Origin of the sequence: Stenotrophomonas sp. SMYL20 (assembly GCF_036320045.1) — a bacterium.
Lineage (GTDB): Bacteria > Pseudomonadota > Gammaproteobacteria > Xanthomonadales > Xanthomonadaceae > Stenotrophomonas > Stenotrophomonas maltophilia_A.
In genome coordinates, this window is sequence record NZ_JAWIRT010000020.1 from 1 (window position 1) to 44,553 (window position 44,553).

Annotated in this window: 37 protein-coding genes and 1 pseudogene; 21 read left to right on the forward strand and 17 right to left on the reverse strand. The window is 68.4% G+C overall.

Features of this window, described 5'->3' with window-relative positions:
- Positions 1 to 46: 46 nt before the first annotated feature.
- Entirely contained in the window at positions 47 to 1,234 is a 1,188-nt protein-coding gene (locus tag V3B48_RS15515; RefSeq protein ID WP_049421023.1) for a benzoate/H(+) symporter BenE family transporter, read from the forward strand.
- A gap of 6 nt (positions 1,235 to 1,240) precedes the next feature.
- Here the strand turns inward: V3B48_RS15515 and V3B48_RS15520 are convergent, their stop codons facing one another.
- The 5 genes from V3B48_RS15520 to egtB form a co-directional block, all read right to left on the reverse strand.
- The gene (locus V3B48_RS15520) at positions 1,241 to 2,017 is read right to left on the reverse strand and encodes a DUF2628 domain-containing protein (protein WP_329894035.1); all 777 of its coding nucleotides are present in this window, start codon (positions 2,015 to 2,017) and stop codon (positions 1,241 to 1,243) included.
- A gap of 49 nt (positions 2,018 to 2,066) precedes the next feature.
- Positions 2,067 to 2,933, reverse strand: coding sequence for a D-hexose-6-phosphate mutarotase (locus V3B48_RS15525; protein ID WP_329894036.1), 867 nt, complete (start codon positions 2,931 to 2,933; stop codon positions 2,067 to 2,069).
- 40 nt (positions 2,934 to 2,973) lie between these two features.
- Positions 2,974 to 4,242 carry a lytic murein transglycosylase gene (locus tag V3B48_RS15530; protein WP_329894037.1) on the reverse strand — a complete coding sequence of 423 codons (1,269 nt, stop codon included), beginning with the start codon at positions 4,240 to 4,242 and terminating at the stop codon, positions 2,974 to 2,976.
- An 84-nt stretch (positions 4,243 to 4,326) separates the two neighbouring features.
- Positions 4,327 to 5,301, reverse strand: a complete 975-nt coding sequence (gene egtD / locus V3B48_RS15535; RefSeq protein ID WP_032130221.1) for an L-histidine N(alpha)-methyltransferase — start codon at positions 5,299 to 5,301, stop codon at positions 4,327 to 4,329.
- Complete coding sequence (gene egtB / locus V3B48_RS15540; protein WP_329894038.1) at positions 5,298 to 6,569, reverse strand: ergothioneine biosynthesis protein EgtB; 1,272 nt, start codon at positions 6,567 to 6,569, stop codon at positions 5,298 to 5,300. The genes egtD and egtB overlap by 4 nt, the downstream gene beginning before the upstream one ends.
- A 150-nt stretch (positions 6,570 to 6,719) precedes the next feature.
- Here egtB and V3B48_RS15545 point away from each other — a divergent pair, with 150 nt between their 5' ends.
- A complete protein-coding gene (locus V3B48_RS15545) occupies positions 6,720 to 8,000 on the forward strand; it encodes a GGDEF domain-containing protein (RefSeq protein WP_329894039.1) in 1,281 nt (426 codons plus the stop codon).
- A 3-nt stretch (positions 8,001 to 8,003) separates the two neighbouring features.
- Here the strand turns inward: V3B48_RS15545 and V3B48_RS15550 are convergent, their stop codons facing one another.
- Complete coding sequence (locus V3B48_RS15550; protein WP_329894040.1) at positions 8,004 to 8,396, reverse strand: YchJ family protein; 393 nt, start codon at positions 8,394 to 8,396, stop codon at positions 8,004 to 8,006.
- A 102-nt stretch (positions 8,397 to 8,498) separates the two neighbouring features.
- On the opposite strand from V3B48_RS15550, the gene V3B48_RS15555 reads away from it, so the two are divergent.
- Positions 8,499 to 9,278: a TSUP family transporter gene (locus V3B48_RS15555; protein WP_032130226.1), complete on the forward strand. Its 780-nt coding sequence runs from the start codon at positions 8,499 to 8,501 to the stop codon at positions 9,276 to 9,278.
- 291 nt (positions 9,279 to 9,569) lie between these two features.
- Here V3B48_RS15555 and V3B48_RS15560 read toward each other — a convergent pair whose 3' ends face one another.
- The 4 genes from V3B48_RS15560 to folE form a co-directional block, all read right to left on the reverse strand.
- Entirely contained in the window at positions 9,570 to 12,950 is a 3,381-nt protein-coding gene (locus tag V3B48_RS15560; RefSeq protein WP_329894041.1) for an SbcC/MukB-like Walker B domain-containing protein, read from the reverse strand.
- A 16-nt stretch (positions 12,951 to 12,966) separates the two neighbouring features.
- A complete protein-coding gene (locus V3B48_RS15565; RefSeq protein WP_005411692.1) occupies positions 12,967 to 13,668 on the reverse strand; it encodes a DUF4194 domain-containing protein in 702 nt (233 codons plus the stop codon).
- Complete coding sequence (locus V3B48_RS15570; RefSeq protein WP_121504949.1) at positions 13,655 to 15,124, reverse strand: DUF3375 domain-containing protein; 1,470 nt, start codon at positions 15,122 to 15,124, stop codon at positions 13,655 to 13,657. The genes V3B48_RS15565 and V3B48_RS15570 overlap by 14 nt, the downstream gene beginning before the upstream one ends.
- A gap of 112 nt (positions 15,125 to 15,236) precedes the next feature.
- Entirely contained in the window at positions 15,237 to 15,848 is a 612-nt protein-coding gene (gene folE / locus V3B48_RS15575; protein ID WP_004141296.1) for a GTP cyclohydrolase I FolE, read from the reverse strand.
- A gap of 677 nt (positions 15,849 to 16,525) precedes the next feature.
- On the opposite strand from folE, the gene V3B48_RS15580 reads away from it, so the two are divergent.
- From V3B48_RS15580 to V3B48_RS15605, 6 genes are all read left to right on the forward strand, one after another.
- Positions 16,526 to 16,981: a MarR family transcriptional regulator gene (locus V3B48_RS15580; RefSeq protein ID WP_012481667.1), complete on the forward strand. Its 456-nt coding sequence runs from the start codon at positions 16,526 to 16,528 to the stop codon at positions 16,979 to 16,981.
- 108 nt (positions 16,982 to 17,089) lie between these two features.
- Positions 17,090 to 17,299 carry a DUF1656 domain-containing protein gene (locus tag V3B48_RS15585; RefSeq protein ID WP_010487502.1) on the forward strand — a complete coding sequence of 70 codons (210 nt, stop codon included), beginning with the start codon at positions 17,090 to 17,092 and terminating at the stop codon, positions 17,297 to 17,299.
- Positions 17,296 to 18,213: an HlyD family secretion protein gene (locus V3B48_RS15590; RefSeq protein WP_329894042.1), complete on the forward strand. Its 918-nt coding sequence runs from the start codon at positions 17,296 to 17,298 to the stop codon at positions 18,211 to 18,213. The genes V3B48_RS15585 and V3B48_RS15590 overlap by 4 nt, the downstream gene beginning before the upstream one ends.
- Positions 18,210 to 19,670, forward strand: coding sequence for an efflux transporter outer membrane subunit (locus tag V3B48_RS15595; protein ID WP_032130524.1), 1,461 nt, complete (start codon positions 18,210 to 18,212; stop codon positions 19,668 to 19,670). Before V3B48_RS15590 ends, V3B48_RS15595 begins: the two co-directional genes overlap by 4 nt.
- A gap of 3 nt (positions 19,671 to 19,673) precedes the next feature.
- Positions 19,674 to 21,713: an FUSC family protein gene (locus tag V3B48_RS15600; RefSeq protein ID WP_329894043.1), complete on the forward strand. Its 2,040-nt coding sequence runs from the start codon at positions 19,674 to 19,676 to the stop codon at positions 21,711 to 21,713.
- Positions 21,714 to 21,774: 61 nt separating this feature from the next.
- A complete protein-coding gene (locus tag V3B48_RS15605) occupies positions 21,775 to 22,173 on the forward strand; it encodes a hypothetical protein (RefSeq protein ID WP_049400355.1) in 399 nt (132 codons plus the stop codon).
- Positions 22,174 to 22,279: 106 nt separating this feature from the next.
- Here the strand turns inward: V3B48_RS15605 and recD are convergent, their stop codons facing one another.
- The 3 genes from recD to recC are packed head-to-tail and all read right to left on the reverse strand — an operon-like array spanning position 22,280 to position 31,181.
- Entirely contained in the window at positions 22,280 to 24,160 is a 1,881-nt protein-coding gene (recD, locus tag V3B48_RS15610) for an exodeoxyribonuclease V subunit alpha (protein ID WP_329894044.1), read from the reverse strand.
- On the reverse strand, positions 24,157 to 27,837 hold the full coding sequence (gene recB / locus V3B48_RS15615) for an exodeoxyribonuclease V subunit beta (protein ID WP_329894045.1): 3,681 nt from the start codon (positions 27,835 to 27,837) through the stop codon (positions 24,157 to 24,159). Before recB ends, recD begins: the two co-directional genes overlap by 4 nt.
- Complete coding sequence (gene recC / locus V3B48_RS15620) at positions 27,834 to 31,181, reverse strand: exodeoxyribonuclease V subunit gamma (protein ID WP_329894046.1); 3,348 nt, start codon at positions 31,179 to 31,181, stop codon at positions 27,834 to 27,836. Before recC ends, recB begins: the two co-directional genes overlap by 4 nt.
- 189 nt (positions 31,182 to 31,370) lie before the next feature.
- Between recC and V3B48_RS15625 the strand changes: the two genes are divergently transcribed.
- From V3B48_RS15625 to V3B48_RS15650, 6 genes and pseudogenes are all read left to right on the forward strand, one after another.
- Positions 31,371 to 32,159, forward strand: coding sequence for an ATP-binding cassette domain-containing protein (locus V3B48_RS15625; RefSeq protein WP_049462908.1), 789 nt, complete (start codon positions 31,371 to 31,373; stop codon positions 32,157 to 32,159).
- Positions 32,159 to 32,908, forward strand: a complete 750-nt coding sequence (locus V3B48_RS15630) for an MlaE family lipid ABC transporter permease subunit (protein ID WP_005414955.1) — start codon at positions 32,159 to 32,161, stop codon at positions 32,906 to 32,908. Before V3B48_RS15625 ends, V3B48_RS15630 begins: the two co-directional genes overlap by 1 nt.
- 59 nt (positions 32,909 to 32,967) lie before the next feature.
- Positions 32,968 to 33,432: pseudogene (gene mlaD / locus V3B48_RS15635) on the forward strand (outer membrane lipid asymmetry maintenance protein MlaD); the annotation flags it as partial.
- Positions 33,433 to 33,488: 56 nt separating this feature from the next.
- Positions 33,489 to 34,151 (forward strand): ABC transporter substrate-binding protein, encoded by a 663-nt coding sequence (locus V3B48_RS15640; protein WP_010487479.1) that lies wholly within the window; start codon positions 33,489 to 33,491, stop codon positions 34,149 to 34,151.
- Complete coding sequence (locus V3B48_RS15645; protein WP_032128488.1) at positions 34,141 to 34,452, forward strand: STAS domain-containing protein; 312 nt, start codon at positions 34,141 to 34,143, stop codon at positions 34,450 to 34,452. The genes V3B48_RS15640 and V3B48_RS15645 overlap by 11 nt, the downstream gene beginning before the upstream one ends.
- Position 34,453: 1 nt before the next feature.
- The gene (locus V3B48_RS15650; protein WP_032128489.1) at positions 34,454 to 35,467 is read left to right on the forward strand and encodes a VacJ family lipoprotein; all 1,014 of its coding nucleotides are present in this window, start codon (positions 34,454 to 34,456) and stop codon (positions 35,465 to 35,467) included.
- An 84-nt stretch (positions 35,468 to 35,551) separates the two neighbouring features.
- On the opposite strand, the gene V3B48_RS15655 is transcribed toward V3B48_RS15650, so the two are convergent.
- The 3 genes from V3B48_RS15655 to rmuC form a co-directional block, all read right to left on the reverse strand.
- Complete coding sequence (locus tag V3B48_RS15655) at positions 35,552 to 36,097, reverse strand: glutathione peroxidase (RefSeq protein ID WP_329894047.1); 546 nt, start codon at positions 36,095 to 36,097, stop codon at positions 35,552 to 35,554.
- 137 nt (positions 36,098 to 36,234) lie between these two features.
- Entirely contained in the window at positions 36,235 to 36,633 is a 399-nt protein-coding gene (locus V3B48_RS15660; RefSeq protein ID WP_329894049.1) for a hypothetical protein, read from the reverse strand.
- A gap of 71 nt (positions 36,634 to 36,704) precedes the next feature.
- A complete protein-coding gene (rmuC, locus tag V3B48_RS15665) occupies positions 36,705 to 38,240 on the reverse strand; it encodes a DNA recombination protein RmuC (RefSeq protein WP_049400349.1) in 1,536 nt (511 codons plus the stop codon).
- A 45-nt stretch (positions 38,241 to 38,285) separates the two neighbouring features.
- Between rmuC and V3B48_RS15670 the strand changes: the two genes are divergently transcribed.
- Positions 38,286 to 38,891: a glutathione S-transferase N-terminal domain-containing protein gene (locus tag V3B48_RS15670; protein ID WP_329894050.1), complete on the forward strand. Its 606-nt coding sequence runs from the start codon at positions 38,286 to 38,288 to the stop codon at positions 38,889 to 38,891.
- Positions 38,892 to 39,012: 121 nt separating this feature from the next.
- Here the strand turns inward: V3B48_RS15670 and V3B48_RS15675 are convergent, their stop codons facing one another.
- Positions 39,013 to 40,020, reverse strand: coding sequence for a zinc-binding alcohol dehydrogenase family protein (locus V3B48_RS15675; protein ID WP_049420932.1), 1,008 nt, complete (start codon positions 40,018 to 40,020; stop codon positions 39,013 to 39,015).
- Between the two features lie 91 nt (positions 40,021 to 40,111).
- Here V3B48_RS15675 and V3B48_RS15680 point away from each other — a divergent pair, with 91 nt between their 5' ends.
- From V3B48_RS15680 to V3B48_RS15700, 5 genes are all read left to right on the forward strand, one after another.
- Entirely contained in the window at positions 40,112 to 41,083 is a 972-nt protein-coding gene (locus V3B48_RS15680) for a LysR family transcriptional regulator (protein ID WP_121504956.1), read from the forward strand.
- A gap of 15 nt (positions 41,084 to 41,098) precedes the next feature.
- A complete protein-coding gene (leuE, locus tag V3B48_RS15685) occupies positions 41,099 to 41,728 on the forward strand; it encodes a leucine efflux protein LeuE (protein ID WP_005411716.1) in 630 nt (209 codons plus the stop codon).
- Between the two features lie 17 nt (positions 41,729 to 41,745).
- Positions 41,746 to 42,153, forward strand: coding sequence for a hypothetical protein (locus V3B48_RS15690; RefSeq protein ID WP_329894051.1), 408 nt, complete (start codon positions 41,746 to 41,748; stop codon positions 42,151 to 42,153).
- A 5-nt stretch (positions 42,154 to 42,158) separates the two neighbouring features.
- On the forward strand, positions 42,159 to 42,848 hold the full coding sequence (locus tag V3B48_RS15695) for a suppressor of fused domain protein (protein WP_219629534.1): 690 nt from the start codon (positions 42,159 to 42,161) through the stop codon (positions 42,846 to 42,848).
- Positions 42,849 to 43,025: 177 nt separating this feature from the next.
- Complete coding sequence (locus V3B48_RS15700) at positions 43,026 to 44,453, forward strand: amino acid permease (protein ID WP_032128498.1); 1,428 nt, start codon at positions 43,026 to 43,028, stop codon at positions 44,451 to 44,453.
- Positions 44,454 to 44,553: the final 100 nt, after the last annotated feature.

The following is a 44,553-nucleotide window of genomic DNA, read 5'->3' on the forward strand; positions in this document are numbered from 1 at the left end:
CGCCACAAGGGCTATCAATGCACGGATGCACAGTGGAGAGACGGCAATGAACATGCAGGTGCGGCAAGCGTGGTGGCGCGACCTTTCAGTACCGGCCCTCGTTGCCGGCTTCATTACTGTGCTGGTCGGCTTCGCCAGTTCGGCCGTCATCGTGTTCCAGGCTGCACAAGCCGTCGGTGCCAACCAGGCACAGATCGCCTCATGGATGTGGGCACTGGGACTGGGCATGGGTGTCACCTGCATCGGGCTGTCGCTGCGCTATCGCGTGCCGGTGGTGACCGCGTGGTCAACCCCGGGCGCGGCGATGCTGGTGGTCGGTGCAGGCGGTGCCTCGCTCGCTGAAGCCACCGGTGCATTCCTGCTCGCTGCGGTGCTTGGCATGCTGGCAGGCTTCTCCGGCATCTTCGCCCGGTTGATGCAGCGGGTGCCGATGGCGCTGGCCGCCGGCATGCTGGCCGGGGTGCTGCTGCGCTTCGGCCTGGACGTGTTCGTGGCCATGAACACCCAACTGGTACTGGCGCTGGCCATGTTCGCCACCTGGCTGGGCGGACGCCGCCTGTTCCCGCGCTATGCGGTCATCGCCACCCTGCTGGTCGGCATCGCGGTGGCGGCCAGCCGTGGCCTGCTGCACGCACAGCAGGTGCAGCTGCAACTGGCGGTACCGCAATGGGTGACCCCATCCCTGTCCTGGACTGCAGTGGCTGGCATCGCCCTGCCCCTGTTCGTGGTCACCATGGCCTCGCAGAACATTCCGGGCGTGGCGGTGATGCGCGCATCCGGCTACGACGCCCCGGTGTCGCCACTGATCGGCTGGATCGGTGTGGTCAATACGCTGCTGGCACCGTTCGGTGCATACGCACTGAACCTGGCGGCAATCACCGCAGCGATCTGCATGGGCCGGGATGCGCATGAGGACCCGGCACGACGCTATACCGCCGCGATGGCGGCCGGCGCCTTCTACATTGTCGTCGGGCTGTTCGGCGCCACCGTGGCCGCACTGTTCGCGGCGTTCCCGAAAGAGCTGGTGGCCTGCGTGGCCGGTATCGCGCTGTTCGGCACCATCGCCAACAGCCTGGCCAGTGCGCTGGCAGTAGAGCGGGACCGCGAGGCGGCACTGGTCACCTTCCTGGTGACCGCCTCGGGCGTCTCGCTGGCCGGCATCGGCTCGGCGTTCTGGGGCCTGGTGGCCGGTGCGCTGTGCCTGGTAGTACTGCGGCCCCGCCAGGGACGCTGACCTGCCCTATCCCGCCAATGCGGCGCCGACGGTGCTCAGCACCACCGCGATGACGATGGCGATCAGTGTGGCGACCGCGCTGGTGCCGCCGCGCGCGGTCAGCTCGCTGCGCAGCCGTGCGTCATCGCCGCCGGTGACGGCACGGGCCTGGGCGATCAGGCGCTGGCAGTGTGCCAGGTACCAGCTGTTGCCAAAGATGCCGGTGGTGATGCTGAGCGCGAAGGTGATGACCAGTGACAGGCCATCCGGCACATCCAGCAAGGTCTCCACCACACTGATCAGCAGCAGCAGGCCAGCCCACATCGCCGCCAGGCGGTACATCTTGCGGTACATCATCCAGATCAGGCCGAGCAGGAATGCCGGCCAGTGCCAGGTGCCACTGCCCGTGGCGATGCCGCCCTGATCCAGCCGCCAGCGCTGGCGATAGATCGGGAAGTTGCCACCGACCACGCTGGCGTACAAGGCCATCTCGCCCTCCAGCCCGGCAGCCGCAGCCACATCCGGTGCAGCGACCGGCGCACGATAGGGGTCGGACGGATCGCCGACGCTCGGCGCAATGCCCTCAGCCGCAGGCGCTGCGTCGATATCCAGGACCGGAGCCACCTCGACCTGCGTTGAGGCCTGATCCAGCTCCGCCAACGGCCGCCACGAGGGCATGCCCTCGCACCAGAGCAGCGTTCGCGCCGTGACCGTCCCTTCCCGCTGCAGCTGGCGAAGATCGGCCAGATCCACCGGCCCACTGCTCTGCCTGCCATTGGCGTACCACCATTGTGCTTCCTGCATGTTTTCCGTCCTTGCTACTGCATCGACAAACTGAAACCGCTGCCAGCGCCTACAGCGCGGTACTGGCCAGGGTCTGCACCAGTTGATGGCGCTCACCCGGCGCAAGCGTAATCTGCTCCGGGCCTGCGTTGGCCACTTCCAGGCAAACGTAATCGTGCCAGCCATCGCCGACATCGGCCATTTTCGCTGCCGCCTCCGCACCGGGATTCCAGGCCACCAGCGTCTGGCTGCCTTCGCTGCGGATCTCGATCCGCCGCTGCAGTACGGGATCACGCAGCACGTAATGGCCGCCGGCACCGGTATAGATGCGATCGCTGCGACCGGGGTCACGCGGATCGCGCAATGACCACGGTCCCCGTTGCAGGCGCAGCTGCGCATAGTCCTCGTACTTGTCCAGGTACTGCAGGCCGTCAAGGCCCTCGACCTCGACCTGGTTGGCATCGCCCACCCGGAAATAGCTGTGCAGGGCCTGGGTGAAGGTCACCGGCGAGGTTCCGGTGTTTTCGGTGACGAGCTGCTGACGCAGCTGGCGGCCGATGCGCAACTGCATCTGCAGGCGCAGGCCGGGATCGGCGCAGGGTGCAGGTGCCAACTGCAGCTCGACCTCACCGTCATCGCTCTGGCTGGCCTGCAGAAGCTCCCAACGCGCGGTGCGCACCAGGCCATGCGCGGGCACATCATTGTTCTGGCCCTGGCGGCCGAACCACGGCCAGCACACCGGGACGCCACCGCGGATGGGCGTGGGCAGCTCGGCGCGCGTGGGCGAAAGCCACAGTACATCGGGCTGCCCATCGGGAATGAACGACAGCAGCTGTCCGCCGAACACGCTGATGACCGCCGTCGCGCTGGGGGTGCGCACGTGCCAGGCCTCCAGCCCGTGATACAGGCCGCTGCTGATGTCCGGATCCGACTGCATGCGATGACGCTCCTTGAAGACCGCGGCGATGATGTCGCGGTCAGCGTGCCTGGGGCAAGGCCTTCTGCGCAGCGGGTGCGATGGCGGCCGCCTCTTCCTGCAGCGCGCGCAGGATCCGTTGGCCGGCACGCCCATCGGCGTTGGCCCAGCCCAGGCGCTGCTGCTCGGACTGGATCGCGCGACGGGTGGCGGTACCGATCATGCCGTCGGCGGTACCGATGTCGTGGCCACGCGCCAGCAGCAGGGTCTGCAGCTGACGGCGTTCATCGCGGCCGATGCCGGGATCATCGGTCGGCCAAGCGGTGGCCAGCCCGTTGCCGCCACGCAGCTGGTCAGCCAGCGTGGCGATCGCCAGCGCATAGCTTTCGGCGGCGTTGTAGCTGTAGATCGCGTCGTAGTTGCGGAACACCAGCAACGCCGGGCCCTTGTTGCCGGCCGGCAGCAGCAGGGCGGCGCGCGCATCCGCCGGCAGGTTGGCCGGAGCCAGCGCACTGCCATCCAGCGCGGTCAGGCCCTGCGCACGCCAGTCGGCCAGGGCGCGACGCTGGGTACGTCCCGCTTGGCTGGCATTGAAGCCCGGCGGGATGCGGACTTCCATGCCCCACGGCTCGCCACTGCGCCAGCCGGCGCGCTTGAGGTAGTTGGCAGTGGAGGCCAGCGCATCGGGAATGCTGCCGACCAGATCGCGGCGGCCATCGCCATCACCGTCCACGGCGATGCGTGCGTAGGTGCTGGGCATGAACTGCGTATGCCCGAAGGCACCGGCCCAGGAACCGGTGAGGCCCTGTGCCTGCAGGTCGCCGCGATCGATCAGCTTGAGCAGTGCCAGCAATTCACCGCGGAAGAAGGGTTGGCGACGGCCGGCGCAGGACAGCGTGGCCAGTGACTGCAGCAGGGGGCGCTTGCCGAACACGCGGCCGTAGTCGCTCTCCACGCCCCAGACCGCGACGATGGTGGCCGGATCGACGCCGTACTGCACCGACACTCGATCGAGCAGGTCGCGATGCTGCTCCAGCATGGCGCGACCATCAGCCACGCGCTGGCGATCGACCAGCGCGGCCAGGTAGTCCCAGATCGGCGTGGTGAATTCCGGCTGCGCGTCGAGCAGGCCGAGCACACTGGGGTCCGGGGTGAGGCCGGCGGTGATTTCGTTGAAGCGCTCGGCGCTGATGCCCTGGCTGGCGGCCGTGGCCTGCAGGCCCGAAAGGCAGCGGCTGAAGGCCGGATCGACACTGGCATCCGGTGCTGCAGGCAGCGCGGGGGGCGAGGCGAGAGCGGCCGCCAGGCCGAGGGTGGTCAGAATGGGCATGGCGTCCTCCGTGTTGCCGTTGCACGGCCATCTTAGGGGTAGCGGTGCTGCAGAACCTGAAGGGGTACCGGCTGGCCGGCCGCCCTAGATGGCACGCAGCAGGCGCAGGCCGTAGGCGGGACTGTCGGCATTCCAGCGCTGCGTGGCCTGCAGGCCCGCCTGCTGCAGCAGCGCCTCGAAGCTGTCGTCGGTGTACTTGTGGCTGTACTCCACACGGATCGGTTCGTCGGCGGCGAAGTGGAAGGTGCGGCCGTCCAGATGCACATCCTGCGCCCAGCGGCTGACCAGATCGGTTTCGATGCGCAGCCGCGCGGTGCTGTAGCAGGCACGGTGGTGGAAGCCGTCGAGGTCGAAGTCGCTGCCGATCTCGCGATTGAGCCGGGCCAGCAGGTTGAGAGTGAACGCGGCGGTGACGCCCTGCGCGTCGTTGTAGGCCGCTTCGATCAGCGCCGGGTCCTTGTGCAGATCGATGCCGACCAGGGCCAGGCCGTCGCGGCCCATCGTCTGGCGCATCGCCCGCAGCAGTGCGACCGCGTCTTCGCCTTCAAAGTTGCCCAGCGTGGAACCGGGGAAGAACAGCAGCCGTCGCGCGGGTTCGCGCTCGGGCATGGGAACGGCGACGGGGCGGGTGAAGTCGGCACAGACCGGCAGCATCTCCACCTCCGGCAACGCCGGCGCCAGATGATCGATGCTGGACAGCAGCGCGGCCCGCGAGATTTCAATCGGCGTATAGGCCACCGGGTCGTGAAGTGCGGCCAGCAGCAGCGCGGTCTTGCGTCCGCTGCCGCTGCCCAGCTCCACCACGTGCAGACGCGGGCCAACGCTGCGGGCGATGTCCGGCAGCACACGCTTCAGCAGGGCCAGCTCGGTGCGCGTGGGGTAGTACTCGGGGGTCTGCGTGATCTGCTCGAACAGTCGCGAGCCACGCGCATCGTAGAAGTACTTGGACGGCAGCTGGCGCGGCGTACGTGAGAGTCCGGCCACTACGTCGGAGAGGATCTGCTGCCGCCCGGGGGTGAGATCGGTCAATGCCTGCAGCGCGTCATGCACGGTGCTCATGTGAGGTCCCTGGCCAGGCGCAGCCCGGAGAACTGCCAGCGCGCCGGCGGCATGAAGAAGTTGCGGTAGCTGGCACGCACATGGCCGCGGGGTGTCGCGCAGCTGCCGCCACGCAGCACCCACTGCCCGCACATGAACTTGCCGTTGTACTCACCGAGGTTGCCGGCGAAGGGACGGAAGCCCGGATAGGCGCCATACGCGCTGTGGGTCCACTCCCAGACATCGCCGAACAGCTGCCGTATTCCACTGCCCTGCGCTGCCTGCGGGTGCAGCCGGTCGTCGTCAGCGAAATGGCCGCGCAGCGGCTGCAACGCAGCGGCGGCTTCCCATTCGTACTCGCTGGGCAGGCGCGCGCCGGACCAGCGGGCGCAGGCATCGGCCTCGTAGTAGCTGAGGTGGCAGACCGGCGCGTGCGGATCCAGTTCGCGCCAACCGCCCAGGGTGTACTCGCGCTGCAGGGCGTCATCCCAGTACAGCGGGTGCTGCCAGCCCTCGGCTTCGCGCAGCGCCCAGCCTTCGCTGAGCCACCAGCGCGGTTCGCGGTAGCCGCCGGCGTCGATGAAGGCCCGGTACTCGGCATTGCTGACGGGACGCTCGGCCAATGCGTGCGCGGGGAGCAGCACGCGGTGCGCTGGCGATTCGTTGTCGTAGGCGAACGCAGCCTGCTGCGGCCATGCCGCGGCGCCGACGGTGACGATGCGCTCGGGTGATTCGATCCAGCCCTGCGCACTGGCAGCGCTGGTGGCAGGCTGCAGGTCCTCGCGGTAGGCGGGCTGCAATGGGTTGCACCAGAACGCATGCTTGATGTCGGTGAGCAGCAGTTCCTGGTGCTGCTGCTCGTGCTGCAGGCCCAGCTGCAGATGTTGCAGTGCCTGTTCATCGAGATCGCCCGCCGCCAACCGCGATTGCACCTGCGCATCGACCTGCTGGCGGTAGTCGCGCACCTGCTGCAGCGACGGGCGCGACAGCAACCCGCGCTGTGGCCGCGCATGCGCCGGGCCGATGCTCTTGTAGTAGCTGTTGAACAGGTAGTCCCAGGCCGGGTCATGCGCTGGCGCGGTGCCGAAGCCCGCCAGCACGAAGCGTTCGAAGAACCAGGTGGTGTGGGCCAGGTGCCATTTGCTCGGGCTGGCGTCAGCCATGCTCTGCAGCATGGCGTCCTCGGCGCTGAGCGGCGCGGCCAGCTGCAGGCTGCGCGTCCGTACATGGGCGAACTGGCGGGCGAGATCGTGCTGCGGGGCAGCGACGGCGGCGGGTACGCTGTCCATGTGGGCAGCATCGGCGCTGGACGGTGAGTGCGATGTCATGGTTCGGCGTCACTTCGTTCACATGGATGAGCCTGCCGCATTCAAGAAGCCACCACGAACGCCGCTAACGGCAATGCTGCGGCCGCGTCGTCACCGCGCTGGAATTCCTGCTTGCCCCTGCATCCGCTCCGCCAGCCTGCGCATTACCTGTTCGTGCTGCCTGCCGTGCTGGTTGCCGTGGTGGTGTGGACCGCATTGGATACCGCAGACGTGGCCAGCCCGGCGCAGCGCATCCTGCCCTGGCTGCTGGCCTGCCTCGGTGCCGGCCTGGCCCTGCTCTACCACCAGGTGCGCACGTTGTGCCTGCTGATGGTTGTGGCGGTGATGTTCGCGCTGCTGCACCAGGACGTCGCTGGCTACCTGCGCAATGGCCATGTCACCACGCTGACACCGCTGCGCTTCCACGCCATCTCGGCCTGGTTGCCGCTGTTGTCTGCCGGCCTTGCGTTGTGGCCGGAGCGCGGACGGCGGCGCCAGGACCTGCTGCTGCGCGGTATTGCCATCGGCACCGCGGTGATGATCTTCCTGCTGCTAGCCACACAGCAGCCGCGCGGCATGCACGATCTGCTGTCGAACCGTCACTGGGCCTGGATTCCCGCCGACTGGAACGCGCTGGCGCAGCTGCCGGCGCTGCTGTTCCTGCTGGCGACCGCAGCGTTGGGCTGGCAGGCGTGGCGGCATCCTCGGCCACTGCACACGGCGATGCTGCTGGCCCTGCTGTGCCTGTGGTGGATGCTGCCGCGGATCTTCCTGCACCCGGTACTGCTGCCGGCGCTGAGCAGCGCCGCCCTGCTGCTGATGCTGGGCGCGATGCTGCAGGAGTCCTTCCACATGGCCTTCCGCGATGAGTTGACCGGCCTGCCGGGGCGACGGGCATTCAACGAGACCCTGCAGCGGGCACGCGGCACCTACAGCATCGCGATGGTGGACGTGGACCACTTCAAGTCATTCAACGACACCCATGGCCACGACACCGGAGACGATGTACTGCGCCTGGTGGCCTCGCGGCTGGCGCGGGTGGGCGACGGTGGCCGTGCGTTCCGCTATGGCGGTGAGGAATTCGCGGTGGTGTTCCTGGACCGCTCGGCGGCGGCCTGCATGGATGCCGTGGAGGCGCTGCGGCAGAGCATCGAGGAGACCCGCATGCAGCTGCGCGACCGCAGCACCCGCAGCCGTGATGACGAAGCCGGCCGCCAGCAGCGCGGACGCGGTGGCAGCGGCCAGGTGGCACAGGTGACGGTGAGCATCGGCCTGGCCGACAGCCATGTGGATCCGCGCCCGATGGCAGTGGTCAAGGCCGCCGACCAGGCCCTGTATGTGGCCAAGGACGGCGGCCGCAACCAGGTGCGCGCGCACGGCGGCCAGCGCGTGCTGGCCGTGCGTGGCGGCTGAGGCTCAGACCGCGTCGAGGTAGTACCAGCGGCCGTCGATGCGCTGGAAGCGGCTGTGTTCGGTCATCTTGACCGCACTGCCGCCGCCGACGCGATAGCGCGCGGTGAAGCGGACATCGGCGCTGTCAGCCCCGGTGACGGTGTGCTCGTGTACGGTCAGGCCCAGCCAATGGGTACGCTGGCCGGGTGCTTCATCCAGTGACAGTTCGGCCGGACGCGTGTCCGGATGCCAGCTCTGGCGCAGGTAGTCGGCCAGACCGCGCACGTAGGCGCTGTAGCGCGAACGCATCAGGCGTTCGGCATCGGGCGCGGCTTCACCGGCGTGGAAACGGCCGCAGCAGGCGGCATAGTCGGCAGAAAGGCCACAGGGACAGGGATCGGCGGGTTTTCGGCTCATGCCGGCATTGTCGCCGGGTTGCAGGGATTGATCCACGCGCGGCACGGGCCAGCTGAAGCAGGACAGGCGTATGCTGTCGCGCCCCCACCTTGATTGATCGCCGTGCTGGAACTGGTTCCCCCTGAGTTGTGGTGGCTGGTGGTGATCGCCTTCATCGCCGGTCTTGTGGATGCCGCCGTGGGTGGCGGTGGCCTGGTGCAGCTGCCCGGCCTGTTCACGGTGCTGCCGCAGCAGACGCCGGCGATGCTGTTCGGTACCAACAAGTTCAGTTCGATGTTCGGCACCGGTGCGGCTGCCTGGCGCTATGCGCGCAACGTGCGCTTCCCGTGGAAGCCGGTGCTGTTCGCGGCCGGCACCGCCTTCATCTTCTCCTTCGCCGGGGCCACTGCGGTGAGCCTGCTGCCCAAGGACGCGGTGCGCCCACTGGTGCTGGTGCTGCTGATCGCGATGCTGGCCTACACGTTGTGGAAAAAGGACTTCGGCGCGCTGCACCGGCCGCAGGAGATCGGCCGCCGCGAGCTGGTGATCGCGCTGGCGATCGGTGCAGCGATCGGCTTCTACGATGGCTTCTTCGGGCCGGGCACCGGCAGCTTCCTGATCTTCCTGTTCGTGCGCTTCTTCGGCCTGGATTTCCTGCGCGCCTCGGCGGCGTCGAAGGTGGTGAACCTGGCGACGAATGTTGCAGCGATCTCGTTCTTCGTGCCGACCGGCAACATCCTGTGGCTGTTCGCGCTGCCGATGGCGGCGGCCAACATCATCGGTTCGGTGGTGGGCACGCGGCTGGCGCTGAAGGGCGGTACGCCGTTCATCCGCAAGCTGTTCGTGGGGCTGGTGGTGGTGCTGATCGCGCGGATGGCGTGGGATACGTTGCGCGGAGCGTGATCCACCGCGTCGCTGGCGCCTGACTCCCATGTGGGCGATCGGATGAGGGGGCATGGCAGGACACGCCGTGAACCCGTCCATGGGGGCTCGTGAGCGCCATCCATGGCGCTCGCGGTCCTGCCATGCCCCCTCACCCAACCGCTACCCGGCCTCTGCGCGAGCGCGGAAGCTGGGAGCAAGGGCAAGAGCAGAGCGACTTCCGGTAGGTGCCAACCTTGGTTGGCACACGGTTTCCGAGCGCGAAGAGCAGCCGAGCATGGCTCGGCTCTACAGGTCGCTGGACCGAGGCGGTCAGGCCTCGGCTTCTTCCGGTTCGTTGGCCTGCTGGCGGCTGCGCTCGGGCAGCTTCAGGCGCTTGCCTTCTTCGTCGTACTCGATCAGCAGCACGCCGGAGTCGTGGCGGCCGCTGATTTCGACGAAGCAGGCGCCACCGATGAACGGCTCCAGCGTCATCACCGACTTCAGCGGGGTGGCGACCACCATCTGGAAGCCGAAGTTGTCGAAGATGTTCATCGCCAGCGCGGTGAACTCGTTGTCGGCCTTGTCGAAGGCTTCGTCAAGCACGACCGCGGCGTAGCTGGGCAGCTGGCTGTCAGCGCCGCCGAGCTGGTAGCGCAGCGCTGCCGCCAGGCAGGTGGTAGCCAGCTTCTGGCGCTGGCCGCCGGACTTGCCGGCACCGCTGCGGTAGATCTCGACCTGCTGGCGCGTTTCCGCATCCAGCTCGACGCCGATGAACTCCACGTGCATGCGCACGTCCAGCACCAGTTCGCGCCAGCGCTTGTCTTCGCCTTCCTGTGAACCCAGGCGGTTGACCAGCTGGCGCAGCACGGTGAACTGCGATTCGGCCAGCTCGCGCTGCTCGGTCTGCTGCTGCGACAGCACCTCGCGCAGCTGCAGGTGGAACTCGCCGACTTCGGGCAGGCGGCGGTCGCTCAGTTCAATGGTCAGCAGCGTGCCACGGTTGAACGGCACCTGTTCCAGACTGGCGTTCACCTCGTCCAGGCGCTGGCCGATCGACTTGCGGGCCTCGGCGCTGTGGCGCTGCAGGGCCAGCAGGTTGTTCTTGCTCTGGTTCTGCAGCAGGTCGAAGAAGCGCTCTTCGTGCTGCGGCAGGCCATCGCGCTCCAGGCGTTCGAGGCGGGCGAGGAAGTCCTCGGCCGAGGCCACCGAGACGGTGAAGTCGCCCGATTCCTCCGGCCACTGCTGGATGAAGCGACGGAAGCAGCCGATCAGCTGGTTCTCGATGCGGTTGAGGTCCTGCTGCGAGGACGACAGCTGCTCGTTCAGCGCGTTGCTGACCTGGCGCATGTGCGCTTCCAGCGTTTCGAGGCTGAGCGGGCCCTGCTCCTGCAGGCGCTCGGCGAGGCCGGCTTCCTGCTCCTGGGCCAGGCTCGGCAGCACCAGCGCACGGCTCTGCTGGCGGGCGCGGTCGAGGCGATCGCGCTCCTTGACCAGCTGGCCGCGCTCGACGCGGACGTCCTCATAGGTGCGGCGGGATTGTTCGATGTCGGCGCGCACGGCGTCGATCTGCTTGGCCAGCTTGGCGAGGTCGGCATTGCCTTCGCGCAGGTCCCGCAGGGTGGCTTCGATATCGCTCAGGCGCTGCTGCGGGGCAGCGATGTCGATCTCGTTCCAGCTGATGCTGACCAGCTCGTGGCAGGCCAGGCGGCGTTCGTTGTCGCGGTCGCGCTGGCCGCGCAGGCGTGCGATGTCGGTCTCGCAGCTGGCGATGCGCTTGGCCAGTTCCTGCGCCTCGCGCTCGAAGGCGCCCACCTTGTCGTGGTTGTTGAAGCCGAGGATCCAGCGGCGGCGGTCGCCCACCGCACTGCGGTCGTCCTTCTCGAAACGGTCGCCCGGATGCTTGACCTGGCCTTCGCGGGTGATGCCGCGGTCGACGTTGCGCAGCTGTTTGGCATCCACGCACTCGTAGTCGAAGCGCTTGCCGAGCTCGCGCCGCAGCCAGCTTTCGAACACATGCTCGCGCAGCTCCAGCTTGTGCAGCAGCGACTTCGCCGACGGCTCACGGGCGAACGCATCATCGTTGCGGCGCACGCGGTAGTAGGTGAAGCGCATGCCCAGGTGGGTACGGTTCACCCACTCGGCGACGTCGTTGTAATGCTTGTCGTCGACCAGCAGCGACAGCGCGAAGCCACCCAGCACGCGCTCGATGGCACCCTGCCAGCCCTGCTCTTCCGAGCGGACCTGGATCAGTTCGCCGACGAACGGCAGCGCCGCTTCGGCAATGCCGGTTTCCTCGGCCAGGCGTGCGCGCAGCTTCTGCATCGGCGCCGGAATGTTGGACGGCGTGCGCTGCATCGCTTCGAGTTCGACGCGCACTTCACCGAAGCGGCGCTCGTCATCGCGCTTGCCGCCGAGGCGATCGCTGATCGCATCGTCCAGTGCCGCCGAGGCACGCTGGCGGTCCTGCAGTTCGTTCTGTGCGCGCTCGACCAGCTCGGCGAAACCATGTGCATCGTCGGGCAGTTCGGCCTGCAGCTGCTGTGCCGCCTCCTGGGCCTGGTCACGCTTGGCCTTGCGGCGGTCGCGCTCGGCTTCGGCGCGGCCCTGCTCGCGCTCCAGTTCCTCGATACGCTCACCGCCCTGCTGGCGGCGCTGCAGTTCCAGTTCAGCCAGGCGCTCGGTGTGGTTGTCGAGCGCGGCGCGGCGCTGGGCCTCTTCGCCGAGCAGGCCACGGTCACGCACGTCCATCTCGCGCAGGCGCGCTTCGATCAGCGCCTGGCGGCGGCTTTCGCGGAAGCTGTCGACGCCGAGCTTCAGCGCTTCGTCGTCGCCGCGCTGGCGGTGCATTTCCTTCAGGTCGTTGTAGTAGGCGCGTGCCGGCAGCAGGGTTTCCACCTGGCGGCGCGCGGTGACCACGGCCTGGTGCGCGCCATCGAGCTCGGCGAAGTCGCTGACCAGGCGCTCGGCGGCGTCGAAGGTCTTCGGCGTGTCGAGCATGAAGTCGCGCAGGAAGACGTTGAGGTCGCCCAGGTTCTTCGCCGACTGCGTCTTGTGCAGCAGGCGCAGCGCCATTTCGTTGTCGATACCGAGCAGGTCGCGGAAGCGCTCGGCGTAGCCGGAGAAGGTGTCGAAGTGGTGCAGGTCGGACAGCTTCTGCTTGAGCTTGCGCAGGTCCAGGTCGAAGCCGCCAAGATCCTTGGCGATGTCGAACGGGCGCTCGGCAATCATGTAGTGCTTGCGCACGTCGCCGGCCGAGGTGCCGTTGCTGGAGATCCACAGCAGGCGCACCAGGCTGACCACGCGGCCATCGCCGGCGCGGTATTCCAGCACCAGCGCGGTCCAGGTGGCGCCCTTGCGCAGGTACTGGGTGGCGATTTCGCCGGTGCCGCTGTCCTGCTGGTCAGCCCAGGCGCCACGCACGTAGGACACCAGGTTGCGGTCGCGGCCACTGCGCTCGGCTTCACGCGCGGCGGCGTTGAAGTCGACGATGGCCGGCGGCGTCAGCAGCGCGGACATGGCATCGAGCAGGGTCGACTTGCCCGAGCCGGAACGGCCGACGAACAGGAAGCCGCGCTCGGCGATCGGCACTTCGGTCAGGCCGTTGAAGGTGCCCCAGTTGTGCACCTGCAGGCGGCGCATGCGGAACTGCTGCAGGCGCGGGTCCGGCAGGCCTTCGTTGAACAGGGCGGGAGTGTGCTTGGAGATAGCCATGCGATGGTCGGGTCTCTCAGGCCTCGGCGGCCGGGGTTTCACGCAGCTGGCGGTAGACCGCCGAGAGCTGGGACACGTCTTCGGCGGAGAACAGCAGCTTCAGCGCCGGCGAGACTTCGTGGCGGTCTTCCTGGCCGCTGAGGCGGGTCAGGATGTGGTTGTCCTTCATCTTCTGCACCGCCGAGGCGACGCGGCGGTTGAAGCCGGCGCGGTCGGTGGACAGGTTCTTCTCGTAGATGGCCAGTGCTTCGGCCATCTCGGCATCGGCGACGACCGCGCGGTTGCCGCGCGCATCGGCCTCGGCCAGCTGCTGGCGCAGGTACAGCAGCAGCACCGAGTCGATGAAGGTCAGCGGCGAGGTGCGCAGCAGCACCGGCGCGTCGACGTCTTCGGTATCGGCCTGGCGGGTGAACGCCACGCCGCTGTCGCGGTCGAGCACCAGTTCCAGGAACAGGTCCGCCAGCGACGAGCGGATGGCCGCCTCGCTGCGGATCAGTGCCGGCCACAGCTTGGCGTGGCGCAGCTGGTCGATGCTGGGGCCGATCAGCAGCTGGCACAGCGCGCGGCGCGCATCCAGCGGCAGGCGCCCGGTATCGCCGAGGTAGTACACGTCGTTGCCACGGCGGGGCTGCGCCACGGCCGCCACCGGCTCGGCTTCGTAGGCGTCTTCCGCCACGTCGGCCTGCGCTGCGTCGATGGGATCTTCATGCCAGCTCATGGCGTCTCTCCTGGGTAAACCAAACCAGCGGGATGCGGGCGCGACGGATCTGGCCGTCGCCACCACGCCATTCGGCAAGCTCCTGCTCGCCGGCGACCACGTTGCCGAAGCGCGTGCCCAGCGACAGATAGCCGATGACGCTGCCAAGACCCTGCGGCGCCTCGCGCTGCGACAGGGCCTGGGCGATGCTGAGCCGCGGCTGTGCATCGAGCAGGTCGTGCAGGTCGCGGCGCAGGGTGCGGAAGTCGATTTCGGATGAAGCGACCAGATCGCCGACGCTCTCCAGGCTGATCGCGGCCGCGTCGTTGTATTCGACGTTGCCATCGACCTGGGCACTGCGTGGATCGTGCAGCCTCCACTGCGACCAGGAGCGCAGGCGGCTGGTGGTCAGCTGCAGGTCACGGCCGATGCCGCGTTGCGCGGGGAACTCGTCGCGCAGGGCCAGTGCTTCGGACTGCGCCTGCTTCAGCAGCTGGTTGAGGCGGCGCTGTTCCAGGTAGCCACGGCTCTGCACGAAGCCACGCAGGCTGCGCGCGAAGTTCTGCAGCACATCGTGTACCTGGCCACCGCGCTCGAGCATGGTGCTGGTGAAGCCACGCAGGAAGTTGCGCTCGTTGCGATCCAGGCGGCGCGCAAAGCCACGCGCCAGCACCGCTTCCAGCGCAGCATCAAGCTGTGCGCTCTGTTCGGCGTCGTTGAGCAGGCGCCAGAACGCCTGGAAGCTGCGGCCGGCATCGCTCTCGCCGATCACATCCACGCCTTCGAACAGCTGCGACAGCACATCGCCGCGCTCGCCCTCGTCGTCGATGATGCGTTCGCGGAAATCGCGGTTGAGCTGCTCGAAGTCGTCGCGCACGCGGCGGAAGTCCTCGGTCAGCTCGTCGGCCAGGCCGATGATCTGGCGCGCACGCTCCAGCGCGCGCTTGCCATCCAGCGCGATCACGCGGCCAGCGCCGACGCGGGCGATCTCGGCGTCGATGCGGTCGCGCTCGTCGCGCAGCGCCGACAGGCGCGCATCCGGATCGGACTCGGTCTGCGCGGCCAGCTGCGAGAGCTGTTCGATGACCAGCGCCAGCCGGCTTTCGGTGGCGGCCACGCGGGCCTGCTCGAGGCCATCGGCGAAGCGGATCGCCTGCAGTGCCGCGGTCGACAGCTCGTACTGCTCCTGGTCGGCACCTTCGGGCAGGCGGCGCTCCAACCAGCCCTGGGCCAGCCAGTGCGCGATGTAAGCCTGCGCGGTACGCGGCAGGTCGCGCGACAGTTCGTCGCCGTTGAGCTGGTCCAGCGCACGTTGCAGGCGCTCGTTGAGCACCGACGACGACAGCGTGCGCTCGCCGTCCATCAGCAGCCCCTGCAGCAGGCCGATGATTTCCGGAGCGTGGTCGGCGGCGAGCAGCTTCCACTGGGGCTGTTCGCGCAGATGGCGGTAACGGGAGATGCGTTCGCGATGCTTCATGCAGCGAAAGAGGTCTGTTGGGCTGACAGGGACGAGCCGCCACGCACGGCTGCCGCGCGGGCAGCCGTGGGCATGCCGGCCCGCAGCGGCCGGCGGGGTGCGGGCAAGCGGCTCAGCGCTTGCCGCCCACTTCGATGAAGCGCAGGAACTCGGCGCGGGTACGCGCGTCGTCGCGGAAGCTGCCCAGCATCTTCGAGGTGACCATGCTGACGCCGCGCTTGTGGATGCCGCGGGTGGTCATGCATTCGTGGGCGCCTTCGACGACCACGCCGACACCGATCGGCTGCAGCACATCCTGGATGCACTGGGCGATCTGCGCGGTCATCTTCTCCTGCACCTGGAAACGGCGGGCGTAGGCTTCGACGACGCGGGCCAGCTTGCTGATGCCCACCACCTTGCCGGCCGGCAGGTAGCCGACGTGCACGCGGCCGATGATCGGCGCCATGTGGTGTTCGCAGTGGCTTTCGTACTCGATGTCACGCAGGACGATCAGTTCGTCATAGCCGGCCACTTCCTCGAAGGTCCGCTCCATGTAGGCGCGCGGGTCGTCGCGGTAGCCGCTGAACCAGTCGCCATAGGCTTCGGCGACACGGCGGGGGGTATCCAGCAGGCCTTCACGGGACGGGTCCTCACCGGCCCAGCGCAGCAGGGTGCGCACGGCATCCTCGGCCTGGTCCTGGGTCACGTCGCCCTGCGGGGCGGCCTTTTCGTTGTTCTTGCTCATTGCGTACAGCGTCCCGAACGGGGGGCGAGCATCGTACCCGACCGGGGGGTGGGTCGTCCTGTTGGGACGGTTCATCGGGGGGTTCTTCCAGCGCGTGCTTGCTATCGGTCTGGAGGGGGAGAGGGGGCTGCGCAGGACACGCCGTAAACCCGTCCCTGGGGGCTCGATGGCGCCATCCATGGCGCCAACGGTCCTGCGCAGCCCCCTCTCCCCCTCCCTGACGGTTTCCTGCGGGCGCGGCCGGACCGCCCGAAAGCGGGGTCAAAAGCTGGGGTTCATGGCTTCGGAAACGGCTCGCGCCGCTGCCCTTGTGGGTGCGGACCGTTGGTCCGCACTGCTTCTGCCCTTGTCTTTAAAGAGCCAACCCACCGCGCCCGCGGGGTGATGGGCGGGCAGCGGGGGTCGGGCGGGGCAGGACCGTCCGCGGCATGGGTCCGAGGCATGCCTCGGGCGGGTTGGGCAGGACGCCCAACGCCGGTCTTGCCGTGTGCGCAGGACGCGCACACGAGCAAGCCGCGGCCGAGCCCCCAAGGATGGGTTCACGGCGTGTCCTGCACCGTCCGGCGCCCGCTGCCCCACCCGACACCATGCAGGCGCAACGCTTTCCTCACTACACCCCGCCCATTCAGAAAAACCTATTGATAGGAATGAAATTAGTAGTATCCTATCTATCTCTTATGGACCGACCCCTCGACGAGCGCACCGTGCTGCAGATGCAGCTCAGCTCCGGCCTGCTGTACGCAGGGCGGCAGTGGCAGCGCCTGGCCGACAGCCGGCTCGGCAGCTACGGCATCTCCACCGCCTGCACCATGCCGCTGCTGATGATCGGCCGCTCCGGCGGTGGCATCCGCCAGGTGGCGCTGGCCCAGCAGTTGGGCATGGAGGGGCCTTCCCTGGTGCGCCTGCTGGACAAGCTGTGCGCCAGCGACCTGGTCCGCCGCGAGAGCGATGCCAGCGACCGCCGCGCCAACCTGCTGTGGTTGACCGACGCGGGTCACGCGCTGGTCAGCGAGCTGGAAGACCAGTTGATCGGCCTGCGCCAGGACGTGTTCGGCGAGCTTTCCATGGATGAACTGCACGCCGTGCTGAAGGCATGGCGCCTGCTGGCCGAGGCCGCCGACCGCATCACGTAAGACCGCTGCCCCCGAATACCGCCGCTGCCGTGCACACGCCAGCGGCTTTTGCCCGTTGCTGTTGTTTCGTTGTTCCTCCCCTCCCCCACCTCGTCCCCGCCCCTACCGATGCCCGGTGAATTCAGTCTCCACGGAGTGTTCGTCCCGACCCTGCTCGGGTTGATGTTGTTGGCCTATCTGGTCAACAGCGGCCTGCACGCGCTGCTGCAGCGTGCCGGCGCCTATCGCCATGTATGGCACCCGGCGCTGTTCAACCTGGCGCTGTACGGAATCGTGCTGGGCCTGCTGTTCCACCTCCTGCGTTGGATGCAATCGTGAACAAGATCGTGAAGAAGACCCTGCCGGTGCTGCTCACCAGCGCAGCCGTGATCGTCGCCCTGCTGGTGCTGCGCCAGCTGTGGGTCTATTACATGGATGAGCCGTGGACCCGCGATGCCCATGTCGGCGCCGACGTGGTGCAGGTGGCGCCGGACGTATCCGGACTGGTGGAAACGGTGCAGGTGGCCGACAACCAGGCGGTGAAGAAGGGCGACCTGCTGTTCGTGGTCGACCGTGCCCGTTACCGCATCGCGCTGGAGCAGGCCAAGGCCAGCCTGGGCGAGCGCCAGGCCTCGGTGGCACAGCTGCGCCGCGAGATCGGCCGTGACCGCAGCCTGCAGGACCTGGTCGCCGCCGAGGACGCCGAAGTGCGCCGCGCCAAGCTGCAGGCCGCACAGGCCGCGCTGGCCACCGCACAGGCGGCGGTCGACCTGGCCGAGCTCAACCTGGGGCGCACCGAGGTGCGCGCACCGGCCGATGGCCGGGTCAACGACCGCACCATGCGCGTGGGCGACTACGTGGTGGCCGGCAAGCCGGTGCTGGCGCTGCTGGATACCGGCTCGTTCCGCATCGATGGCTATTTCGAGGAAACCCGCCTGCGTGGCGTGGCCCCGGGACAAGCCGTGGACATCCGCCTGATGGGCGAATCGACCCCGCTGCGTGGCCATGTCGAAAGCATCGCCGCCGGCATCGAGGACCGTTACCGCAGCAATGGCAGCACCCTGCTGCCGAACGTGACCCCGGCCTTCGACTGGGTGCGCCTGGCCCAGCGCATCCCGGTGCGCATCGCCATCGACGAGGTGCCCAAGGGCGTTGAGCTGATTGCCGGTCGTACTGCCACGGTAACCGTGCAGACCAGCAGCACGAAGCACGCAGACAAGGCCGGCACCGCGCCGACACAGGCGGGCCTGTGAACGCCGCCCTGCCCCGTCTCGGCCTGATCGTCGCGCTGGCCAGCCTGGCCGCGTGCAGGACCGTCGGCCCGGACTATGCATTGCCGGAAGGCTCGGCGTTCAAGCGCCCGCAGGCCAATGCGGCCTTCATCGATACGCAGAACCCGCAGATCGCCGCCAACCAGGCGCTGCCCGACCGCTGGTGGTCGCTGTACAACGACCCGGTGCTGGATGGGCTGATCACCCAGGCGCTGCGTGACAACGTGGAACTGAAGGCCGCCGACGCGCACCTGCGCCGTGCGGCGGCGGTGTACGAACAGGCGCTGGACGCCGGTGGCTTCGAGTACGAGGCCGAGGCCGGGGTCAGCCGCGCGCAGCTGTCGGCCGAGTCGTTCCTGCAGGAGCACGAGCTGCCGGTGATCAACCTGGCCGATGGCAAGTTCGCGGTCAGCTACCAGTTCGACCTGTTCGGCAAGCTCAAGCGCGGCGCCGAAGCGGCGCGTGCCGACGAGCAGTCGGTCGCTGCGGCGCGCGACCTGGCCCAGGTCAGCGTGGTCGCGCAGGTGGCCGACAGCTACCTGGAAATCTGCCACGCCAACCACGAACTGCACGTGGCCGAGCATTCGCTGCAGCTGCAGCAGCGCAGCCGCACGGTCACCGAGCGCCTGATCGCGGCCGGCCGTGGCACGCCGCCGGAACTGGCCCGCGCCAATGCGCAGGTGGCGCTGCTGGAAGCTGCACTCCCGCCGCTGCAGGCGCAGCGCTCGGCCGCCGCCTATTCGCTGGCCGCGCTGCTGGGGCAGACCCCGGGCCAGCTGCCGGCCGGTGTGATCGACTGTGCACATGCCCCCAGCCTGGCGCAGCCGCTGCCGGTCGGTGATGGCCGTGCGCTGCTGCAGCGCCGCCCGGACGTGCGCCAGGCCGAGCGCAAGCTGGCCTCGGCCACGGCGCGGATTGGTGTCGCCACCGCCGAGCTGTACCCGGACATCCGCCTGGGTGCCTCGCTCGGTGCCGCCGGCCTGCTGGAGGACTTCGGTACGCCGATGACCCAGCAGTGGTCGATCGGCCCGCTGATCTCGTGGACGTTGCCGTCGTCCGGCACCCACGCACGCATCCACGCCGCCGAAGCCGGTGCCGATGCGGCCCTGGCCGAGTTCGACCACACCGTGCTGCAGGCGCTGCGCGAGACCCAGACCGCGTTGGACCGCTATGCGCAGGACCTGCGGCGGCTGCAGTCGCTGCGCATCGCGCAGGAGCAGGCCGCACTGGCCGCCGAGCAGAACCGCCGGCTGTACCAGGGCGGCCGCACGCCGTACCTGTCCAGCCTGGATGCCGACCGCAGCCTGGCCACCAGCGATGCCACCCTGGCCGCCGCCGAAGCGCAGGTCTCGCGCGACCAGATCCACCTGTTCCTGGTGCTGGGTGGTGGCTGGCAGGCCAGCGCCGCCGCGCCCAACGCCTCGACCGCAGCGAAGTAAGCCATGAACGCGCTGACCGACCGCCAGGCCTGGCTGTTCTCGATCAAGACCTACCTGGCCGCGGTGGCCGCGCTGTACATCGCCATGGCCGGCAACCTGTCGCGCCCGTACTGGGCGATGGGCACGGTGTACATCGTCAGCCAGCCGCTGCTGGGCCCAACCCGGGCCAAGGGCGTGTACCGCATCGTCGGCACCCTGGTGGCCGGCCTGGCCACCCTGCTGGTGCTGCCGGCGCTGGTGGAAACGCCGCTGCTGCTGAGCGCGGCGATGTCGATCTGGCTGGCCGGCTGCCTGTTCATGGCCCTGCTCAACCGCGGCCCGCGCGGCTACGCGTTCCTGCTGGCCGGTTACACGACGGCCTTCATCGGCTTCCCGGCGGTGACCTCGCCGGAAACCATCTTCGACACGGTGGTGGCACGCAGCGAGGAGATCATCCTTGGCACGGTGGTGGCGGTGCTGTTCGCGTCGCTGCTGTTCCCGGCCTCGGTACGTCCGATGCTGCGCGCGCGCATCGGCAACTGGATGGAGGACGCCGCGCAGTGGTGCCGGCAGATCCTTGAACGTGGCCGCGCGCATGCGCCGCGCAACCGGCTGGCCGCCGACCTGGTGCAGTTCGAGGCGCTGATCGAGTTCCTGCGCCGCGATGATCCACGCCACGCCGGTTCGGCGGTGTCGATGGAGCGCCTGCGCGAGCGCATGCTGCTGCTGTTGCCGGTGCTGTCCTCGATTGCCGACCGCCTGAGTGCGCTGCGCAGCGACGGACAGGCCCTGCCGGAAGGGCTGCCGGCACTGGTCGACGATATCCACGACTGGCTGGACGGGCCGACCAACGCCAGCGAGTACGCCCGCCTGCGCGCGCGCATCAGCGCACTGAAGCCGCAGGTGGACCGCGACCTGCAGCACCTGCAGCTGGCCAGCCTGCTGCTGCGCCTGGAGGAACTGGTGGACCTGTGGCAGGACTGCCGCACGCTGCAGCACGCGATCGACCACGGCACCGCGCCGCTGGACCGCGCGCACTATCGCATCCGCACCGAACGCGTGGCCGCCGACAAGCACGTCGACTACGGCATGGCGCTGTTCTCCGCGCTCAGTGCCGGCGTGGCGCTGATGAGCTATTGCGTGCTGTGGATCGCGCTGGGTTGGGAAGGTGGTGGCAACGGCGCGATGATGGCCGCGGTGACCGCTGCATTCTTCGCTGCACAGGACGACCCGGCACCGAGCATGGTGTCGTTCCTGGTGTGGGCGATGGTCGCCTCGGTGGTGGCTGGTGTGTACCTGTTCGGCGTGTTCCCGGCGGTGCACGACTTCGGCCTGCTGGCGCTGGTGCTGGCAGTGGTGTTCCTGCCGCTGGGCTTGATGCTGCACCACCCCAAGAGCGCGCTGTTCGCGTTGCCGTTGACGGTGAACCTGGCCGCGCTGCTGAGCCTGCAGAACACCTACAGCGCCAACATCCAGACCTTCCTCAACTCGTCGATTGCGATGTTCATCGGCATTGGCTTTGCGGTGGTGATGACCCGCCTGTTCCGCTCGGTGGGTGCCGAGTGGACCGCACGCCGGCTGGTGCGGCAGGGCTGGACGACGCTGGCCGAAGCCGCCGAAGGGCGCGGCCAGCAGGACCGCCAGCGCTTCGCCGCACGCATGCTCGACCTGCTGGGCCTGCTCGCACCGCGCCTGGCAGCGACGCCCGAGGGCAGCGACATCGCCTCGGTGGACATGCTCAACGAAGCGCGCATCGGCCTGAACATCCTGCAGCTGCGTCGCGCACGGCTGGAACTGCCCGAGCGCAGCCGCGAAGCGGTCGAGCACATCCTGGAAGAAATCGCCGTGCATTACCGCCGTCAGATCGCCGCGCGCAAACCGATTGTGGCGGCCGAAGCGCTGCGCGAGCGGCTGGATACCTCGCTGGGCCGGGTCGGCAGCGTGGCCGCCTGCAAGGCGCGCGACGAGGCGCTGATGGGCTTGATCGGCCTGCGCTTCGCGCTGTTCCCGGAGGCGAAGGCGTTGGCGCCGGGGCTGGCGGATGCCAACACTGCATCGGCCTGATAATGAGCACTAGCGCCGGGCGACGCCCGGCAGCCTTTCACCACGCCCGCAGGACGGTTCAATGAGTTACGACATGATGGTGTTCGAGGCCAGCACCGCTCCACGTGAGGCGGCGGCCTTCATCGCCTGGTTCGAGAAGCAGACGCAGTGGAACGAACGCCACGAGTACGACGACCCGGCGGTCAGCAGTCCCGCGTTGCAGGCGTGGTTCGCGGAGATGGCACAGGAATTTCCGCCAATGAACGGGCCGTTGAGCAATGACGACGATGATCGTGCTGAGGTGACCGAGTACAGCATCGGTAGTCAGGTGATCTACGGCGCGTTCGCCTATTCGGTGGCCGAACGTGCGCACGGCCGCGTGCAGGACCTGGCCGAGAAGCACGGTGTGGGCTTCTTCGACGTGAGCGCTGATGAAGCGGCCATCGTGTTCCCGGATGGGTTGGTACTGATCGCTGAATGACGCTGGGTCGGATCCCTCCCGGAGGGAGGGCTCTGACCCGCAGCATGCGTGCCTCGGCGACGAGGGTCAGAGCCCGCTCCCGTTGGGAACGGGATCCGACCCCGTTTCAGAACAACGTGCCCTGCACCGTGGGCTGTTCAATGCGCGCCGGTGCTTCAGCCACCGCTTCCGCGCCCAGCCGCCAAGCCAACCCACCCAATCGGCTGGCATGGCGCTTCAACGCCGCCTGCAGCACATCCGCGCTGCCGGCCACATGCAGCACCTGGCGGGCGCGGGTCAGGCCGGTGTAGACCAGTTCGCGCGACAGCACGCGGCTGTCCTGGCGCGGCAGCTGCAACCACACTTCGTCGAACTCCGAACCCTGCGCCTTGTGCACGGTCATCGCAAAGGCGCTTTCGTGCGCGGGCAGCGCCGCTGGATGGAAGGCGCGCGGCTGGTCGACGCTGTCTCCGGGGAACCAGGCCACCATCGCGCCGCTGCCATCGCGCAGGCAGATACCGATATCGCCGTTGAACAGGCGATGACGGTAGCTGTTCTCGGTGACCAGCAGCAGGCGACCCTGGAAGTAGCCGGGGGTGTTGCCGGCCAGCAGCTGTTCGATGCGGCTGTTGAGGCCGCGCGCGCCCTGCGGGCCTTCGCGCAGTGCGGTCAGCACGCGCAGGCGCCCGGCCTGCTGCAGGGCAAGCACTGGATCGGCCGCGTCGGCCAGTGCACGCCAGTGGCCCAGCAGGTGCTCGCGCTGGCCACGCAGCGGATCGGCTTCGCCTTCGTGGAAATGCACGCCGGCCAGTTCACCACTGCGCAGCAGCTGCAGCGCGGTGCTGCTGTTGCCCTCGCGCACGGCATGGGCCAGCGGTGCCAGGTCCAGCGCATTGCTCTGCCGGTAGCCGCGCTGCAGCTGCACGCGGCGCCCGGCGAAGGCGCGTGGTGCCGCCTGCGGCTGCAGCGTGGCCGGAAGCAGCAGATCATGCAGTGCCTGCGCGTCATCGGCGCGGGTGCCGATGCCATCACCGCTGGCGCGCAGGATCGCACTGAGCACGTCGCCGGCCTCGACCGAGGGCAACTGATCGGGATCGCCGAGCAGGATCAGCCGGGTGCCGCTGGCGATCGCGTCGACCAGCTTGGCCATCATCGGCAGATCGATCATCGAGGCTTCGTCGACCACCACCACGTCCACCGGCAACGGGTTGTCGGCGTGGTGGCGGAAGCGCGGTGAATCGGGAATCACGCCGAGCAGGCGATGCAGAGTGGTGCCGGTACTGGGCAGCGCCGTGCACAACGCCGGGTCCAGTCCTTGTTCCTGCAGCCGTTGCACGGCGACGCGAAGGCTCTCGGCCATGCGCTCGGCGGCACGCCCGGTGGGAGCGGCCAGCGCCACCTCGGGCAGCGGCTGGCCGACGTGCCGGGCCTGCGCGGCCAGCAGCAGCAACAGGCGCGCGATGGTGGTGGTCTTGCCGGTGCCGGGGCCGCCGGTGACCAACGCCAGCGGATGGCGCAGGGTCACGCCGGCGGCGCGTGCCTGATGATCTTCGCCGCCCAGTGCCTGCGGGAACAGCTGCGCGAACAACGGTGCCAGCGCGGCCATGTCCGGTGCCGGCAGCGGATGCCGGCCGATCCGCTGCAGCCCGGCCGCCAGCTGGCGCTCGTACTCACGATAGCGGCGCAGGTAGAGCAGCCCGTTTTCCAGCACCAGCGGTGCATCCTCGGCGATGGCATCGGCCTGCTCCGGCGTCGCCACCCACGGCGATGCGCGCAGCTGCGCCAGCCAGTCCTGCGCGGCAGGCCACTCCGGCACGCCTTCCAGCAGTCGCTGCGGTCGCGCCGGATCGAAACCGGCGTGGCCCTGCGACACCGCCAGCGAGGCGAGTGCGGCCGCCACTGCCACGCTGTCAGGGGTGTCCTCCCGCAAGCGTTGCAGGCTGGTCGCCAGTGCGTGATCGAGAGTGCGCAGCTGGCCGTTGCGATACAGCTCCTGCAGCAGGCTCATGCACTGGCTCCACGGGCACGCGCAGCCAGTTCGGCCTGGGCCTGTTCGCCACCGGCGAACAACGCATCCAGGGCATCCACCAGCGCCAACGGGAAGCGGTCCACATGCACACCGTTGCCGGCGGCATCCAGGCCACGGCAGAACAGATAGCGGATGCCGCCCATGTCGCGCTCGTAGTCGTAGGCCGCACCCAGGCGGAAACGCAGCCAGCGATGCAGGGCCACGGTGTAGATCAGCGCCTGCAGGTCGTACTCGCTGTGGCGCATGGCAATGGCCAGCAGGTCCGGGCTGTAACCAGGCAGGCGGTTGGACTTGTAGTCGAGCACGTACCAGCGCCCGTCGCGCACGTAGGTCAGGTCGATCATGCCGGTCATCAGCCCTTCCAACCGGCGGCGCTGGCCGAAGCCGCGTCGCGTGCTGGAAACACCGTGCGCATGCAGCACCTGCAGCAGCGCCGGCACCGTGGTCGGCTCGATGGCGAAATGGAAGTCGATTTCCGCGCGGCGCTCGCCTTCACCCAGGCTGTGCAGCGCACCGCCTTCGGGCAGCGGCACGGTGAGCGTGTGGCCGACCAGCGGCACCAGTACGGACACGCCATCATCCAGATCGACGTCAGCATATCCTTCGTCGTGCAGTGCCTTGCGCAGCACCTCGGCCTGTCCCTCAGGGGCTTGCAGACCTGGCTGCCAATCACCCCATGCGGCGAAGTCGACGTTCTCCATCGCTTCGTGCAGCACGTTGCCGAAGCGACTGCCCATGAAGCGCGGGTCGATCGGTGTGCTGTCTTCGGCCGCCGCGGCGGGTTCCGGCAACGCCGGTTCCAGTGGCAGTTCCGGGCCAGCGGGTTCGTCGGCAGCGGGCGCCGGCAGCTCGGTGGCGGCGGCTTCGATATCACTGCCCGCGCCGGCATCGGCGTGGGCCAGCTGGGTGAAGCTGTACACCCACCAGTCGTGCGGGACGCGCCGGGTCAGGGCACGCACCGCCGGAAGGTCGCCTTCCACTTCGGCCGCCAGCTGCGGCAGCGCGGCCGCTGCCTCACTGTCATCGATGTGCACATCGGCGTGCGCGCGCAGCGCCTGCAGGTCACCCAGCAGCGGCGCCAGCCGCGTCTTGCCGAGCCCGGCCAGATCACCCACGGCGATCCACAGCGCATGCTCGGCACGGGTCAGTCCCACATACAGCAGGCGCGCATCCTCGGCGCGCTGCTCGCGCTCACGTTGGTTGCTGGCCGCTTCCCAGGCTTCGTCCTTGTCCAGCTTCCAGTGCAGCTGGCGCTGGCCATCCACATGCACCGTGCAGTGCGACGACGTGTTCGGCGCGCCGCCGTCGATGCCGACGAACGGCAGGAACACCAGCGGGTACTCCAGGCCCTTGCTCTTGTGCAGGGTGATGATCTGTACCCGGCGCGCATCCGATTCCAGGCGCAGCAGCTGTTGCTCGTCATCCTGATCGGCGCTGGCCATCTGCCCCTGCAGCCAATCCAGCAGGCCGTGCATGCCCAGCGCCTGCGCCGAGGCTTCCTGCAGCAGTTCGCCCAGCTGCAGGTAATTGGTCAGGCGGCGCTCGCCGTCGATCAGCGCCAGCAGGCGTTCGCCCTGTGCGGCACAGACATCGGCGATCACCGCGAACGGTCCGCCGCGCTGCCAGCGCTCGCGCCAGTGCAGCAGCTGTGCCTGGAACTCGCGTTGCAGGTCGCCCTCGCGCTCCATCGCCGCGATCGCGCTGGCGCGTTGACCGAGCAGGACAGTGGCCAACGCTGCACGCAGGCGGCCTTCGTCAGCCGGTTGCAGCAGCGCCAGCAGCAGCGCACGAAGATCGCGCGCTTCAGCGGTGGCGAACAGGCTCTGCTTGCCGGCTGCCACCGCGGGAATGCCGACCGCCGCCAGCGCGCGCTGCACCAGCGTGGCCTCGCGATGCGAGCGCACCAGCACCGCGATATCACCGGGTTGAACCGGGCGCCCACGCAACACGGCGTTGTCCGCACGCGCCTCGACCAAGATCTGGTGAATCGCAGTCACGCAAGCCTGGGTCGCGGCATCACGCGAGGCGTCCGCACTCATCGCCTTGTCACCGCCACTGCGCAGCACGCGCAGGGTGAGTGCCGCGGCGGCATGGCCATCACGCTGGTAGTCCTCGTCGATGCGCACGCCACCGGGCCGCACCGGCTCGAACTGGATGTCGCGTTCGAGGAAGGCGTCTTCGCCACCGTTGTCGTACAGCGCCTGCAACGCGCGCAATACAGCCGGTCGCGAGCGGAAGTTCTGGTCCAGCACCGGCGCCTGCTGCGCCACCTGCTTGGCCTTCAGGTAGGTGTGGATGTCACCGCCGCGGAAACCGTAGATCGCCTGCTTGGGGTCGCCGATCAGGAACAGTGCCGGCGCCAGGCCGAGTTCGCGCACCTCCGGCGAATCGCCGAACACGGTGTGGAAGATGCCCCACTGGCGATCGTCGGTGTCCTGGAACTCATCGACCAGCGCGATGCGGTACTGCGCACGCAGTTGTTTCACCAGTGTCAGCCGTTGCGGGCCTTCCAGCGCCAACGCCACGCCATCGATCAGGTCGTCGTAGGTCTGTACCCGGCGCGTGCGCTTCAGCGCCTGCAGGCGCTGCGTGGCTTCGGCGCGAAGCGCGTGCAGGAAGTTCAACGCGGTACCACGCAACCAGGCATCGCGTTCGGCCAGCAGCGCGACATAGCGCGCCAACGGCGCCTGCAATGGCGACGATGGCGTGCGATCGGGGAATTTCTTGTTGGTCTTGTCGGCCAGCACCTCCGGCAGCAGTGCCGGCAGGCGCTCGCTGGCCAGCATCTCGCGCGGGTCGCCGCGCTCAGCCCAGGCCAGCAGCTGTCGGCCCAGCGGGTGCAGCCAGCCCAGCTTGTAGGACACGCCGTTGATCCACTTGTTGTCGACGGCATCGCAGAGGTCGATGAAGAACTGATCGCCATGTTCGCGCACGCTTGCGGACAGTGCCTCGGCCGCGCTCTGCAGCGCCGGGTGTGGATCAGCCAGCGTCACCGACTGTGGCAACGGGTGCAGGGGCGGCGTGCCCAGCAGCGCGCGCAGATCGGCGGCCAGCGCATCCGGGTTGGACCACAGCCAGGTCAGCGGCTCCAATGTGGCCGGGTCATTGGCATGCACGCGCCACAGATCAGCGGCCAGCTCCTCCAGCAGTTCACGATCGCTGGCCAGCAGTTCCGGCGGATCAAAGGTATGGCCGCTTTCCAGTGCATGCTCGCGCAGCACGCGGGTGCAGAAGCCATGGATGGTGAAGATGGACGCCAGATCGATCTCGTCGGCAGCCACCTGCAGGCGGCGTTTCAGTGCGACCGCGCTCTCGGTTCCGCCCTGTAGATGGCGCTGCAGTACCTCGCGGGTCAACCGCAGGTCTGGCGCTTCGCCCTCGGCCGGTTCCAGATCGACCAGGCGCGCGGCCAGCGCCAGGCGCTCGCGGATGCGTTTGCGCAGTTCCTGGGTGGCCGCATCGGTGAAGGTCACCGCCAGGATCTGGCCGATACGCAGGCCCTGCTCCACCACCAGGCGGGTGAACAGCGTCGCCAGGGTGAAGGTCTTGCCGGTACCTGCGCTGGCTTCGATCAGGCGGATGCCATCCAGCGGCAAGGCCAGGTAGGGATCGCCCGCCATGCGCTGGGTTTCCTCATCTGCGATGGCGGTGTTCATGCGTTGCCCTCCTGGCGTGCTTCGGTACCGAGAGTGCGGCCTTCGCGCACCGCGCTGAAGACCACCTGGCTGTTGCGCAGCAGCTCGGCATAGCTGGCATCGGTGGCAAACGGGTCGGCACCGCGCAGCAGCAGCTGCCAGGCGTCGCTGCTGGATTCACCCCAACTGCGGTCGCTGCCATGCCACTGCTTCCAGCCTTCGCTACGCTGTTTTTCTGCTGGCGCGTTGTACAGCACCCAGCCGGTATACGGGGCAAAGCGCAGCGGCTCACGCAGGCCGCGCTCGCGCAATTGCAGCAGCGCACGCAGCGCCGCGCGTGCAGCGGGGGCGCTCAGTGCTGGCAGCACATGCGGGCCGGGCCCGGCGTCACCGCCATCGTGGAACTGCACCAGCGGCAACGCATCGCCGGCGGCGTTGGCCAGCAGCCAGTCCAGGCCCTGGCGGATCACTGCATTGCCATTGAGGGTACCGGCGCGCAGGCGCACCAAGCCCTCGGGATGCCGATCGGCCACGCGGCCATGCAGGCGCACGCCGTCGATGTCCACTTCGTAGCGACGGCTTTCCAGCGGTTCGCCCTGCATCCAGCCCAGCAACGCACTGGCATACGGGCGCGTCTTCAACTGCTCCCCCTCGAACTGGCGCTCGCCCAATGGGCCGGACGGCAGCAGGCCGCGCGCGCGCAGCCGCGGGTACAACGGCTCGGTATCGCCGCTGAGCGTGGCACGCACCACCGCCGCCTGCACGCTGCGCTTTTCCGGGCCGCGCGATGACAGCACCAGCGGTTCCAGGTCATCGACCTCCTCGACATCGTCGGCCAGGCGCAGGCCCAGCGACTGTGCGAGGAACTGCCCGGCCGGGTCGCACAGGAAACGGCGCAGGGTATCGAGCGCGACCTCGTCTTCCACTGCATCGTCGAGCGGCGGCGGCAACGGTGCGTCGAACCACGGCTGCAGGCCGCCGCGCTGGCCGGTGAGGCGACCGGCCGCCGGATGCCACTGGCGGCGATAGCTGAAGCGACGCGGGTCGCCATCACCGAATGCGGCGGGCGAGAACGGCTGCAAGGCATGGCGCACGGTGAAGTCGCGAACCGCCGCAGGCGGATCGAGGTGATACGCAGCGGCGGCATCGATCAGTTCACTGACCAGCACCGACGGCTCGCGCACGCTGCCATCGCGCGGATCGGCACCGAGGTAGCTGAGGTAGAACACCTCCTGCGCGGCGGCGAACAGCTGCAGGAACAGGAAACGGTCGTCTTCGCGGGTGGAGCGGTCGCCCGGTCGGCGGCGCGGCGTGTCCAGTTCGGCGGTGAGCTGGTTGAGACCGGCCGCCGGGTCACGGCGCGGGAAATCGCCATCATTGAGGCCCAGCACGCAGATCACCCGGAACGGCAGCAGGCGCATCGGCACCATGCGGCCGAAACTGATGCCACCGGTCAGCAGCGGTGCGCGCGTATCGGCCTCGGACAGTGCACCGGCGAAGTGCGCACGTACCACCTCCGGCGGCACGCCTTCCGCGAAGCCGGCCTTGGCAGCATCCTCGGCGAACTGGTTGAGCAGCTTGCGCAGGCGCTCCAGGGCACGCTGGCTGTTGGGTGAACTCGGCGCGGTGGGCAGCAGTGCATCCAGCAACGACAGCAGGCGCTGTCGCCATTGCGCCGGGGTCAGCAGCTCGCCGAGGCGACGCTGGTAGATCGCCAGCACGCGCAGCAGGCGCAGCAGCCGGTCCAGCGCGTCCATCGCGCCGCCTTCCAGTTCGATCCACGGTGCGACACCGGCCAGGTCGGCCTCGCTGCCGGTGGCATGGCCGAGCACCAGGCGATCCAGCGCGAACTGCCAGGTGTAGGCGTCGTCGGCCGGCGCCTGGTGCTGGTGGCGGTGCTTCGCATCCAGGCCCCAGCGTGCACCGGCCTGCTGCAGCCAGCCATGCAGACGGTCGAAGTCCACCGCTTCCAGCCCGGCCGCTCCGGCCAGCGGCGCGCTGGCCAGCAGGTCCAGCACTTCATTCAGGCCAAAGCGCGAGACCGGCAGGCCCAGCAGGTGCACGAACACATCAGCCAGCGGTTCACCGGCCAGCGGGCTGCTGTCGGCCAGCGCATAGGGGATGTGCTCCTCCTCGCCACCACGGCCGCCGAACACCGCTTCCAGGTACGGCACGTAGGGATCGATGTCCGGCGCCAGCACCGCGATCTCGCGCGCCTGCAGCGGCGGGTCGAAGCGCGGGTCCTGCAGCAGGCTGCGCAGCTGGTCGTGCAGCACCTGCAACTCGCGCAGGCGGGTATGGCAGGCGTGTACCTGCAGGCTGGGGTCGTCGCTGCGAAGCCCGTCACGCAGCTCGCCCGAGGGCAGTGCGCGGCGGTGGAACAGGTCACGCTGCAGGCGATGCAGCAGGCTGTCGGACAGGCCGCCTTCGTCCAGGGTCGGCCGGGTGTCGTCCTCCGGATCGGAATAGGCGGCGATTTCGCCGGCCGGATGCACCACCTCGTAACTGCCCAGCACCGCCATGAAGTCGCGCCCGGCCGCGCCCCAGGCTTCCAGCAGGCGGTTTTCGCCGGCTGCTTCGCCGAAGGGATCGGGCGCGCCGCTGCGCAGGCGCTCGGCCAGGGTCTGCAGATCGCCCCAGTACGACTGCACCGGGGTGGGCATATAGAAGTGCAGCTCGCCAACACGTGCCTGGGTGGCCATCACCCGCAGCACATCGGGCGAGATGTTGAGCGTCGCGAACGCAGACATGCGCGGTGGCAAGCCCTTCGGCAAGGGTTGGCCGGCCCCTTCGAAACGGTCCAGGTATTCCTGGATGCGGCGCGCGCGGTAGTCGTGGCCGTGGGTGATGGTGCGCCACAGGATCGCCTGCGGATCGGACGGATCGGCACCGGCCGCCCAGCGCAGCAGCCAGTCGCGGCGCCACGCCTGGTACTTCTCGAACACCGAGGCCAGCTCGCCAGCAAGCGCCCACGGCTTCAATGCGTCATCGCCGGCAAGATAGGACTGCAGCGCGCGCATCGGTGGCTGCGCCAGCAACGCCGGGTCGCGCAGGGCCTGGTACAGCTTCCAATGCAGGCCGGCCGCGTCCAGGTCGTCCTGCTCGCCGCTGACGTTGGCCTTCAGCGCGCGCGCCACGAACTCACCCGGGGTGAGGAATTCGAGGTTCGCAGCCACACCGAACTCGGCGGCCAGTGTCGCTTGCAGCCAACGCCGCATCGCTACCTGCGGGATCAGCACCACTTCCGGTGCCAGCAGCGGCTGGCCAGGAACGGGCGCACGCACATTGCGCGCCAGCAGCGCGGCCAGCACGTCCAGGGAGTTGGAATGGTAGAGGCGGAAATCGCTGCCTGGGTCACTCATCATGCACAGTGTGCAGGACAGCAGGCAGTATTCAATGGCTGGGCCGCGAGCGGTACGGATTGTTCCGGGACGCCAGCCGATTGTCCCGGCCTCCGCCGAGGCTTGTCGTGCAACAATACTGCACCGTCCAGTCTGCTTATGTTCAGCCGACGGGCCCGATCCTTCGATGTCTAAAAAACGTTAATGGTGCCCATGTCGGCTTCCACCTCCAGTCTGGTGCAGTTATCCAACGTCCGCATCGACCGGAGCGGACGCACGATCCTGCGCGACGTGTCGCTGCAGGTGCCCAAGGGCAGCATCACCGCCGTTCTGGGTCCGTCCGGCAGCGGCAAGTCGACCCTGCTGGCGGCGCTGACCGGCGAACTGCGCCCGGTCGCCGGCGAGGTCACCCTGTTCGGCAAGCCGATTCCGCATGACAGCGGCGCGCTGCTGGAAATGCGCAAGAGCGTGGGCGTGCTGCTGCAGGGCAACGGCCTGCTGACCGACCTGACCGTGGCGGAAAACGTGGCGCTGCCGCTGCGTACGCACACCCGCCTGCCGACCGCCGTGCTGCGCCGGCTGGTGCAGATGAAGCTGCATTCGGTGGGCCTGCTGGCCGCCGCCGATGCCTGGCCGCGCGAGCTGTCAGGTGGCATGGCGCGCCGCGTGGCGCTGGCCCGTGCACTGGCGCTGGACCCGCCGCTGATGATCTACGACGAGCCGCTGACCGGGCTGGACCCGATCGCCTCGGGGGTGATCATGAGCCTGATCCAGCGCCTCAACCACAGCCTGGGCCTGACCAGCATCATCGTCAGCCACCACGTGCACGAGACCCTGCCGATCTGCGACCAGGTGATCGCGATCGCCAATGGCGGCATCGTGTTCCAGGGCACGCCCGAGGCACTGCAGTCCAGCCAGGACCCGCTGCTGCGGCAGTTCCTGCACGGCCAGCCCGATGGTCCCATCCCGTTCGATGCCGCGCCGCGCGCGAGGGTCGCCTGATGCCGTTCGTTCAAGCCACCCGCTCGCTGGGTCGTGCCGGCCTGTTCTCGCTGACCGTGCTGCGCGGTTCGCTGCCGACCCGTGATTTCCTGGCCGAGTTGACCCGCGAGATCTACAAGATCGGTGCGCGCTCGCTGCCGATCATCGCCGTCGGCGGTGCCTTCGTCGGCCTGGTGCTGACCCTGCAGGGCTACCGCACGCTGACCACCTTCGGTGCGGCCGACGCACTGTCGACCCTGCTCGGGCTGTCGCTGTACCGCGAGCTGGCACCGGTGCTGACCGCGCTGCTGTTCATTGGCCGCGCTGGCAGCTCGATCGCCGCCGAACTGGGCCTGATGCGTGCCACCGACCAGATCAAGGCGCTGGAGCTGATGGCGATCGACCCGGTGGCCAAGGCGGTGGCGCCGCGCTTCTGGGCGGCGGTGCTGACGGTGCCGCTGCTGACCGGCATCTTCTGTTCGCTTGCAATCAGTGCCAGCTACTTCGAAGCGGTGCACGTGCTGGGCCTGGACAATGGCGTGTTCTGGTCGGCGCTGCGCAACAGCGTGGACTTCTGGGACGACTTCGGCGTGGCAATGCTGAAGTCGGCGATCTTCGGCGGCACTGCCGCGCTGGTTGCCGCCTATGTGGGTTTCCACGCCGAGCCGACCATTGAAGGCACTTCGGTGGCGACCACCCGTGCGGTGGTCAACGCTTCACTGCTGGTGCTGATGTTCAACTTCGTGCTGTCGGCAATGTTGTTCACCTAACCCCTCCACCGGCGGTGCGCAGGCGCGCGCGGCCACAACGACTCGATCAGGTAATCCACATGGCCATCCGCGGTCCCAGACTCGAATTTTCCGTCGGCGCCTTCCTGCTGCTGGCCCTGGCCTCGCTGATGGTGCTGGCCGTGGCCTCGACCAACCAGCGCTGGAGCTGGGGCAGCGAAGGCTACGACCTGAAGGCACGCTTCTCCCAGGTCGGCCAGCTGCGCAAGCAGGCGCCGGTGAAGATCGGCGGCGTCACTGTCGGCCAGGTCGCTTCGATCGACCTGGACCCGGTGAAGTTCGAATCGATCGTCACTCTGCGCATGGACAGCAAGGTCAAGGACCTGCCGGCGGACACCTCGGCCGGCATCTTCACCAGCGGTTTGCTCGGCGAGAGCTATATCGGTCTGCAGCCGGGCGGTGATCCGGACGTGCTGAAGGCCGGTGACGAGATCGTCTTCACCCAGCCGGCTGTGGACCTGATCCAGCTGGTCGGCAAGTACATGTTCAGTGGCGGTGCCGGTGGCGGCGCTGCTCAGAAGCCCAACGATGGCGCTCAGGCGCCTGCAACGGAACCGCAACCATGAAGATGAAACTGATCCCGGCCCTGCTCGCCTCGGCGCTGCTGGCGGCCACCCCGTTCCTGGCCCAGGCCCAGGCCGCTGCGCCGGCCGCTGCCGCAACGCAGAGCCAGGCCGGCAAGGTGGTGATCGATGCCAGCAGCCGCATCCTGTCCACGCTGCAGCAGCGCAAGAGCGAGTTCACCAGCAACCCGGCCAGCCTGCGCAGCTACATCGACAGCGAGCTGACCCGCACCTTCGACCGCGACTACGCCGCGCGCCTGGTGCTGGGCCCGCACGCCCGCGGCGCCTCCGACGCCGACATCAAGCTGTTCGCCGATGCCATGGCCGACAGCCTGATGCAGCGCTACGGCTCCACCCTGCTCAACATCCAGGGCAAGCCGAGCTTCCGCCTGAAGGGTGAAAGCCCGCTGCCGGGCAATCGTGGCGTGCGCGTGAGCACCGAACTGGTGCGCGCCGGCAACGAACCGACCCCGGTCGAGTACTGGATGCGCAACGTGAACGGCCAGTGGAAGATCTTCGACGTCAACATCGAAGGCATTTCCTACGTGCAGACCTTCCGCAACCAGTTCGACACCCCGCTGCGCCAGAAGGGCATCAAGCAGGTGGCCAACGAACTGCACAGCGGCAGCATGCAGGCCGGGCCCGCGGGCAATGGCAAGTAACGCACTGGCGCTGCTGGAAGGCGACACCCTGCGCCTGCGCGGGGTGCTCGACCGTGCCGCGGTGATCGCACTGTGGCCGCAGCTGCAGGCCCTGCCGGCAAAGCTGTCACGGCTGGAGCTGGGTGAGGTCGAACGCGTGGACAGCGCCGGCCTGGCGCTGCTGGCCGAGCTGGCCGCACGTGCGCGCAAGAGCGGTCACCCGCTGGCAGTCTCCGGCGCGCCGGCCGGCTACAACGAGCTGAGCGCAGCCTACCGGCTGTCGCCCGACCTGGATTTCAACGCTACTTCTGCTGCGAGCTGACATGAACGTCGTACGCACTTTCCCCCTGATCGTCCTGGCCACCGCCCTGACCGCCTGCGCCGGCAAGCCCGCACGCAGCGATGCGCCCGCAGCCAGCACCGTGGTCCCGGCCAGCACCATCGCCGAGGCCTCTGCCCCCACCGCCGATACCGCTACGGTCGATGCCGCACCGGCAACAGCCGTGGTTGCCGCACCTGCGCCGGCCACGCCGCCATCCGCACCGGCCCGCAGCGCCGACACCGATGCGGCCAGGGCCGCGGCGGCGACCGCCCCCGGTGGTGACGACGACTTCGATGCCCTCTACGGCGGTGCCGGCAACACTGGCAGCGCGGCAGCCTACGATCCGTGGGAACCGTTCAACCGCAAGGTGCACACGTTCAACAACGCGGTTGACCGTGGCATCGCCCGCCCGCTGGCCACGGCCTACACCCACGTGGTGCCGCGCTTCGCCCGCACCGGCGTCAGCAACTTCTTCAGCAACCTGCGCGCACCGGTGACCATCACCAACCAGCTGCTGCAGGGCCGCGGTGCCGATGCGTGGGACAGCCTCGGCCGCTTCCTGATGAACAGCACGCTGGGTATCGGCGGCCTGTTCGATCCGGCCAGCAAGGCGATGGTGCCGCGTCGCAATGAGGACTTCGGGCAGACCCTGGGTGCCTGGGGCTGGCGTCGTTCGCGTTACGTGGAACTGCCGTTCTTCGGCCCTCGCACCGTGCGCGATGTGTTCGGCCTGGCCGGTGACATTCCGCTGTCGCCGATCCGCCGCATCGAAGAGGACAAGATCCGCATCGGCCTGCAGGGCATGCAGCTGGTCGATACCCGCGCGCAGCTGCTGGCGATCGACGACCTGCGTGACACCGCCGTGGACGAGTACTCGCTGGTACGCGATGCGTGGATGCAGCGCCGCAACTACCAGATCGAGAACGATCTGCGCAGCAAGCGCGACCGTGGCCACGACGATGCCAATTCGCCGATCCCGGTCGATGCGATGCCGATGCCGCAGTGGACGCACTGAGTCCGGTCTGCAGCGCATGAAAAACCCCGCCTCGGCGGGGTTTTTCTTTTCCGGTAGGTGCCAACCTTGGTTGGCACGCTTTCCTCAGGCTGCCAGCGCTGCCTCGATGGCCTCGCGCAGGCGCGCGTCATCGGCAGCCACGTCCGGGGCGAAACGCGCGATGACCTTGCCGTCGCGGCCAACCAGGAACTTCTCGAAGTTCCACAGCACCGCCGGTGCTGCGTGGATCGGGATCTCCTTGCTGGCCAGGCGCTCACGCAGCGGACCTTCGCCGATCGACCGCGGCTGGGCGGCGGTCAGCTGCTGGTACAGCGGATGGGTATCGTCACCGGCCACGCTGATCTTGGAGAACATCGGGAAGCTGACGTCGTAGGTGAGCTGGCAGAACTGCTGGATCTCCGCCTCGCTGCCCGGCTCCTGGCCGAGGAAGTTGTTGGCGGGGAAGCCCAGTACTTCCAGACCCTGCGCGTGCTTTTCCGCATACAGCGCCTGCAGGCCTTCGTACTGCGGGGTCAGGCCGCACTTGGAGGCGACGTTGACCAGCAGCAGTACCTTGCCCTGGTAGTCGGCAAGCGAGGACGGCTGGCCGTCGATGGTGGTGAGGGAAATGTCCTGGATCGGGGTGCTCACGCGGGGGCTCCGGCAACAGCGGGGAATGGCCCACCAGCATAGCGCCGCGCGATGGCGGTAGTGCCGGCCGCTGGCCGGCAATCGTGCGGCCGTTCGCAAGGGTTCATGCGGTTGCCGGCCAGCGGCCGGCAATACGATCAGTCCACGCAGATCGTGCCCTGCGCCTTGCCGTCATCAATGCGCTGGCGGCAGCCGAAGTTCTGGCGCACATCGCGCTGGCAGGTACCGCTAGCGGCGCTGCCAGCGGCCACCTCGGGACCGGCCAGGCACTGGCCCGTGCAGTCGCTTTTGCGGCTGCAGGCCTTGCCGGCATCGGCATAGGGAATCACGCACTGCTCGCGCTGCAGCCGGCCGAGCCGCTGCAGGGTGCCACCGGCGGCCTGGCAGTCAACGTCGCGCGCTTCGCGATACGCCTCGGCCGCTTCAGGGCTGGTGGCTGCGGCAGGTGCCGCGGTCGTATCGGCAGCCGGTGGTGCGCTGCTGCAGGCGGCAAGCAGCGCGGTCAGGACAAGGCTGGTGAAGCGGCGCAGGCGCATGACGATACCTGATCGAGGCGGACAGGCCGCCAGCATACGCATCGGCGATGCAGGCGGCGTGTCAGCGTGGCTCAGGCCTCGTCGCCGTCACTGCCTTCCTCTGCTGGCAGCGCGTCCGGCAGCAACTGGCGGCTCTGCTCAACCGGCAGCGACTCGACATCCCTCAGCTTGCGGGCGATCGCGCGGGTGCGCACCCCGGTCTGGTCGATCTGCTTGCTGGCCTGGTCCAGCTTGGCCTTCACGTTGTCCAGCACATCGCCGAACTTGCCGAACTCGGTCTTCACCGCACCCAGCAGGCTCCACACCTCGCTGGACCGCTTCTCGATGGCCAGCGTGCGGAAGCCCATCTGCAGGCTGTTGAGCAGTGCGGTGATCGTGGTCGGCCCGGCGACCACCACGCGGTGGTCGCGCTGCAGCAGATCGACCAGGCCGGGGCGCCGGATCACCTCGGCATACAGGCCTTCGGTAGGCAGGAACATCACCGCGAAGTCGGTGGTGTGCGGCGGCACGATGTACTTCTCGCAGATCGACTTGGCCTGCACCTTCACCGCACGCTCCAGCTGCGCACCCTGCACGCGTACCAGTTCGGCGTCACCCTGCTCCTGTGCGTCCAGCAGGCGCTCGTAGTCTTCGCGTGGGAACTTGGAGTCGATCGGCAGCCACACCGGCGTGTCATCGCTGCTGCGGCCCGGCAGGCGCACGGCGATGTCGACCATTTCGCCACTATCCGGGCGTACCTTCACCCCGCGCGCGTACTGCTCCTGGATCAGGGTCTGCTCGAGGATGTTCTCCAGCTGTACTTCACCCCAGCTGCCGCGCGTCTTGACGTTGGTCAGCACGCGCTTGAGGTCACCCACGCCGGTGGCCAGCTGCTGCATCTCGCCGAGGCCGCGCTGCACCTGTTCCAGGCGCTCCGAGACCAGTTTGAAGGACTGGCCAAGGCGTGTTTCCAGGGTGGACTGCAACTTCTCATCCACCGTCACGCGCATCTGTTCCAGCTTCTGCGCATTGTCGCTCTGCAGCGCGCGCAGCTGCTCTTCCAGCGTCGTGCGCATCTCGGCGATGCGCTGCTCGTTGCGCTGGGTCAGTTCCTGCAGGCGCAGGCCAAGGCTTTCAGTCAGGCGCTGCTGCGACTGCGCGCCCTCCTCGCGGCCCTTGCGTGCATCGTCCACCAGGGTCTGCCGCAGCGCGCCGAGCTGGGTATCGGTACGCCCGGTGAGCTCCTGCAGCTGCTGGCCAAACGCATGGATGCGGGCTTCCTGCTGCTGGCCGAAGGTCTCCAGCTGGCCGCGCAGCTCCTGCAGCCGCTGTCCCATCAACGCCGCGCCGCGCTGCTGGCTCTCGGCCGCTTCGGCGCGCGCCTTGCGGGCATCTTCGCCCAGCGCTTCGCGCAGCAGGTCCAGGCGCTGGTCGGTGCGGGTGGACAGATCGGTCAGCGCGCGGGCGAAGCCATCGAGCTGTTCGCGCAGCTCGCTGCGCCCGGCCCGCGCCTCCTCGCGCACCGCCTGTTCCAGGCGGTCATGCGGCGGGCGGCGCAGCAGGGCGACCAGCTGCAGGATGAGCACGGCCAATAGAAGGCCGCCAATGAGCAGATATTCGGTTTGCATGGGGCAAGTGTAGGCTGGCCGAGTCTCAACTGCTGCGTCAGGACCATGGTCGTCCTCTACGGAAAGCCCACCTCCATCAATGTGCGTAAAGTGCTGTGGCTGTGCGCGGGGCTGGATCTGCCCCTGCACCACGAACCGGCCCCCTCGCCGGACCTGCTGGCCACGCTGAACCCCAACCGGCAGGTGCCGGTGCTGCGTGATGGCGACTTCGTGCTGTGGGAATCCAACAGCATCTGCCGCTACCTGGCCGCACGCGCCGGTCGCGAGGATCTGCTGCCACATGCAGCAAAGGACCGGGCCCGGGTGGAGCAGTGGATGGACTGGCAGGCCAGCGACCTCAACAGCGCATGGCGCCATGTGTTCATGGCGCGCGTGCGCCAGCATCCGGACTATCCGGATGACGCCCGTGCCGAGGCCAGCCTGGCGCAGTGGAACCGGCTGATGGGCGTCCTTGATGCACAGCTGGCCACTACCGACGGCTACGTGGCGGGCAACACCTTCACTCTGGCCGACATCGTGCTCGGGCTGTCGAGCCAACGCTGGCGCAGCACGCCGGGCAGCAAGCCGGTACTGGCACACGTAGATGCCTGGTTCGAACGCCTGCGCCAGCAGCCCGGTTTCGCCGAGTATGTCGACAACGGTGTGGCCTGAGCAGTGGCTTCCGCAGCTGTTGGCAGGTGTCGACCTTGGTCGACACGGCTGATCCACGCCATGCGTGGATGAAGCGCTGTAGAGCCGGGCGCAGGCTCGGCTCCACAGAAAAAGCCGGGCCTTACCAGCCTTCCAGCACGATCTTGCCCTTGGCGCGGTGGCTCTCCAGCAGCGCGTGGGCACGCCGCAGGTTGGCCGCGTCGATGCGCCCGAAATGCTCGCCCAGGGTGGTCTGCAGCACGCCTGTGTCGATCAGCTCGGCCACCCGGTTCAACAGGTCATGCTGGCGCTGCATGTCGGCGGTCTTGTAGAGCGGCCGGGTAAACATCGACTCCCAGTGCAGTGACAACGCCTTGCGCTTGAGCGCCATCACGTCGACCTGGCCGGGATCATCGATCAGCCCCAGCTGGCCCTGCGGCGCCAGCAGTTCCACGATCTGCGCGTAGTGCTGGTCGGAGTGGGTCAGGCTGGCCACGTGCTGCACCTCGCTGATGCCGAGCCGCGCCAGGCCCTCGGCCAGCGGCAGGCTGTGGTCGATCACATGGTGTGCGCCCATTGCGTACGCCCAGTCCTGGGTATCCGGACGTGAGGCGGTGCCGATCACCGTCAGTTTCGTCAGCTTCCGCGCCAGCTGCACCAGGATCGAACCGACACCGCCGGCAGCGCCGATCACCAGCAGGGTCTGGCCTTCGCCACCGCCCTCGGGGATGCGCAGGCGGTCGAACAGCAGTTCCCAGGCGGTGATCGCGGTCAGTGGCAGCGCGGCGGCGGCGGCATCGTCGAGGCTGGCCGGCTTGCGGCCGACGCTGCGTTCGTCCACCAGCTGGTACTCGGCGTTGCTGCCCGGGCGATCGATGACGCCGGCGTAGTAGACCGCATCGCCGGGCTGGAACAGGGTCACCTCGCTGCCCACCGCGTCGACGATGCCGACCGCATCCCAGCCCAGCACGCGTGGGCCATCGGTGGCCACGCCGCGACGGACCTTGGTGTCGACCGGGTTCACCGCCACCGCACGTACCGCCACGCGCAGGTCACGCGGGCCAGGCTGCGGCAGCTCCAGTTCGATGTCGATCAGGGCCTGGGCATCATCGATCGGCAGGCCGGCTTGGGTGTAGGCAATGGCGCGCATGGCAGCGGTCCAGTGGGGAAGGAGGCGACAGGTTGCGCCGCACGCGCTCCCGCAGAAAGGCGCAGAATCGGGCAGCACTTTCACTCTGGCAATGAAGATGATCCGCTTCGACGATCTGCAGCTGTTCGTCCGCACTGCCGCACTGGGCAGCTTCTCGCAGGCGGCGCGCGAGGCCGACCTGCTGCCCGGGCAGGTCGCTGCGGCGGTGGCGCGGCTGGAACGCGAGCTGGACCTGCGCCTGTTCGTGCGCACCACCCGCAGCCTGCGCCTCACCGGCGAGGGTGCGCTGTACCTGCCGTATGCGCAGGAGGTACTGGCCACCCTGCGCGAGGGACAGGCGCGCGTGCAGGGCGAGGACACCGAGCTGCACGGCACCCTGCAGCTGTCGGCGCCCTCGGACCTCGGCCGCAACCTGCTGCTGCCCTGGCTGAGCGCCTTCCGAGCTGCGCACCCGCGGCTGCGCCTGCACCTGCGCCTGTCCGACGAGGTGGCCGATGTATTCCGCGACCCGGTCGACGTGGCCATCCGCATCGGCCACTTCGACGACGCCAACTACGTCGCCCTGCCGCTGCTGGAAGGCAATCGACGCGTGCTGGCCGCCTCGCCCGGCTACCTGCAGCGGCGTGGCACGCCCACCCGCCTGGAGGATCTGCGCGAGCACGACTGCCTGGTCTATCAACTCAACGGCCGCGCCTACGATCGCTGGTCATTCGAGGTCGACGGGCGTCGCAGCGTGATTCCGGTGCGCGGTCCGCTGGTCTGCGACGACGCCGATGTAGTGCGACGCTGGGCCGTGGCCGGCGAAGGCATCACTTACAAGTCCTGGCTGGACCTGCGCGAGGACGTGCTGGCCGGGCGCCTGCAGCTGCTGCTCGATGGTGTTGGCAGCAGCATCCCGCTGCAGCTGGTATGCCCGCACCGCAAGCAGTTCTCGCCAGCGGTACGGCAACTGCATGCGCAGCTGCGCCAGCACCTGCAACCGCTGCTGTCTGGCATGCCCACTGGCCTCACCCGCCCCCTGTCGCCAACGGCGGCACTGGCCGACAATGGCGGCCCCCCGTAACAAGAGAACGCCGCCATGCCGTGGATGGGCATCCAGGACCTGTGGACGTTTCTGGTCGCCGTGCTGGTGTTTCTCGCCCTGCCCGGCCCCGGCACCTTCACCCTGCTGACCGCCACCGGCCGTGGCGGCGTGCGTGGTGGCTATACCGCGCTGGCCGGCCTGCTGGTCGGCGACCAGATCCTGATGTGGCTGGCGTTGGCGGGCGTGGCGGCGCTGCTCAAGGCCAACCCGCTGGTGTTCCACGCGGTGCAGTACCTGGGTGCGGCCTACCTGGTGTGGGTCGGCATCAGCCTGCTGCGCACGCCGAAGCACGAGGGCGGCGACGCCGGCCCGATCCGCATGCAGCCGGGCCGCTACTTCCAGCAGGCGATCCTGGTCAGCCTGCTCAATCCGAAGGCGATCCTGTTCTACATGGCCTTCCTGCCATTGTTCATCGATCCGAAGGCGCATCAGGGCATTGCTACCTTCGCGGCGCTGGCGGGCATCATCCTGGTGGTCAGCATCGCCTACTGCTCGATGTTGATCGGCGTGGGCAACCTGGCCCGCCGCCGCCTGATCCAGCACCCGCGAATCAGCGATGCGCTGCGCCGCGTGGCCGGCCTGTTCCTGGTGGGGTTCGGCATCCGGTTGGGGCTGAACGGATGAAACCCTGGTCGACGGCGATGGGCGCCCTGCTGCTTCTGGCCAACACGACCGCCCCGGCGGCCACCGCGCAGGATCATCGCTGCCTGAGCGGCGGCCGCAATGACGGCATCCATCTGGAATGGCGTTGGCTGGATGACGGCCAGGCCGACGTTCGCTATGCCGGGCAGCGCGAACGCCTGCTGCTGCGCCGGGTTTCGATGGAGACCACGGTGCTGGCCGAAGACCGCCCCTACCAGTTCGACAGCGTCTGGGAAGAGCGCATCAACGGGCGCCTCAATGGCCGCTACCTGCTGAGCACGCAGGGCGCGCTGGTGCTGGACCTGAGCTACGAGCGTAGCCGCGACGGACGTCGCACCACCTTCCACGATGACGTCGAGGCCTGGCAGGAAGACGGCTGCCGCTGGCCCGGCAAGGTGGCCGAGTGAGCACCATGGACGACGACACCCTGCTGGAGCGCAGCTGGGAATATCGGGAGGAGACGCTGTACCGGCGGTTGTTCGGCGATACCGGGCCGGGGATCTATCCGATCGACATGGATCTGCTGCGCAACGTCTTCAAGCAGGACCAGATCGACCCGCGCTGGCTGCATGTCGGCGTCAATGCCTGCCCTCCGCACGGTGATCGAAGGCACTGGATCTATGTCAGCTCCGGCCTGTCCAACCCCTGGGAAGGGCGGCACGAAGATGGCGATTCGGGGTTGGGCATCGAACTGATGCTTGAGACGCAGGAAGAAGCGACCTGGGCACTGACCACCTTGCGCTGGTTCACCGCGTACCACCTGCTGCTGTGCCACTCACGCATGCCCGGCAATCCGTTGGCGCCATGGGACCGGCTGAAGCTGGGGGGGCCGGTGGATCACGCAGGGAGCATGCTGCAGGCGGCCGTCTTCGTTCCGTCACTGCATTTTCCTGGACCCCAGCAACTGCCATCGGGACGATTCGACTTCCTGCAGCTGCTGCCGTTGACCCTGGACGAGCATGCGTTCGGCCGCGCCCAGGGCTTCGAAGTGCTGGTGGCCCAGTTGAGAACCCAAGGTGCGGCGCCGGTGGTCGATCCGCAGCGGGTCAGCATCGATCTGGCCCCTGCTCTCACGCTTCAAGCGCCTCCCGGCTCGCCTTGAGGGATCGAATCATTTCGAATCCTGTCGGCATTTGTGCCGATTCCGGCAGAATGCTCGGAGTACAGCCGCGCCGGTGACGCATCTGACCCTCGTATGACCCCCGTCAGTGGTAATGCTGCGCTGCGTTCGGTCACACTCGGGAACTTGTCGTTCTTAGTCACCCCTTCCGAGGCCTGCATGTCCCTGTTCCGGCGCAAGTCCCTAGATTCCGTCACCGTCCACGAAGCCGGCAGGCGCCTGATCCCGACGCTCAGCTGGCCGCACCTGATCGCGCTGGGTATTGGCGCCATCGTCGGTACCGGCATCTACACGCTGATCGGCGTCGGTGCCAACCTGGCCGGCCCGGCGGTGCTGATCTCCTTCGCCATCGCCGGTGCGGTCTGTGCCTGTGCGGCACTGTCCTACGCCGAGCTGTCGACGATGATGCCGGCCGCCGGCAGTGCCTACACCTACAGCTACAGCGCGCTGGGCGAGGTGTTCGCCTGGGTGGTGGGCTGGAGCCTGATCCTGGAGTACTCACTGGTGGTGAGTACGGTCGCGGTGGGCTGGTCCGGCTACTTCGTCGGCTTCCTCGAATGGGTCCACACCCAGTTCGGCTGGAACGTGCACCTGCCAGCGTGGCTCGCAGCCGGCCCGCACGTGGAAGGCGGCATGATCAACCTGCCGGCGATCGTCATCACCTGGCTGGTGGCCGGCATGCTGATGGCCGGCACCAAGGAAAGCGCCACCCTCAATGCCATCCTGGTGGTGTTCAAGCTGATCGCGCTGGCCATCTTCGTGGCCGTGGCCCTGCCCGCCTTCGACAGCGCCAACCTGCAGCCGTTCATGCCGTATGGCTTTGCCAAGTCGATGGGCCCTGATGGCGTCGAACACGGCGTAATGGCGGCGGCAGCGATCATCTTCTTCGCCTTCTACGGCTTCGATGCGATCTCCACCGCCGCCGAAGAAACCAAGAACCCAGGCCGCGACCTGTCGATCGGCATCATCGGTTCGATGATCGGCTGCACCATCGTCTACGTGCTGGTCGCGCTGGCCGCGGTCGGTGCGATGAGCTACGCGGTGTTCGGCCACAGCGCCGAGCCGCTGGCCCTGATCATGCGCCAGCTGGGCCATCCGACCGCGGCGATGGTGATCGGCGTGATCGCGATCATCGCGCTGCCGACGGTGCTGCTGGCCTTCCTGTACGGCCAGAGCCGCATCTTCTTCGTGATGAGCCGCGATGGCCTGCTGCCGCGTGGCCTGTCCAAGGTCAACGCACGTACCGGCACGCCGGTGGCGACCACGCTGTTCACCGCGGTGGTGGTGTCGGCGCTGGCCGGCGTGGCCCGCCTGGACGAGATCGCGGCGCTGGCCAATGCCGGCACCCTGGCCGCGTTCACCGCCGTGGGCATCTGCCTGGTGGTGCTGCGCCTGCGCGAGCCGAACCGCGAACGTACCTTCCGTACCCCGCTGGCCTTCGTGGTTGGTCCGCTGGCCGCGCTGGGCTGCATCTATCTGTTCCTCAGCCTGCCGCACAGCACCCAGCTGTACTTCCTGCTGTGGAACCTGGCCGGCCTGGTGCTGTACTTCCTGTACAGCCGCCGCCACGCGCTGATCGCGAAATAACCGGATCACCGGTAGTGGGGGGGCGGGGGGGGGGCCCGCCCGCCCGGGGGGGGGGGGGCGGGGCGCGCCCGCGCGCGCCGCCCGCCCGGGGGGGGGCACC

Excerpts from the sequence above, each read along its gene's own strand:
- V3B48_RS15515 (WP_049421023.1), top strand. The coding sequence starts at position 47 with ATGAACATGCAGGTGCGGCAAGCGTGGTGGCGCGACCTTTCAGTACCG.
- V3B48_RS15520 (WP_329894035.1), bottom strand. The coding sequence starts at position 2,017 with ATGCAGGAAGCACAATGGTGGTACGCCAATGGCAGGCAGAGCAGTGGG.
- V3B48_RS15525 (WP_329894036.1), bottom strand. The coding sequence starts at position 2,933 with ATGCAGTCGGATCCGGACATCAGCAGCGGCCTGTATCACGGGCTGGAG.
- V3B48_RS15530 (WP_329894037.1), bottom strand. The coding sequence starts at position 4,242 with ATGCCCATTCTGACCACCCTCGGCCTGGCGGCCGCTCTCGCCTCGCCC.
- egtD (WP_032130221.1), bottom strand. The coding sequence starts at position 5,301 with ATGAGCACCGTGCATGACGCGCTGCAGGCATTGACCGATCTCACCCCC.
- egtB (WP_329894038.1), bottom strand. The coding sequence starts at position 6,569 with ATGGACAGCGTACCCGCCGCCGTCGCTGCCCCGCAGCACGATCTCGCC.
- V3B48_RS15550 (WP_329894040.1), bottom strand. The coding sequence starts at position 8,396 with ATGAGCCGAAAACCCGCCGATCCCTGTCCCTGTGGCCTTTCTGCCGAC.
- V3B48_RS15560 (WP_329894041.1), bottom strand. The coding sequence starts at position 12,950 with ATGGCTATCTCCAAGCACACTCCCGCCCTGTTCAACGAAGGCCTGCCG.
- V3B48_RS15565 (WP_005411692.1), bottom strand. The coding sequence starts at position 13,668 with ATGAGCTGGCATGAAGATCCCATCGACGCAGCGCAGGCCGACGTGGCG.
- V3B48_RS15570 (WP_121504949.1), bottom strand. The coding sequence starts at position 15,124 with ATGAAGCATCGCGAACGCATCTCCCGTTACCGCCATCTGCGCGAACAG.
- folE (WP_004141296.1), bottom strand. The coding sequence starts at position 15,848 with ATGAGCAAGAACAACGAAAAGGCCGCCCCGCAGGGCGACGTGACCCAG.
- V3B48_RS15580 (WP_012481667.1), top strand. The coding sequence starts at position 16,526 with ATGGACCGACCCCTCGACGAGCGCACCGTGCTGCAGATGCAGCTCAGC.
- V3B48_RS15585 (WP_010487502.1), top strand. The coding sequence starts at position 17,090 with ATGCCCGGTGAATTCAGTCTCCACGGAGTGTTCGTCCCGACCCTGCTC.
- V3B48_RS15600 (WP_329894043.1), top strand. The coding sequence starts at position 19,674 with ATGAACGCGCTGACCGACCGCCAGGCCTGGCTGTTCTCGATCAAGACC.
- V3B48_RS15605 (WP_049400355.1), top strand. The coding sequence starts at position 21,775 with ATGAGTTACGACATGATGGTGTTCGAGGCCAGCACCGCTCCACGTGAG.
- recD (WP_329894044.1), bottom strand. The coding sequence starts at position 24,160 with ATGAGCCTGCTGCAGGAGCTGTATCGCAACGGCCAGCTGCGCACTCTC.
- recB (WP_329894045.1), bottom strand. The coding sequence starts at position 27,837 with ATGAACACCGCCATCGCAGATGAGGAAACCCAGCGCATGGCGGGCGAT.
- recC (WP_329894046.1), bottom strand. The coding sequence starts at position 31,181 with ATGATGAGTGACCCAGGCAGCGATTTCCGCCTCTACCATTCCAACTCC.
- V3B48_RS15625 (WP_049462908.1), top strand. The coding sequence starts at position 31,371 with ATGTCGGCTTCCACCTCCAGTCTGGTGCAGTTATCCAACGTCCGCATC.
- V3B48_RS15630 (WP_005414955.1), top strand. The coding sequence starts at position 32,159 with ATGCCGTTCGTTCAAGCCACCCGCTCGCTGGGTCGTGCCGGCCTGTTC.
- V3B48_RS15640 (WP_010487479.1), top strand. The coding sequence starts at position 33,489 with ATGAAGATGAAACTGATCCCGGCCCTGCTCGCCTCGGCGCTGCTGGCG.
- V3B48_RS15645 (WP_032128488.1), top strand. The coding sequence starts at position 34,141 with ATGGCAAGTAACGCACTGGCGCTGCTGGAAGGCGACACCCTGCGCCTG.
- V3B48_RS15650 (WP_032128489.1), top strand. The coding sequence starts at position 34,454 with ATGAACGTCGTACGCACTTTCCCCCTGATCGTCCTGGCCACCGCCCTG.
- V3B48_RS15660 (WP_329894049.1), bottom strand. The coding sequence starts at position 36,633 with ATGCGCCTGCGCCGCTTCACCAGCCTTGTCCTGACCGCGCTGCTTGCC.
- rmuC (WP_049400349.1), bottom strand. The coding sequence starts at position 38,240 with ATGCAAACCGAATATCTGCTCATTGGCGGCCTTCTATTGGCCGTGCTC.
- V3B48_RS15670 (WP_329894050.1), top strand. The coding sequence starts at position 38,286 with ATGGTCGTCCTCTACGGAAAGCCCACCTCCATCAATGTGCGTAAAGTG.
- V3B48_RS15675 (WP_049420932.1), bottom strand. The coding sequence starts at position 40,020 with ATGCGCGCCATTGCCTACACCCAAGCCGGCCTGCCGATCGATGATGCC.
- V3B48_RS15680 (WP_121504956.1), top strand. The coding sequence starts at position 40,112 with ATGAAGATGATCCGCTTCGACGATCTGCAGCTGTTCGTCCGCACTGCC.
- leuE (WP_005411716.1), top strand. The coding sequence starts at position 41,099 with ATGCCGTGGATGGGCATCCAGGACCTGTGGACGTTTCTGGTCGCCGTG.
- V3B48_RS15690 (WP_329894051.1), top strand. The coding sequence starts at position 41,746 with ATGGGCGCCCTGCTGCTTCTGGCCAACACGACCGCCCCGGCGGCCACC.
- V3B48_RS15695 (WP_219629534.1), top strand. The coding sequence starts at position 42,159 with ATGGACGACGACACCCTGCTGGAGCGCAGCTGGGAATATCGGGAGGAG.
- V3B48_RS15700 (WP_032128498.1), top strand. The coding sequence starts at position 43,026 with ATGTCCCTGTTCCGGCGCAAGTCCCTAGATTCCGTCACCGTCCACGAA.